General features: G+C 34.8%; 42 protein-coding genes and 1 tRNA gene. 34 read left to right on the top strand and 9 right to left on the bottom strand.

What is annotated here, in order from left to right; all coding sequences use genetic code 11:
• Nucleotides 1-16: 16 nt before the first annotated feature.
• Complete coding sequence (locus RZ74_RS04885) at nt 17-286, bottom strand: hypothetical protein (protein ID WP_053950307.1); 270 nt, start codon at nt 284-286, stop codon at nt 17-19.
• A 139-nt stretch (nt 287-425) separates the two neighbouring features.
• Between RZ74_RS04885 and RZ74_RS04880 the strand changes: the two genes are divergently transcribed.
• From RZ74_RS04880 to RZ74_RS04830, 11 genes are all read left to right on the top strand, one after another.
• Nucleotides 426-1,094: a glycoside hydrolase family 73 protein gene (locus RZ74_RS04880; protein ID WP_053950306.1), complete on the top strand. Its 669-nt coding sequence runs from the start codon at nt 426-428 to the stop codon at nt 1,092-1,094.
• Nucleotides 1,075-1,650 (top strand): xanthine phosphoribosyltransferase, encoded by a 576-nt coding sequence (locus RZ74_RS04875; protein ID WP_053950305.1) that lies wholly within the window; start codon nt 1,075-1,077, stop codon nt 1,648-1,650. The genes RZ74_RS04880 and RZ74_RS04875 overlap by 20 nt, the downstream gene beginning before the upstream one ends.
• Before the next feature lie 104 nt (nt 1,651-1,754).
• Nucleotides 1,755-4,013: a DNA helicase PcrA gene (gene pcrA, locus RZ74_RS04870; protein ID WP_148562078.1), complete on the top strand. Its 2,259-nt coding sequence runs from the start codon at nt 1,755-1,757 to the stop codon at nt 4,011-4,013.
• Between the two features lie 14 nt (nt 4,014-4,027).
• The gene (gene ligA, locus RZ74_RS04865) at nt 4,028-6,046 is read left to right on the top strand and encodes an NAD-dependent DNA ligase LigA (RefSeq protein WP_053950304.1); all 2,019 of its coding nucleotides are present in this window, start codon (nt 4,028-4,030) and stop codon (nt 6,044-6,046) included.
• Nucleotides 6,047-6,064: 18 nt separating this feature from the next.
• Entirely contained in the window at nt 6,065-7,165 is a 1,101-nt protein-coding gene (locus RZ74_RS04860) for a CamS family sex pheromone protein (protein WP_083437177.1), read from the top strand.
• Between the two features lie 63 nt (nt 7,166-7,228).
• Nucleotides 7,229-7,534: an Asp-tRNA(Asn)/Glu-tRNA(Gln) amidotransferase subunit GatC gene (gene gatC, locus RZ74_RS04855; protein ID WP_053950302.1), complete on the top strand. Its 306-nt coding sequence runs from the start codon at nt 7,229-7,231 to the stop codon at nt 7,532-7,534.
• Between the two features lie 5 nt (nt 7,535-7,539).
• Nucleotides 7,540-9,000 carry an Asp-tRNA(Asn)/Glu-tRNA(Gln) amidotransferase subunit GatA gene (gene gatA / locus RZ74_RS04850; RefSeq protein WP_053950301.1) on the top strand — a complete coding sequence of 487 codons (1,461 nt, stop codon included), beginning with the start codon at nt 7,540-7,542 and terminating at the stop codon, nt 8,998-9,000.
• The gene (gatB, locus tag RZ74_RS04845; RefSeq protein WP_053950300.1) at nt 9,000-10,421 is read left to right on the top strand and encodes an Asp-tRNA(Asn)/Glu-tRNA(Gln) amidotransferase subunit GatB; all 1,422 of its coding nucleotides are present in this window, start codon (nt 9,000-9,002) and stop codon (nt 10,419-10,421) included. Before gatA ends, gatB begins: the two co-directional genes overlap by 1 nt.
• A gap of 19 nt (nt 10,422-10,440) precedes the next feature.
• Nucleotides 10,441-11,421, top strand: coding sequence for a diacylglycerol kinase (locus RZ74_RS04840; protein WP_053950299.1), 981 nt, complete (start codon nt 10,441-10,443; stop codon nt 11,419-11,421).
• Between the two features lie 84 nt (nt 11,422-11,505).
• On the top strand, nt 11,506-12,873 hold the full coding sequence (rlmD, locus tag RZ74_RS04835) for a 23S rRNA (uracil(1939)-C(5))-methyltransferase RlmD (RefSeq protein ID WP_053950298.1): 1,368 nt from the start codon (nt 11,506-11,508) through the stop codon (nt 12,871-12,873).
• Between the two features lie 107 nt (nt 12,874-12,980).
• Nucleotides 12,981-13,652: a type 1 glutamine amidotransferase gene (locus RZ74_RS04830; RefSeq protein WP_053950297.1), complete on the top strand. Its 672-nt coding sequence runs from the start codon at nt 12,981-12,983 to the stop codon at nt 13,650-13,652.
• A gap of 107 nt (nt 13,653-13,759) precedes the next feature.
• On the opposite strand, the gene RZ74_RS04825 is transcribed toward RZ74_RS04830, so the two are convergent.
• Both RZ74_RS04825 and gntK read right to left on the bottom strand, forming a co-directional pair.
• Nucleotides 13,760-15,088 carry an APC family permease gene (locus RZ74_RS04825; RefSeq protein ID WP_053950296.1) on the bottom strand — a complete coding sequence of 443 codons (1,329 nt, stop codon included), beginning with the start codon at nt 15,086-15,088 and terminating at the stop codon, nt 13,760-13,762.
• 91 nt (nt 15,089-15,179) lie between these two features.
• A complete protein-coding gene (gene gntK, locus RZ74_RS04820; RefSeq protein ID WP_053950295.1) occupies nt 15,180-16,727 on the bottom strand; it encodes a gluconokinase in 1,548 nt (515 codons plus the stop codon).
• Nucleotides 16,728-16,946: 219 nt separating this feature from the next.
• Here gntK and RZ74_RS04815 point away from each other — a divergent pair, with 219 nt between their 5' ends.
• The 11 genes from RZ74_RS04815 to RZ74_RS04765 all read left to right on the top strand — a co-directional run bounded on the left by RZ74_RS04815 (nt 16,947) and on the right by RZ74_RS04765 (nt 26,052).
• The gene (locus RZ74_RS04815) at nt 16,947-17,690 is read left to right on the top strand and encodes a GH25 family lysozyme (RefSeq protein ID WP_053950294.1); all 744 of its coding nucleotides are present in this window, start codon (nt 16,947-16,949) and stop codon (nt 17,688-17,690) included.
• 66 nt (nt 17,691-17,756) lie between these two features.
• On the top strand, nt 17,757-19,073 hold the full coding sequence (locus RZ74_RS04810) for a DEAD/DEAH box helicase (RefSeq protein WP_053950293.1): 1,317 nt from the start codon (nt 17,757-17,759) through the stop codon (nt 19,071-19,073).
• 52 nt (nt 19,074-19,125) lie between these two features.
• Nucleotides 19,126-19,198: transfer RNA gene (locus tag RZ74_RS04805), tRNA-Arg, on the top strand.
• A 139-nt stretch (nt 19,199-19,337) separates the two neighbouring features.
• Nucleotides 19,338-20,201: a phosphate ABC transporter substrate-binding protein PstS family protein gene (locus RZ74_RS04800; RefSeq protein ID WP_053950664.1), complete on the top strand. Its 864-nt coding sequence runs from the start codon at nt 19,338-19,340 to the stop codon at nt 20,199-20,201.
• A gap of 160 nt (nt 20,202-20,361) precedes the next feature.
• The gene (locus tag RZ74_RS04795; RefSeq protein WP_053950663.1) at nt 20,362-21,219 is read left to right on the top strand and encodes a phosphate ABC transporter substrate-binding protein PstS family protein; all 858 of its coding nucleotides are present in this window, start codon (nt 20,362-20,364) and stop codon (nt 21,217-21,219) included.
• A 10-nt stretch (nt 21,220-21,229) separates the two neighbouring features.
• The gene (pstC, locus tag RZ74_RS04790; protein ID WP_053950292.1) at nt 21,230-22,150 is read left to right on the top strand and encodes a phosphate ABC transporter permease subunit PstC; all 921 of its coding nucleotides are present in this window, start codon (nt 21,230-21,232) and stop codon (nt 22,148-22,150) included.
• Nucleotides 22,150-23,037 (top strand): phosphate ABC transporter permease PstA, encoded by an 888-nt coding sequence (gene pstA, locus RZ74_RS04785; protein ID WP_053950662.1) that lies wholly within the window; start codon nt 22,150-22,152, stop codon nt 23,035-23,037. Before pstC ends, pstA begins: the two co-directional genes overlap by 1 nt.
• A 13-nt stretch (nt 23,038-23,050) precedes the next feature.
• The gene (gene pstB, locus RZ74_RS04780; RefSeq protein WP_053950291.1) at nt 23,051-23,845 is read left to right on the top strand and encodes a phosphate ABC transporter ATP-binding protein PstB; all 795 of its coding nucleotides are present in this window, start codon (nt 23,051-23,053) and stop codon (nt 23,843-23,845) included.
• Between the two features lie 9 nt (nt 23,846-23,854).
• The gene (gene pstB, locus RZ74_RS04775) at nt 23,855-24,610 is read left to right on the top strand and encodes a phosphate ABC transporter ATP-binding protein PstB (RefSeq protein WP_053950290.1); all 756 of its coding nucleotides are present in this window, start codon (nt 23,855-23,857) and stop codon (nt 24,608-24,610) included.
• An 11-nt stretch (nt 24,611-24,621) separates the two neighbouring features.
• On the top strand, nt 24,622-25,329 hold the full coding sequence (gene phoU / locus RZ74_RS04770) for a phosphate signaling complex protein PhoU (protein WP_053950289.1): 708 nt from the start codon (nt 24,622-24,624) through the stop codon (nt 25,327-25,329).
• Between the two features lie 15 nt (nt 25,330-25,344).
• Nucleotides 25,345-26,052 carry a response regulator transcription factor gene (locus RZ74_RS04765; RefSeq protein WP_053950288.1) on the top strand — a complete coding sequence of 236 codons (708 nt, stop codon included), beginning with the start codon at nt 25,345-25,347 and terminating at the stop codon, nt 26,050-26,052.
• Between the two features lie 42 nt (nt 26,053-26,094).
• Here the strand turns inward: RZ74_RS04765 and rbsU are convergent, their stop codons facing one another.
• Complete coding sequence (rbsU, locus tag RZ74_RS04760; RefSeq protein WP_053950287.1) at nt 26,095-26,976, bottom strand: ribose/proton symporter RbsU; 882 nt, start codon at nt 26,974-26,976, stop codon at nt 26,095-26,097.
• 282 nt (nt 26,977-27,258) lie between these two features.
• Here rbsU and RZ74_RS04755 point away from each other — a divergent pair, with 282 nt between their 5' ends.
• Nucleotides 27,259-28,614 (top strand): gluconate:H+ symporter, encoded by a 1,356-nt coding sequence (locus RZ74_RS04755; RefSeq protein WP_083437176.1) that lies wholly within the window; start codon nt 27,259-27,261, stop codon nt 28,612-28,614.
• 46 nt (nt 28,615-28,660) lie between these two features.
• Here RZ74_RS04755 and RZ74_RS04750 read toward each other — a convergent pair whose 3' ends face one another.
• A complete protein-coding gene (locus RZ74_RS04750) occupies nt 28,661-29,077 on the bottom strand; it encodes a GtrA family protein (protein WP_083437175.1) in 417 nt (138 codons plus the stop codon).
• Nucleotides 29,077-30,009: a glycosyltransferase family 2 protein gene (locus tag RZ74_RS04745; protein ID WP_053950284.1), complete on the bottom strand. Its 933-nt coding sequence runs from the start codon at nt 30,007-30,009 to the stop codon at nt 29,077-29,079. The genes RZ74_RS04750 and RZ74_RS04745 overlap by 1 nt, the downstream gene beginning before the upstream one ends.
• Before the next feature lie 188 nt (nt 30,010-30,197).
• Between RZ74_RS04745 and wecB the strand changes: the two genes are divergently transcribed.
• Both wecB and RZ74_RS04735 read left to right on the top strand, forming a co-directional pair.
• Nucleotides 30,198-31,322, top strand: a complete 1,125-nt coding sequence (gene wecB, locus RZ74_RS04740; protein WP_053950661.1) for a non-hydrolyzing UDP-N-acetylglucosamine 2-epimerase — start codon at nt 30,198-30,200, stop codon at nt 31,320-31,322.
• Complete coding sequence (locus RZ74_RS04735) at nt 31,315-32,199, top strand: YihY/virulence factor BrkB family protein (protein WP_053950283.1); 885 nt, start codon at nt 31,315-31,317, stop codon at nt 32,197-32,199. Before wecB ends, RZ74_RS04735 begins: the two co-directional genes overlap by 8 nt.
• 24 nt (nt 32,200-32,223) lie before the next feature.
• Here RZ74_RS04735 and RZ74_RS04730 read toward each other — a convergent pair whose 3' ends face one another.
• A complete protein-coding gene (locus tag RZ74_RS04730) occupies nt 32,224-32,679 on the bottom strand; it encodes a flavodoxin (RefSeq protein ID WP_083437174.1) in 456 nt (151 codons plus the stop codon).
• 77 nt (nt 32,680-32,756) lie between these two features.
• Here RZ74_RS04730 and recX point away from each other — a divergent pair, with 77 nt between their 5' ends.
• The 4 genes from recX (at nt 32,757) to RZ74_RS04710 (ending at nt 36,837) form a co-directional block, all read left to right on the top strand.
• Entirely contained in the window at nt 32,757-33,560 is an 804-nt protein-coding gene (recX, locus tag RZ74_RS04725) for a recombination regulator RecX (RefSeq protein WP_053950281.1), read from the top strand.
• 31 nt (nt 33,561-33,591) lie between these two features.
• The gene (locus RZ74_RS04720) at nt 33,592-34,719 is read left to right on the top strand and encodes an AI-2E family transporter (RefSeq protein WP_053950280.1); all 1,128 of its coding nucleotides are present in this window, start codon (nt 33,592-33,594) and stop codon (nt 34,717-34,719) included.
• A 20-nt stretch (nt 34,720-34,739) separates the two neighbouring features.
• Nucleotides 34,740-35,150, top strand: a complete 411-nt coding sequence (tagD, locus tag RZ74_RS04715; RefSeq protein ID WP_053950279.1) for a glycerol-3-phosphate cytidylyltransferase — start codon at nt 34,740-34,742, stop codon at nt 35,148-35,150.
• Between the two features lie 109 nt (nt 35,151-35,259).
• Nucleotides 35,260-36,837: a peptide chain release factor 3 gene (locus RZ74_RS04710; protein ID WP_053950278.1), complete on the top strand. Its 1,578-nt coding sequence runs from the start codon at nt 35,260-35,262 to the stop codon at nt 36,835-36,837.
• Between the two features lie 35 nt (nt 36,838-36,872).
• Here RZ74_RS04710 and RZ74_RS04705 read toward each other — a convergent pair whose 3' ends face one another.
• Both RZ74_RS04705 and RZ74_RS04700 read right to left on the bottom strand, forming a co-directional pair.
• Entirely contained in the window at nt 36,873-37,883 is a 1,011-nt protein-coding gene (locus tag RZ74_RS04705) for a MucBP domain-containing protein (RefSeq protein ID WP_053950277.1), read from the bottom strand.
• Nucleotides 37,884-37,977: 94 nt separating this feature from the next.
• A complete protein-coding gene (locus tag RZ74_RS04700) occupies nt 37,978-40,137 on the bottom strand; it encodes an ATP-dependent Clp protease ATP-binding subunit (RefSeq protein ID WP_053950276.1) in 2,160 nt (719 codons plus the stop codon).
• Nucleotides 40,138-40,587: 450 nt separating this feature from the next.
• Between RZ74_RS04700 and RZ74_RS04695 the strand changes: the two genes are divergently transcribed.
• From RZ74_RS04695 to RZ74_RS04675, 5 genes are all read left to right on the top strand, one after another.
• Complete coding sequence (locus RZ74_RS04695; RefSeq protein WP_053950275.1) at nt 40,588-40,854, top strand: phosphocarrier protein HPr; 267 nt, start codon at nt 40,588-40,590, stop codon at nt 40,852-40,854.
• Between the two features lie 217 nt (nt 40,855-41,071).
• A complete protein-coding gene (locus RZ74_RS04690; protein ID WP_053950274.1) occupies nt 41,072-42,259 on the top strand; it encodes a glycosyltransferase family 4 protein in 1,188 nt (395 codons plus the stop codon).
• An 8-nt stretch (nt 42,260-42,267) separates the two neighbouring features.
• On the top strand, nt 42,268-43,290 hold the full coding sequence (locus RZ74_RS04685; RefSeq protein WP_053950273.1) for a glycosyltransferase family 4 protein: 1,023 nt from the start codon (nt 42,268-42,270) through the stop codon (nt 43,288-43,290).
• Nucleotides 43,291-43,292: 2 nt separating this feature from the next.
• Entirely contained in the window at nt 43,293-44,306 is a 1,014-nt protein-coding gene (locus RZ74_RS04680; RefSeq protein WP_053950272.1) for a lysylphosphatidylglycerol synthase transmembrane domain-containing protein, read from the top strand.
• 37 nt (nt 44,307-44,343) lie between these two features.
• The gene (locus RZ74_RS04675) at nt 44,344-46,404 is read left to right on the top strand and encodes an LTA synthase family protein (RefSeq protein WP_053950271.1); all 2,061 of its coding nucleotides are present in this window, start codon (nt 44,344-44,346) and stop codon (nt 46,402-46,404) included.
• The last annotated feature ends 255 nt before the right edge of the window (nt 46,405-46,659 follow it).

Below are 46,659 nucleotides of genomic sequence, written 5' to 3'. Positions count from 1 at the left end.
ATTAACGCTTTTTTTATTAGTCTTCAGATTCTTCAGTGTCTTTTTCTTTACCTTTTGAGTTATGAGGACCTTCTTTGACCATGGTAATGTTTTTATTATTAATAACAATCTTACCGTGGTACTTATCCTCTAATGCAGGATCAGTTGTTTGGAAACTAATCATGTATGAGTTATTGTATCCTTTTTCAATAATTCCTTGGAACTTTTTCTTTTCTAGCATAAATGAAACTTGGTCACCAACATCAAAAGGCGATTTGTCATTGCTAGTTAATTTGTCTTTTACCAAAAGCATACATCTCCAATCTTATATCTTAAAATTACAGAAAAATAAGTTATTTGTCAAACAAACATGTTTAATATTAAAATTTAATTTTATTTTTCAGAGTAGATAGTTTAGAATATTACATAATATAAGGAGCGATATTGTGAGTAAAAGAAGATACCGACGTCGTCGAAGAAAAAATAGGTCTAATTTTGGATGCCTAATGTTCATTCTAATAATCGCGGTCTTGCTATTTGCTGGTGGACTAAAGGTATTCAATTATATTTACACTTATGATTCATATTCACAACGGAATGTGGTGAAAAAGCAGCGTGAATTTATCAATGCTTTATTACCCGCAGCTAACGATGTGCAAAGACGATATAATATTTTAGTTAGTATAAGTTTAGCTCAGGCGATCCTTGAATCAAACTGGGGAACTAGTCAACTTTCCAGCCAATATAATAATTTATATGGGGTGAAAGCAACTGGTAACGTGCCATCAGTTAATTTATCTACTCAAGAGTTTGTAAACGGTGAATTTATCACAATTACAGGTCGCTTTCGAGTTTATGATAGTTGGTCAGAATCAGTGGAAAGTCACGCCTTATTATTGGTAAATGGAACCGATTGGAACCATAATCAATATAAGGATGTCTTAGATTCTGATAACTATGTAGCTGCTGCTAAAGGATTACAAGCTGACGGATATGCTACCGACCCAACTTATACAAGCAAAATCATTGAAATTATCAAGAAATATAAATTATATCAATATGACAAGCAAACTAATACAACTGGAGGAAGTTCAAATGAAACTACTGGAAGATAAAATTAGAGAAGTTGGTCGCGTATTACCTGGGGATGTATTAAAAGTTGATACTTTCCTAAATCATCAAGTAGATCCAAAATTAATGGCAGAAATGGGTAAGGAATTTGCAAAACTTTTTGCCGACGATGACATCACTAGAATTGTGACTGTTGAATCTTCTGGAATTGCACCAGCTGTAATGGCAGGTCTATACATGGATGTCCCAGTCGTATTTGCTAGAAAACATAAAAGTCTAACCCTTACTGATGACGTATATACTAGTGAAGTGTTCTCATACACTAAGCAAACTAGTAACCAAATTAGTATCGATAAAAGATTTATTAAAGAAAATGACAAGCTATTAATCATCGACGACTTTTTAGCTAACGGCCAAGCCGTCCAAGGTTTGCTAGATATTGCTAAACAAGCCAATGTAGATGTGAATGGAATTGGAATTGTAATCGAAAAGACTTACCAAAAGGGTCATGATTTAATTGCTGAAACTGGAATTCACTTAGAATCACTAGCAGAAATTAAGTCATTAGAAGACGGTAAAGTTACTTTTGTAAATGATTAATAAAATCGGCAATTATTGCCGATTTTTTTATTTGGACGTAAATGAAAATACGGCCAGCTATGATATAATTAAACTATATATAAATTGAGAGGATTGTGTTTTTTGTGCCAGTAAATGATTTAGTTTCAGGAATGAATGATAAACAAAAAGAAGCAGTATTATGTACCGAAGGTCCTCTATTAATAATGGCCGGTGCTGGTAGTGGGAAAACCAGAGTGTTAACTCACCGCATTGCTTATTTAATCGAAGAAAAACAAGTACTACCATGGAACATTTTAGCGATTACATTTACCAACAAAGCTGCACGTGAAATGAATGAACGTGTCGGTAAGTTACTAGAATTTGGTGGTAATGATGTTTGGATTTCAACATTCCATTCACTATGTGTCAGAATTTTAAGAAGACATATCGACAAGATTGGTTTTAACAAAGCGTTTACCATTGCCGGTAGTAGTGAACAAAGAACTTTAGTAAAAAGAATTTTAAAAGATTTTGATATCGACCCTAAGAAAAATGATCCCAGATCAATTTTATCTGCAATCTCAAATGCGAAAAATGACTTGAAAGACCCTATTTCATACAGTGAATCAATTGATCACAACAGTCCATTTGAAGAAATTGTAGCCAAGGTTTATGCAGAATACCAAGACCGTCTACATGGGAACCAAGCATTAGACTTTGATGATTTGATTATGTTAACAATTCAATTGTTTGAACAATCAAAAGAAACTTTGGAATACTACCAAAACAAATTTAAATATATTCACGTTGATGAATACCAAGATACTAACGAAGCTCAATACAAACTAGTTACCATGTTAGCGGAAAAATACCGTAACATCTGTGTAGTAGGTGATTCTGATCAAAGTATTTACGGTTGGCGTGGTGCCAACATGAATAACATTTTGAACTTCCAAGATGATTATCCAGATTCACACACTACTTTATTGGAACAAAATTACCGTTCTACTAAAAACATTTTAAGTGCTGCCAATGACGTTATTGAAAATAACGTTGCTAGAAAAGCCAAGAAACTTTGGACCGAAAATAAGGAAGGAGACAAAATTTCTTATTACCGTGGTCAAAGTGAAATTGATGAAGCTAGATATGTAGTTGGTCAAATCCAAGACCAAATCAAAGAACATCAATACTCATACGGTGATTTTGCAATTCTATACAGAACTAACGCACAATCTCGTATCATTGAAGAAACGCTTCTAAAATCAAATATTCCATACACAATCGTTGGAGGTCACAAGTTCTACGATCGTAAGGAAATTCAAGATATCTTAGCTTACTTAACATTGGTTGCGAACCCAAGTGATTCATTAAGTTTAGAAAGAATCATCAATGAACCTAAACGTGGAATTGGTGCTTCTAGTGTTGAAAAACTTCGTGAATTCGCTCAAGACAATGGTTGGTCAATGTTAGAAGCATCCCAAAACATCGACATTAACAATACATTATCAAGTCGTGCTAGAAATGCGATTGCTGATTTTGGTCATGTCATGGCTAAGATTCAAAAAGTAGCTGTTGATGGTGAAGTAACTGATATCGCTCAACACGTTTTAGATGATACTGGCTACTTAGCTGAATTAAAGAAGACTGAATCTCTAGAAAACAAAGCTAGAATCGAAAATATTGAAGAATTTATTTCTGTTACTCAACAATTTGATACTAATCGTGCCCAAGAAGATAGTGATGATGACAACGAACCATTAACTGATTTTCTTGCTGACTTAGCATTAGTTTCTGCACAAGATGATGTCGAAGAAAATTCACCACAAGTAACATTGATGACATTACATGCTGCCAAAGGGCTTGAATTCCCAGTAGTCTTCTTAATGGGGATGGAAGAAGGAATTTTCCCATTAGGTCGTGCATCTGATAATGAAAAAGAATTAGAAGAAGAACGTCGTTTAGCATACGTGGGAATTACCCGTGCGCAAGAAAAGTTATTCATCACTAATGCATTTTCAAGAATGCTTTATGGACGTCGTCAAACTAATCCAGAATCTCGTTTTATTGATGAAATTTCCAATGAATTGATCGCACCAGCAAATGACTTCTCTCAAGCTAACGCATTAAAAACACCATTTGATAACAACCGCACACAAAGAAATCGTCAATTTGCCACTCAAAAGGCATACCATCCAACAACTAGTAGTGTTGCTAAGCCTCAAGGAACTGGTGCCGATAAGAAAGAATGGACAATTGGTGATAAGGTTGAACACAAAGCGTGGGGAACTGGAACAGTTGTCAAAGTCAATGGTGCTGGTGAAGATATGGAATTAGATATTGCATTCCCAGACAAAGGATTAAAGAGATTATTAGCTGCATTTGCACCAATCAAAAAAGTTTAATCGAGGTGAGTTAATTGGCTGAACAAAACACAGATATTCAAACTGAATATAATCAGTTAAAAAATCAAATTAAGCAGTGGAGTATCGAATATTATCAAAATGATAAACCAAGCGTTGAAGATAATGTTTATGATCAAAACTACCGCCGATTACAAGAAATTGAGGAAGCTCATCCAGAACTTATAGCAGAAGATTCACCAACCCAAAACGTTGGTGGCCAAATCTTATCTGGTTTCAATAAAGTAAATCATGATATTCCAATGTTGTCGCTAGGGGATGTCTTCTCTGAAGAAGAATTAAGTGATTTTATCAATCGCTTAAATAATAATTATCCGCAAATTAAGCAATACAATTGTGAATTGAAAATTGATGGTTTAGCAATTTCGCTTCGTTATGAAGATGGAATCTTAGTGCAAGGTTCAACCCGTGGAAATGGGACAATCGGTGAAGATATTACCACTAATTTAAAGACGATTGAATCAATTCCACAAAAACTAACTCGTCCGGTCACAATTGAAGTTAGAGGAGAATGCTACATGCCAAAAGCTTCATTTGTAAAACTAAATGATCAACGTGAAAAAAACGGGGAATCAGTTTTTGCTAATCCTAGAAACGCCGCAGCTGGAAGTCTAAGACAATTAGATTCTAAGGTGACAGCCGAAAGAAAACTAAGTACATTTATGTATAACGTTGCGGATTACAATGACTTAGAAACCACCACTCAAGATGGTTTATTGGAAGAATTAAAAGACCTTGGATTTGCAATCAATCCGACTTATCGAGTAATTGAAAACATGGATGACGTTAACGACTACATTCAATATTACACACAACGTCGTGATGAATTGAGTTATGGAATTGATGGAATTGTAATCAAGGAAAATGATTTAGCACTTCAAGAAGAAATCGGAACAACTGTGAAAGTCCCAAAATGGGCAATCGCATATAAATTCCCACCTGAAGAAGTGGAAACTAAGTTAATCGACATTGAATGGACTGTTGGTAGAACCGGGGTGGTAACTCCTACCGCCGTGATGAACGAAGTACAACTAGCCGGGACTAAAGTGTCTAAGGCATCACTTCACAATCCTGACTATTTGAACGAAAAGGGAGTCAGAATTGGTGACACTGTTAAACTTCACAAGGCGGGGGATATCATTCCAGAAATTTCTGAATACATTCCAAGCAAACGTCCAAGTGACAGTGAAGAATATGTAATCCCAACTACCTGTCCATCATGTGGCGATAAGTTAGTTCATTTAGATGAAGAAGTGGCATTAAGATGTATCAATCCTAAATGTCCTGCTCAACTAAGTGAACAAATTAATCACTTTGCATCCAGAAACGCAATGAATATCGATGGACTAGGACCTCGTATTGTTCAACAATTATTCGATAGAGATATGTTAGATGATGCGGCTAGTTTATATAAACTAACGCAAGAGGAACTAGAAACCTTAGATAAGTTCGGCACTAAATCAGCTACCAACTTATTATCTGCAATTGATAACAGTCGTAGTAATTCAGTCGAAAGATTATTGTTTGGTTTAGGAATCAGACATGTTGGTGCTAAAGCAGCCCGTATTATTGCAGAACACTTTGGTGATTTAGATCATCTAATCAGTGCCAGTTCTGAAGACATCGCAGCGATTGATGGGATGGGACAAACAATTGCTGATAGCATTGTGACTTACTTTAACAATCCCGAGGCCAAAGCGTTAATCGAAGAATTTAAAGCGGTTGGCGTTAATATGCAATATCTTGGTGCAAGGTTAGATAACGTTGACTTATCCGACTCACCAGTTAATGATAAGACTGTTGTTTTGACTGGTAAATTATCAGTATGGACTCGTCCAAAAGCAACAGAATGGTTAGAAAATCATGGTGCCAAAGTCACTGGTAGTGTTTCTAAGAAGACAGATATTTTAATTGCTGGAGAAGATGCTGGAAGTAAGCTAGAAAAAGCACAAAATCTAGGAATTGAAATATGGACAGAAGAAGAATTTAGTTCAGTTGTTAATGAAACTGAATAATTTGTGGAGGCAAGCAAATTGAAAAAATTAAGCGTTTTATTTATCGCATTTTTCAGTGCAATTATCTTAGTTGCCTGTGGAAATGATGATAGTAGTAGCAGTTCATCTGGAACTCAAGTTATTTCTCAAACCAGTAATAACTACTACCAAGGGGTTATTAAGAATGGTCATTATTTAACTAGTAAATCTCGTGGGGTTTCAGTTCAACAAAATGATAATCAACTTAACCTTAAAGGTTTTGAAAATGGTTTATTGAGTATCTCAAAGGATCAATTCCCAACTGATACCTACATCCTACAAGAAGGCCAATACATTGACACTAACACTGCTGAAAATTGGTTAGGTCGTAAGAGTAAAAGTCATCCAGATGGTTTAAACCCATCTGGTAAAGATACTGAAGTTCCTTTATATCTACAACAAATGGATGAACAAGACTTTATGGAACAAAGCCATGGAGATTTAAAGATTAAAGGGATGACAATTGGTTTAGGAATTAACTCTGTATACTACTACCGAAAAGAAGCATACGGTGCTGTTTACCAAAAGACTTTGGATGACAAAGAAATTGTTAAACAAGGTAAAGCAATTGCTGATAAGGTATTACAACGTCTAAGAAAAAATAAAGACTTGAAGAATATTCCAATCGTAATCGCCTTATACAAACAAGCTTCAAATGATAGTCTAGTTGGTGGTAATTTCTTTGCTTACTCAGTTAACAAAGATGGTGCCACAAGTGTTGATAATTGGAAGTCATTAGATATTAAAAACTACGTCCTACCAGATGAAACTAGTAGCGAAGTAAACACTAATGATGAAGATGCATTTGAAAACTTTAAAAACCAAGTGCAAAAGTTCTTCCCTAATTTAAGTGGAGTAACTGCGCAAGCTCACTATGTTGATGGAACTCTACGTGGTATGCACATTAATATCACTACTCAATTCTATGGACAAAGTGAAATTATTAGTTTCACTCAATATGTACAAACTACTGCCAAGAAGTATCTACCAAACAGTATTCCAATCGATGTTCAAATTAGTTCATCTGAAGGAATTCAAAGTTTCTTAGCTCGTAAGACTGGTGCGAAGAATTTCTATTCACACGTTTTTACCAGCTATTAATATTATTGTGTTAAAATACTGGTAACAGTAAAGAAAATAAAAATAGAGAAAGAGGGAACAACGATGTCTGAAAAAATTAGTAAAGAAACAGTAAGTCACGTTGCTTCATTAGCCAAGCTAGAATTAACTGATGAACAACTTCCTTACTTTACTGACCAATTAGGTAGTATCATGGGAATTTTTGATTCCTTTAATGATGTTGATACTAGCAATGTCGAACCAACATTTAGTGTTACTGATCAAATTAACGTTATGAGAGAAGATGTTGCTGATAATTGGGGACAAAGAGATGCTTTATTGGATAATGCTCCTGACGTTTCCGACGGTTTAATTAGAACGCCTACAATCATTGATGAAAGCGGGGAATAGTTAAGATGGACTTTTTAGGAAAAGATATTTACAGCATTCATGAAAGTCTAGTTAACGGTGAATTTACCGCTGAAGAACTAACAAGACAAGTGATTGAAAATGCTAAAGCAAATGATAAAGATATCAACGCATTCGTTGTATTTGACGAAGAAAATGCAATCAAACAAGCTCAAGAAATTGATAAAGCTGGTATCGACCCAGATAACGTTTTATCTGGAATTCCAGTAGCAATGAAGGATAACATGTTAACTAAGGGTGTATTAACATCTGCTGGTTCAAAGATGTTATCAAACTTCAAACCAATTATTGACGGGACTGCAGTTGAAAAGATGAAGGCTGCTGGAACTATCAACATTGGTAAAACTAACATGGATGAATTCGCAATGGGTAGTTCTACGGTAACTTCATTCCATGGTAAGACTAAGAACCCTTGGAACTTAGAAAAGGTTCCTGGTGGATCATCTGGTGGAGCTGCCGCTGCAGTTGCTGTCGGTGACGTACTAGTAGCACTAGGTTCAGATACTGGTGGTTCAATTAGACAACCAGCTTCATTTAATGGGGTTGTAGGGATGAAACCTACATATGGTCGTGTATCTAGATGGGGACTAATCGCCTTTGCATCTAGTTTTGACCAAATTGGTCCATTGACTAGAACTGTTAAAGATAACGCGGCTGCATTAAACGCAATCTCTGGAAAAGATGAACATGACTTAACTAGTTCAGACAAAGAAGTTCCTGATTTCACTGCTAACATCGATAAAGGTGTTAAAGGCATGAAGATTGCTTTACCAAAAGAATACTTTGGTGATGGTGTTGACCAAGATGTTAAAGATGCCATTATGAAAGCAGCTGACAAGTACCGTGAAATGGGTGCTACTGTTGAAGAAGTATCTCTTCCAAACAGTAAGTACGGTGTAGCTGCATACTACATCATCGCACCTTCAGAAGCTTCATCTAACCTACAACGTTTTGATGGAATTCGTTACGGATACCGTTCAGAATCAGCTAAGAACTTGGAAGAATTATACGTTAAGAGTCGTTCAGAAGGATTTGGTGACGAAGTAAAACGTCGTATTATGATTGGTACTTACGCACTATCTGCTGGATTCTTTGATGCATACTTCAAGAAAGCAGCTGAAATTCGTACTTTAATTATTAATGACTTTAAGAAGGTCTTTAAGGATTACGATGTAATTCTTACACCAACTGCTCCAACCACTGCGTTCGGATTAGATGATGAAAAAGATCCTGTTACTATGTACATGAATGATGTTTTAACTATTCCAGTTAACATGGCTGGTTTACCAGGAATGTCAGTTCCTGCTGGTTTCTCAAATGGACTTCCTATTGGGATGCAATTAATTGGTAAACCATTTGATGAAGCAACACTTTACCAAGCTGCATACGCATTCGAACAAAACACTGATTTTCATAAAGAAGATCCAAAGATGGGGGGAGCCAAATAATGAACTTTGAAACTACAATCGGACTTGAAGTCCATGTTGAATTAAAGACAAATTCTAAAATTTTCAGTCCATCTCCCGTACAATACGGGGTTGACCCTAACTTAAACACCAATGTTATCGATTGGGGTTATCCTGGGGTTTTACCAACTACCAATAAAGGGGTTGTAAAATCAGGAATTATGGCTGCTTTAGCACTACATGCTGAAGTTGAAAAACACCCTCATTTTGATCGTAAGAACTACTTCTATCCTGATAACCCTAAAGCTTACCAAATCACTCAAAAAGATACTCCAGACGCTCATGACGGTTGGATTGAAATTGAAGTGGATGGTAAGAAGAAGAAAATCGGAATCGAAGAAATGCATATTGAAGAAGATGCCGGTAAGAACTCTCACGGAACTAAATTTTCATACGTGGATTTAAACCGTCAAGGAACTCCACTAATTGAAATTGTTTCTAAGCCAGATATCGCTTCACCTGATGAAGCATACGCATACTTAGAAGCACTTCGTGAACGCATCTTATTCACAGGTATTTCTGATGTGAAGATGGAAGAAGGTTCTATGCGTGTCGACGTTAACGTTTCAATTCGCCCTTATGGTCAAAAAGAATTCGGAACTAAAGTCGAATTAAAGAACTTAAACTCATTTAACTTCGTTCGTAAAGGTTTAGCTTACGAAGAAAAACGTCAACAACGTGTAATTATGTCTGGTGGAGAAATCCAACAAGAAACTAGACGTTACGATGAAACTACTGGTAAGACTGTTCTAATGCGTGTTAAAGAAGGGGCAGATGATTACAGATACTTCCCAGAACCAGATCTTCCATCATTAGAAATCTCAGATGACTGGATTAACGAAATTAACGAATCAATGCCAGAAATGCCAGCTAGCCGTCGTGCTCGTTACGTTAAAGATTTTGGTTTAACTGAATACGATGCAATGGTGCTAACTCAAACTAAGGAAATGGCTGACTTCTTCGATCAAATGAACGAATTAGGCGCAGATCCTAAGATGGCATCAAACTACCTACAAGTTAACGTTAATGCTTATCTAAATGATGAACAAAAAGACTTGTCGGAAACTGAAATTACACCTGAAAACTTAGCCAACATGATTAAGTTAATCGAAGATGGAACTATTTCATCTAAGATGGCTAAGAAAGTCTTCAAGGGAATTACTGAAGGTAAAGAACCTAAGAAATTCGTTGAAGAAAATGGAATGGTGCAATTATCAGACCCTGCTCAATTACAACCAATCATTGATGACATTTTAGCTAACAACCAACAATCAGTAGAAGACTTCCATAACGGTAAGGATCGTGCTGTTGGTTTCTTAGTTGGTCAAATCATGAAAGCAACTCGTGGTAAAGCGAACCCACAAGTTGTTAATAAATTATTGATGGAATCCATTAATAAATAATTGCTAGGAGATTCATGAAATGCAAAAAAGAGCGCGCGTAATATACAATCCAACATCTGGACGCGAAGCATTAAAACAGAAACTGGTTGATATACTCGACGTTTTCGAACAAGCTGGTTATGAAACTAGTGCATATGCAACTACTCCTAAACCTAACTCAGCTAGAGATGAAGCAAGACGCGCTTCTCTAGATGGATTTGATTTAATCGTGGCTGCTGGAGGGGACGGTACCATTAACGAAATTGTTAATGGGATTGCTCCACTAGAAAAACGCCCAAAGTTGGCAATTATTCCTGCAGGGACTACTAATGACTTTGCAAGAGCATTGCATATTCCACGAGAAGACCCAATTGCAGCGGCTAAAGTTGTTTTAAAAGGTCAAACTTTCAAAATGGACATTGGTCAAGCTGACGATAAATACTTCATGAACATCGCAGGTGGTGGTTTACTAACCGAATTAACTTATGATGTTCCATCAGATTTAAAGACCATTTTTGGTTATCTTGCATACTTAGTCCGTGGGGCTGAGTTACTACCAAGAATTAAACCAATCGATATGGATTTGGAATTTGATGACGGAGAATTCAAAGGGAAAGCATCAATGTTCTTGTTAGCAATGACTAATTCAATAGGTGGGTTGGAACAAATCGTTCCAGACGCTAAATTGGATGATGGTAAATTTACCATGATTATTGTTAAAACTAGTAATATTGTCGAAATCGTTCAATTATTAGCGAAGGTCATTAGTGGTGGAAGACACATTAACGATCCAAGAATTATTTATAAAAAGACCAGTAAGTTAGTTGCTAATCCTGTCGGTGACAAGATGCAAATTAACTTAGATGGTGAATATGGTGGCGACGCACCAATGACATTTATTGATTTGAAGCAACATATTGAAATGTTTGCGAATGTTGATGAAATGCCTAAGAAGTCAATTAGTAGGGATGCTGAAAAGGCTGAAAAAGAATTCGTCGATAAAGTTGATAAATTATCATAATAGAATTTAAAACAGAAAAGTTTTGTTGTATGATTATTTTAGAAGATTACAACAAGACTTTTTTGTTTAATAAAAGGGGAAAACATGAAATTTAAAGCACCAGTAAGTAAGAACGAAGAATACGAAGTAGATATTATTGATCTAACTTATCAAGGCCTTGGAGTTGCCAAGATTCAAGATTATCCTTTGTTTATCGAAGATACACTTCCAGGCGAAAAGGCATTAATCAAAGTGATTAAAGTGAACCAAAACTTTGGTTTCGCCAAGTTAGAAAAATTAATCGAAAAATCAGCAGATCGTGTTGAAAATATCGATAAGAACTACACTCGTACTGGGATTGCACCATTACAACATTTAAAATATGATGCTCAACTAGAATTCAAACAACACCAAATCCAAGAATTGTTTGATAAAGCGAAGATGGATGTGGAAGTATTACCTACAATTGGGATGGATAACCCAACTCATTACCGTAATAAAGCCCAAATTCCAGTTCGTTTAATTAACGGTAAACTAGAAACTGGTTTCTACCGCAAACATTCACATGATTTAGTCCCAATCGAAGATTTCTACATTCAAGACCCTGAAATTGATAAGGCAATTGTAGTTGTGAGAGATATTCTTCGTAAGTACCATGTTGAACCTTATGACGAAAGAAATCATAAGGGTGTAATTAGAAACATCATGGTTAGAAGAGGTCACTACACTAACGAAATGATGATTGGTTTAATTACTAGAACTAAGAAGTTACCAATGGTTGAAATGATCGTTAAGGAAATTAAAGAAGCACTTCCTGAAGTTAAGAGCATTATGCAAAACATCAACCTATCAGATGGTAACGGATTATTAGGTAAGAGTACTGTTTGTTTAGATGGTAAGAAATACATTGAAGATAAGTTACTTGGCTTGAAGTTCGCTATTTCATTGAACTCTTTCTACCAAGTTAACCCAGAACAAACTGAAAAATTATACTCACTAGCCATCGATAAAGCTGAACTAGATGGTAGTGAAACTGTAATCGATGCATATTGTGGAATCGGTACAATTTCATTAGCAGTAGCTGAACATGCTAAAAAGGTTTACGGTGTTGAAATCGTCAAAGAAGCGATTGAAGATGCCAAAGTGAATGCCCAAAAGAACCATATCAACAACACTAGATTTGTTACTGGTAGTGCTGAAGAACAAATGGAAAAATGGCAAGCACAAGGCCTCCAACCAGATGTTATTATGGTTGACCCACCACGTAAGGGACTTGCTTCATCATTCATTGATAGTGCAGTTCAAGTGGCACCTAAGAAGATTGTTTACGTTTCATGTAATCCATCAACCTTAGTCCGTGATGCGCGTCGTCTAGCAGAATACGGTTATGAAATTACTCAACCAGTTCAACCGGTTGATCAATTCCCACAAACTGTTCACGTTGAATCAGTGACTGTATTTGAAAAGAAATAGATAATAACTAAAAAGACACCCCGCGAGGTGTCTTTTTTGCATCTAATTCATTTTAGGTATATATTACTTTCTATTATCAAAAATTAAATATAAGAAGGCGAAAAGTTTTGCGTATTAATATTATTCAGCATACTCCGAATGAACGACCAGGATCGATTTTAGATTGGGCACATGATAGAAATCATGATGTTTATATTTATCATCCATATCAATTTGGCTATCTTCCTAAAGTAGACGAAACCGATATGTTAGTGATTATGGGTGGACCCATGAGTGTTAACGATGATGTTTATTGGATCGAATTTGAACGTGATTTAATCAAAGAGTTGGCACAAAGAGATGTCCCAATTTTTGGAGCGTGCTTTGGTGCGCAACAACTTTCTAAAGCATTTGGTGGTAAAATCACCGATTCACCAGTTAAAGAAGTGGGCTGGGCACCAGTTTACTTAAAATCTGACGTCATTGACGGCATTCCAGCAGAATTAACTGCGATGCATTGGCACGGAGAAACATTCGAAATTCCTGACAATGCTGAATTATTATTCTCTAGTGAATTACTAGCTAATCAAGGATTTGTGATTGGTCATCGCATTGTTGGATTACAATTCCATTTTGAATTACAAACTGATAACGTAAGAGAAATTGTTACCAACGATTTTAACTACATTGATGGATCAGTTTTGAAACAAACTAAAGAAGATATTTTAGCTAGAGAAGTACCAAAAGAAAATAAAGATGTCATGTATACCATTTTAGATTTCATTTCTGAAGGGAAATAAACGCCTATTAGCCCGTTTAATAGATAACCTGTATAAATAGACGTTACTAAATTAAAATCGCTAAAACAAACAAAAAAAGCATTCAAAATTAATTGAATGCTTTTTTATTATTTACTGTTTTTTAAATGTCTTTGTTGTAGGTAGTATACCGGGATACCGATTAGTGTTAATAGTAATCCAATTAATGCTAATCCCGTTTGAGTAACTAGGGTTTCAGCAAGAATGAAGATACCACCGACTAACGCGATAATTGGGACGATAGGGTACCATGGAACTTTGTAAGGACGAATCATTTCTGGTTCCTTACGACGTAGTTTGAATACAGCGATAAATAATAGACAGTTAAAGATCCACATAACGAACACTAACATGTCAGTTAATAGGTCGAAACTACCAGCGAAAATCATTAAGATGGCAATTACGAATTGGAAAATTCCTGAAGTATATGGCACCTTAGTTTTCTTTGATAGTTTTGAGAACCAATCACTAAATGGAAGTGACTTAGTTTGACCCATGGCATATGGGATTCTCATACCGGCTAGTGTGTATCCGTTTAATGAACCGTAAACAGATACTAAAATACCGATAGTAACTAACTTACCACCAAATTCACCGAATAGCTTAATGGCAGTTTCTGAAGCAGTGTTTTGGTTACCAGCAATTTGATCAATTGGTAATGTCTTCAAGAAGGCAACGTTTACCAATGTGTAAATTACCATAATCGCACTTAAACCAATAATGATTGCTTTTGGCAAGTTCTTCTTAGGGTTCTTAATTTCACCGGCAACGTCACAAACCCCAATCCAACCATCATAAGCAAACATAGTTGCTAGAAGACCTGAACCAAAGGCAGTCCAAACATTTGCATGGTCACTTGGACTAATTGGTAGGAATGAAACGTGAACTGCACCTGGAATAAATAGACCAAAAATAGCAATTAAGAAAATTGGAATTAATTTAAAAATTAAAGTAGCAGTTTGCACGTTTCCACTGAACTTAGAACCTAAGAAGTTAATGAATAACACACTTAGTGCTACTAAAATCGCAACTGGATTTAATAGCTTAGGATCCAAATGGAATAGGTTAATTAATTGAGTAGTAAAAATAATTGCTTCTGCGGCAATGTTAGCAGGGTAGTAAACCAAAATTTGGGCCCAACCCATTGAAAAACCAGTTAGTGGACCATAAGTATAATCAAGATACTTAATTGCACCACCGGTCTTTGGAATCGCAGCTGCCAATTCTGAAACAGTTAAACCAGCACAGATTGTTAATAATCCCCCAACAATCCAAGCTAGCACAGTTAAAGTAAATGAGTGTGTACTGTTAACAACACTAGCGGTTTTAAAGAACACACCAGCACCAATAACAGTTCCCATAACTGTTGATAGGGCAGCCATCATGCCGATTCCACGTTTTAACTCTTCGTTTTGCATGACGAAATCCTCCTAGTAAATATATAACATAAAAAAAGGAGGGGTCTCAAAATTAAGACGCCCATCCTTTTGTTAAATAACGTTAATTAAATTAATCGTTGTTTTCAACATCATGTTTACGTTGGAATTCAGCAATGTTCTTGTATTCAGTTTGAAGTTGACGACTCAAACGAATGTAGATAGGAGCTAATTCACGGTAAACTTTGTAGTTGTCAGGGTTTGGCTTGTGAGCGTTTGTTACACCAACGAAGTCTTTAACCTTTTCTAGGTTATCAATGATACCTAGTGAGTACATACCTAAAGTAGCAGCACCTAAAGCAGTACCTTCAAAGCTTTCTGGAATAGTAACATCTTGTTCAAAGATATCAGCTAACATTTGACGCCATAGTTCTGAACGAGCGAAACCACCAGTAGCTTGAATGCTTGTTGGCTTACCAATTACTTCTTCTAGTGCAAGACTAACAGTGTATAAGTTAAATACGATTCCTTCTAGAGCTGATCTAATCATGTGTGCACGAGTGTGGATACGAGTTAAACCAAAGAATGAACCACGAGCGTTAGCGTCCCAGATAGGAGCACGTTCACCACCTAAGAATGGGTGGAATAGTAATCCATCTGAACCTGCAGGAATTTGTGAAGCAATTTCTGTTAATAGGTCGTATGAATCCATGTGCATTTGTTCAGCAGTAACCTTTTCAGGGGCACATAGTTGATCTCTTACCCAACGGAAGACGATACCACCGTTGTTAACAGGTCCACCAACAACCCATTTGTCTTTTGATAGGTAGTAACAGAAGACACGACCCTTAGGATCAATAACAGGTTTGTCAGTAACGACACGAACGGCACCAGAAGTACCGATAGTAACAGCTAGCACACCAGGTTTAATAGCATTAACCCCTAGGTTAGCTAATGGACCATCAGATGAACCGATAACGAATGGAGTATCTTCATCGATACCAATAACGTTAGCGTAAGCTTTGTTTAGTCCTTTGAATTGGTAAGTAGTGTCAACTAGTTCAGGAAGTTGGTCACGTGATACACCAGTTAATTCTAGTGCTTCATCGTCCCAATCCATCTTGAAGATGTTGAACATACCAGTTGCGTTGGCAATTGAGTAATCTTCTTTCAATTCACCAAATAGCTTGTATAGGATGTATTCTTTGATACCTACAAAGTAAGCAGCCTTGTCGTATACATCTTTTCTTTCGTTCTTTAGCCACATTAATTTAGTAAGTGGAGTCATAGGATGAACTGGGGTACCAGTCTTTTCGTATAATTCCTTTGCCTTACCGCTTTCCTTTAATTGGTCAGCGTAGTTAACGGCACGGTTATCAGCCCAAGTGATAGCACGAGTCAATGGCTTGTGGTTTTCATCTAATAAAATCAAACTGTGCATAGCACATGAGAATGAAATACCCTTTAATGTACCATGTTGTAGGTCAGCCTTACGTAAAACTTCGGTTAAACCTGCAAGCATGGCAGAGAAGATTTCTTCTGGATCTTCTTCGGCCATATCTGGAGTATCTTGGTATAAAGGATAACCATCGTTTGAGTATCCCTTAACTTCTCCATCGGTATCGTACAAAACAGTTTTTACACTGGTTGTTCCAATATCAACACCAATGATGTAGTTCATAACATAACTTCCTTTCAATCTAAAAAGAGAGACTTAATTTATTTTTAATAATGTTAACTATTATAATAAAATCCGCATAAAAAGTCATCACTAAATTTATTTAGTTACCGCTTACATTATATGGAAAACCTGTAGTTCTTTCAAGTCTTTTAACATGTTTTATAGTAATTTGATGTGATTATGCTTATAATAAAGATAACTGTATAAAGGGGTGATCGAATGGATTCCCGAATGAGTTTATATCATCAAAAAAAGAATAATAACTGGCAAAAAATTGTCAAAAAATACAAATGGCTTATCGCAATTATCGCGGTATTATTTGTTAGTGTTTTAGGATATGTTCAATATGAAAACTATCAAAACTACTTAATTGATAAGTACGAAGTCAAAGGAATCATGATTAGTCAATCGAATGCCTATATTGATTTCGTTAGCCTAGCACAAAGTGGGCAAAATTTTGTCTACATTCGTGCCAGCCAAGGGGCTACTTATACTGATGATGATTTTAGTGACAACTTTCAAAGAAGCCAAGGATCCGGGCTACAAGTCGGGTCTTATCACGTCTTTAGTACGCAAAGTAATATCAAAGATCAGTTAAAGAACTTCACCAAAGAGGTTGGAACCGATTATGGAACCTTACCACCAATGGTAGATGTTCAAGGTGATTTATCAACATCACAAATCAAACAACTATCTAATTTTATTTTCTTGTTGCATCGTTATTATGATACTAATGTGGTTGTCCGTAGTAGCTATCATATTTTTACCCATTTAGATGAAAAGGTATCTCATGATGTGCAATATTTCAGTCAAAATATTAACAATAAACGAGCTAACTTTATTGAAGTTAAAAATAACCGAAAAATTAACATTGATGGTTCCAACGTTTTAGTGAATCAAGTCGCCTTTAATGGTACGACCGCCGGATGGCGTCATTACCTAGTCAAAAATCAAGACCGATAATCGTAATTAAGATATAACTTTGGTAAAATATAATATTATAGAAGAAACGAAAAATAGGGGAAAAGCATGCTAGAACAATTTCAAAAATATTTCGATAAATTAGGATACGACAAACAAACGTTGATTCAAGAACGCGTATATCCAATTATTAAGAACCACGATAGCGTCTTAGGACTATCACCAACTGGATCTGGAAAGACAGTTGCCTTTTTAATTCCTAGTATCGAAATTCTAGAACCAGAAGGTGGTTCTCAATTACTTATCATTGAACCATCACAAGAATTAGCGATTCAAACTGCCAAAGTGGCTCGTAATTGGGCTAACTTACGTGGTATGAAGGTCCTAGCTCTAACTGGTGGTGCCAATATCAAACGTCAAATGGAACGTTTGAAAAAGCATCCAGAAGTAATTGTAGGAACTGCTGGTCGAATTAAAAATTTAATTGATGACAAAAAACTAAAAACACATCTTTTCTCAACCGTGATTATTGATGAAGCTGATGATTTACTACAAGGTGAAACCTTAACCGTAGTTAGAGAAATCGTGGGTTCATTAATGTCAGATGTCCAACTAGAGTTTTTTTCAGCCACAGCCACACCAATTCTAGATGAATTAGGAAGTTGGTTTAACCAACCTAACATTCAAAAAATCGATGTGCGTGATGAAGATAAAACCCAAGGGCATGTTGAACATGGGTTGATGAATGTGTTACGAAAGAACCGTAATAAGATGTTGGCACGTTTACAACACGTTGCAGGTTTTAAAGCGTTGGTCTTTTTCAATCAAACGGTTGATTTAAATAAAACTTACAGTTTCTTTGTTCACAACCATTATCAAGGTGTTGCCAAATTAACTTCTGATCAAAACCAGACGAAACGTCAAAAGGCGATGGATGATTTCCGTTTAGGTCGCATCAAGCTATTGCTTACCACTGACGTGGCAGCACGTGGTTTGGATATTGCCAAATTACCTGCTGTTGTTAACTACGATTTACCAGATGAATCCATTGATTACGTTCATCGAGTTGGTCGAACTGGTCGAATGGGTGAAGATGGAATGGTAATCAACTTTGGTGATGACCATGATTTAAGAGATTTACGTAACTTGTTATCTGATTATGATTTTGATTTCCAAACAGTTCATTTCTATAAGAATAAGATTGTCCATGAAGTGCCGAAAGAAGCTACCATTAATAATGTAGAAAAAACGGTTACTAAAGAAAGTAAATCTAATTCAGACACACAAAAAAAACAAACAAATGTTAAGAAGGCTAAGAAAGTCGTTTCTAATCCAGCACCAAAAAAACGTGTAAAGAAGAATAAGCATACTAAAAATAAAGGGATGCGTAATAAGTGGCGTAAGAATAACGCTGAAAAATCATAATTTCTTTACATTAAAATATTAAAATGCGACAATATTATTTGTTGCTTTTAATGGCTCCATAGCACAACTGGATAGGGCGACCGCCTCCTAAGCGGCTGATCTCGGTTCGATTCCGAGTGGAGTCATAAAAAAGATACTAACATTGGTTAGTATCTTTTTTTATATTTACATAACTTTTACTTTAAAATAACTTTAAATTTACAAAGTACTCCTACACTAAGCTTGTAACATAAATTTTGGATAGGAGATATTGATATGATTAAAATGAATAAGATAGTATCAATTGCTTCAGTTATTTTAGTTTCAGGTGGTTTATTAGCAGCATGTGGAAGTTCACAAAGTTCTTCAGAAAGTACTCAAGATGTTTCAGTTGTTGGATCAACTGCGCTTCAACCATTAGTTGAACAAGCTGCGAAAAATTACCAAGATGAAAATTCAAAGGTAAACATTTCAGTACAAGGTGGCGGTTCTGGAACTGGTTTAAGCCAAGTTCAATCAAAGAACGTTTCCATCGGTGATTCAGATATCTTTGCTGAAAATCAAAATGGTGTCGACGCTAAACAACTAACTGACAACAAAGTTGCCGTAGTTGGAATGGCACCAGTAGTTAACAAAGGAGTAGGTGTTACTAACATCAGTTTAGACAACCTACGTAAAATCTTTACAGGTAAGATTACTAACTGGAAAGAAGTCGGCGGAAAAGATCTAAAAATTGATGTTATCAATCGTGTCAAAGGTAGTGGAACTAGAGCGACATTTGAATCAAATGTCTTAAAGGGTGAAACTGCTATTCAAACCCAAGAACAAGATTCAAATGGAGCAGTTAAAAATATTGTTTCAAGCACTCCAGGTGCAATTAGTTACCTAGCATTCTCATTTATCGATAAGAGTTTACAAGCTCTATCGATCGATAAGGTTGCACCAACTGACAAGAATGTTGAAACTAATGCATGGAAGATCTGGTCATATGAACACATGTACACACCAAAAGATTCAAGTAAAGCAGCAGATGCTTTCATTAAGTACATGCAATCAGACAAAGTCCAAAATGGTTTAGTGCAAAAACTAGGCTACATTAGTATCAAAGACATGAAGGTTACTAAGGATAGTGCCAACAACGTAAAATAAATTCATCATTAAAATCATCCAAAAAGCCTAATGTTAAATTTAGGCTTTTTTTATTAAATCTTAAATTTACATAAAATTTACAAAAAAACCCAAATAGCTTTACAAACGGTTGTTATACTTTATATGTAAATTAAAAAAGGATGATTTTAATATGATGAAAATTAAGAAATGGTCGTTAATGACAGCCGTTGTATTAATGGCGGGATCAGTGTTAACTGCTTGTGGAGTTAACTCCGCATCAAATAATAAAATTACAGTTGTTGGTTCAACTGCCTTACAACCATTGGTTGAAGAAGCAGCCAATGCATATCAAGCTAAAAATAAAGGACTTTCCATAACCGTTCAAGGTGGGGGTTCTGGAACTGGATTAAGTCAACTTCAAGCTGGCGCCGTAACCATCGGTAACTCAGATGTTTTTGCTGAAAATCAAAAGGGGATTAAAGCTGAAAATATCGTCGATCACCGAGTGGCAGTAGTTGGAATTACACCAGTTGTTAATAAAGAAACTGGTGTTAAAAACATTAGTTTAGAAAACCTTCGTAAAATCTTTACAGGAAAGATTACTAACTGGAAACAATTAGGTGGTAAGAATACACCAATCGAAGTAATTAACCGTGTAAAGGGTAGCGGAACTAGAAATACATTTGAAAGTAATGTGTTAAATGGTGAAACTGCTGTGAAGGCACAAGAACAAGATTCAAACGGAACTGTTCGCCGCATTGTCGCAACTACACCTGGTGCAATTAGTTATCTTTCATTCTCATTTGTTGATAAGACACTTCAACCATTATCAATTGATAATGTAAAACCAACAGATAAAAACGTTGAAACAAACGCTTGGAAGATTTGGTCATATGAACATATGTACACTAGCAAAAAGATTAGCGAAAATACCAAGAAATTCTTAGAATACATTGACTCAAAAGAAGTTCAAGACGGACTTGTTAAAAAACTGGGTTATATCAGCATTCACAATATGAAAGTTAAGCGTGATGCTAAAAATCAAATAGTCCACTAAATGGGGGAAGATCATGGAAATTAATAAGAAAATATTAATGCCATCAAAGGAAACACGCCAAGAAAAATTTGGTCGTACTTTAAGTTTTATTAGTATTTCAGCAATTGTTGTTTTAGTTGCGTTAATTCTATACTTTATCATTTCAAAGGGTGTTTCAACATTTACTCAAAATCACGTTAACTTATGGGATTTCATCAGTAAACAAGATTGGTCACCTTCAACCATCGGTAAAGATGGTAAACCAGAGGTTGGAGCATTACCAATGATTGTGACATCATTTAGTGTTACTTTCTTATCCGCATTAATTGCAACTCCATTCGCGATTGCGGTTGGGATTTACATGACCATCATTGGCCCTAAGAAGAGCCGCGGTTTCTTACAAACAGTTGTGGAACTACTAGTTGGGATTCCATCAGTAGTTTACGGATTCATTGGTTTAACAATTATCGTTCCAATCGTAAGAACATTATTCGGTGGGACAGGTTTTGGGATTTTATCAGCAACCATGGTGTTATTCGTAATGGTGCTACCAACAATTACATCACTTACTGTCGATAGTTTAAATGCTGTGCCAAAACATCTATCAGAAGCTTCATTAGCACTAGGGGCAACTCGTTGGCAAACTATTTACAAAGTAGTTTTAAGATCAGCTACTCCTGGAATTTTAACAGCGGTTATCTTTGGGATGGCCAGAGCATTCGGTGAAGCACTAGCGGTTCAAATGGTAATTGGTAACGCCATCTTAATGCCTAAGAACCTAATTACTCCAGCTTCAACATTAACTAGTCAACTTACTACTGGAATTGGAAACACAGTTATGGGAACTTTAGGAAATAATGCTCTATGGTCATTAGCCCTAGTTCTACTATTAATGTCTCTATTCTTTAACATCTTAGTTAAGTTGATTGGAAAGAAGGGTAAGTTGAAATGATTAATCCAAAATTAGCCAATAAAATTGCTACCGGAGTTATCTACGGATTAGTTCTTGTGGTAATTGCGATTTTAGCAGCCTTGATTGGATACATCTTAGTAACTGGTGTTCCACATATCTCATGGCATTTTCTAACAACACAATCTCAATCATTCTTAGCAGGCGGTGGGATTCGTGATCAACTATTTAATTCTATTTACTTATTAGTACTAACATTGATTATTTCATTCCCGATTGCATTAGGAGCAGGGATTTACCTAGCTGAATATGCACCTAAAAATTGGATTACTGAAATTATCAAAACTACAATCGAAGTTTTAAGTTCACTTCCTTCAGTGGTAGTTGGACTATTCTGTTACCTAGTATTCGTTGTTCAAATGAAAATTGGTTTCTCAATCCTATCAGGAGCAATTGCATTAACATTCTTCAACTTGCCATTGCTAACTAGAAACATCGAAACATCAGTTGAATCGATCTCTGATTTACAAAGAGAAGCTGGTTTATCATTAGGATTATCACAATGGAAAACCATTACTGGTATTATCCTACCAGCATCCGTTCCTGGAATTATCACTGGGATTATCTTAAGTGCTGGACGTGTCTTCGGTGAAGCTGCCGCATTAATTTACACTGCCGGACAAAGCGCGCCATTCGTTGATTACAGTAACTGGAACATCTTCTCAGACACCAGTTTCTTAAATCCATTAAGACCTGCTGAAACACTAGCGGTACACATTTGGAAAGTTAACTCAGAAGGAATTACACCAGATGCTAACGCAATTTCAAGTGGTTCATCAGCCGTGTTAATCATTGTAATCTTACTATTCAACGTATTAGCACATTGGATTGGAAATCGTTTATACAAGAAAATGACTTCTAGCAAGTAGGAAGGGATCAATTATGAAAAAATATAATTTAGATCAACAATATGTTCGTGATTTTGCGGTTGAAAACGCGATTGAAGCAAAACACGTTAACGTTTCATACGGCCAACATCAATCAATCTTTGATGTATCAATGTCATTTCCTAGATTTAAGGTAACTGCGATGATTGGTGCTTCTGGTTCAGGAAAATCAACATTCTTACGTTCAATTAACCGTATGAATGATAATATTGCGACTGTGGACGGTAAAATCATGTACCGTGACGTTAACATTAACGATGACAACATCAATGTATACGAATTAAGAAAACACATTGGAATGGTATTCCAACGTCCAAACCCATTTGCTAAATCAATCCGTGATAACATCACATTCGCTTTGAAAAAACATGGAATCAAGGACAAAAAAGAACTAGATGAACGTGTTGAAACTAGTTTAAGAGAAGCTGCATTATGGGATGAAGTTAAAGACAAACTAGACGAAAGCGCACTTTCTCTATCAGGTGGACAAGCACAACGTCTATGTATCGCTAGAGCGATTGCGATGAAACCAGATGTATTGCTATTGGATGAACCAGCCAGTGCGTTGGATCCAATCTCAACATCTAAGATTGAAGACACATTAAATCGTTTGAAGGAAAAATACACTATCATCATTGTTACGCACAACATGCAACAAGCATCTCGTATGAGTGATTACACTGCATTCTTCCACCAAGGACATTTAATCGAATTCAATAAGACTTCACACATTTTTACAAGACCAAAAATGCAAGCAACAGAAGACTATATTTCAGGAAACTTCGGGTAGGTGAATTAGATGACTTCCATTTTAAAAACAGAAAATGTTCATTTGTACTATGGTGATAAAGAAGCATTACATGGGTTCGATATGGAATTTGAAGAAAATCAAATCACTGCATTAATCGGACCATCTGGATGTGGAAAATCAACATACTTAAGATGTTTAAACCGCATGAATGACCTAAGAAACAATACAACAGTGACTGGTAGCTTTAAATTGGGTGACCAAGACATTTACGCACCAACTACTGACATGACTGAATTAAGAAAAGAAATCGGAATGGTGTTCCAACAACCTAATCCATTCCCATTCTCAGTTTATGATAATGTTGCTTACGGATTAAGAATCGCCGGTGTGAAAGATAAGAAAGTTTTAGACGAAATCGTGGAAACTAGTTTAAAACAAGCTGCCATTTGGGATGAAGTAAAAGATGACTTGAACAAGAATGCATTATCATTCTCTGGTGGTCAACAACAAAGAATTTGTATTGCTCGTGTGTTAGCTGTAAAACCTAAAATCATTTTAATGGATGAACCAACTTCAGCCCTAGATCCAATTTCTAGTGCTAAAATTGAAGATACTTTGTTAGAATTAAAGAAAGATTTTACAATCATTATTGTTACTCACAACATGCAACAAGCATCTAGAATTGCTGATAAAACAGCCTTTATGCTTAACGGAGATTTAATTGAATACGATAAGACTTCTAAGATGTTCTTAAATCCTGATAAGCAAGAAACTAGTGATTACTTGAATGGACAATTCGGATAGGAGACCTGATTATGAGCCAAACATTCAATGACAAACTTAAAGTGTTACAAAAGACCTACATGAAGATGGGAATCAATGTTTCTGATCAAATCTATCAATCAATTAAAGCTTTTACTGAAAATGATCAAAAGCTTGCTAATGAAGTAGTTAAAAGTGATAGTAAGGTTAACGATGAAGAAGTTGACCTAGAAAAAGAAGCATTGAACTTAATTGCTTTGCGTCAACCAGTGGCATCTAACTTCCGTTCAATCATTACTTTGCTAAAAGCTAGTTCTGATTTGGAAAGAATTGGTGACCATGCTTCATCAATTGCACGCGAAACACTACGTATCAACACCGATAACCGTATTCCAGAAGTTAATGACGCCATTAACCAAATGGGATTAAAGATTAGAGGAATGCTAGAATCATCACTAGACGCATACGTTCACAACGATCAAGAAGCTGCTAAGCTAGTAGCTCAAGAAGATATCTTAATTGATAAGAAGTTCGTTTTAGCTAAAAATCTAATCGTTGCTGAAATGGAAAAGAATAGTGATAAAATTGAGTTAGCAACTATTTATCTAATGGTTGTTCGTTACCTAGAAAGAATTGGGGATCATATTGTTAACTTATCAGAATGGATTGTATATAATTCAACTGGTAAGATTGTCGAATTAAACCCTGGTAAAATTGAACCAGAATTAATCGCCAAAGAACTAAAGAACAATCCAAAATAGGGAGGAACTCGGGGAATGCAAAGTCTTTTGCTAGTAACTAAACAATTAAAATTAGCTGCACAAGTGAGCCAATTAGCTTTGCAACATGAATACTTCGTCAACAGTATTAGTGATGATGAAGATATTGATGTGATTGTCAAAAAAGACAACGTTTTTGCGGTCATTATTGACTTGTCTGTTTTTGATGATTTTAATCGGGTTAAAAATTTAATTGCCCAAGTTACTAAATCCTTTGTAGGACCTGTGATAACCTTTGATCAAGAATATGATGCCGATGATGAAGAGGATTGTTTTAAATTAGGGGTTACGGATTACTTTAGTAACAATATTGATGCTAATCGGATTATTTTAAGAACAATGCATAAGATTAGCGCTTTCGATGCATTGGCCGAAGAAACTGGTAATAATAAACGTAAAGAACATTTTAAAGATTTTGTAATTAGTTTGAAGCATTTCCAAGTTAAATATAAAGGAGAAGTGCTAAATTTCACGCCTAAGGAGTTTAATATCTTTTATTACATGGTAAGACACCATGATCAAGTTCTAAGCAGAGAACAGATATTTAACGGTGTCTGGCGTGAAGATAGAGACGATGGGGATGCATTTATATCATCTCGAATCGTTGATATGCACGTTAGTCATGTTCGTGATAAGTTAAAAGAACTACCTGACAATGACGTTGAAATTAAAACCGTTCGTGGTTTTGGATATGTATTAAAATAAAAAAATACCGTTAAAGAATTAATTCTTTAACGGTATTTTTTACTAGTTAAGGAATGCTGTAACAGCAGCGGCAGCCATGATTAAGATTAATCCGAAGATAGTAATAACCATTTCCTTTTTAGTTTTGTTTTGGTGTAGGAAGTAGATACTAGTTAATGTTGCTAATACAACTGATGTTTGTGATAGAACGAAACCAGTAGCTAAACCATTCATATCAGGTTGTGCTGAAATTAAGTAAGTTAATGCAGCAAATGCGAAGAAGAAACCTGAGATGATTTGTAGGTATGATGATTTAGTTGAGAATACGTTATTCTTCTTAACGTTAATTAAGCAGTAAATAACGGCAACTAAGAACATTCCTAAAGCTTGTGGGAAGAATGCGTGCATACCATCTAAGTGAGCTGCTTGAGGAGCAGCTGAGTATGCCCAGTAACCAATTACACCGATAACTAGAAGTACAATAGCTTTCTTCAAGTTGCTTGAACCTTGTGTATCTTTGTGTTCTTGCCAAGCAGTCATAGTAGCACCAATGATGATAACAATAAGTGCAATAAATCCAATGGTACGATGACCTTCAGTGTGCCAGTTTCCTAATGCAAACACACCCCAAAGGGCAGTTACGATTAATTGTAAGGCAGTTGTAATTGGCATTACTCGAGATGATCCGATTAATTCGAATGATTTAAATGACATGATTTGGCCAAAAGCCCAACCAGCACCTGAAAGTAATGCTAATACAAATTCCATTCCAGTCGGAATTGAATAACCTGTAATTAATACAAAAATACCAGCGAAAATAAGTGTTCCTAAAGTGGAACCATAAATTTGGTTAGTTGGCTTTCCTCCAAATAATGAAGCAATTGTAGGATATAGACCCCAACCAAGTAGTGGACCTAGTCCAACTAGTAAAGCAACAGCGTTCAAAGCGTGTCCTCCTTTTCTAATTACTATATATTTAATTATCAATTTACCACATGTTTTTAAAATGTAGTAGAAAATAATACGTTTTCATACAAACTTAACAAAAAATTAAGGTTTAAAACTCCCAAAGTAATATAACATATTTAGTAGGGACTTTGTTTTAAAAAATGTAATGAAATCGTTTTCATTTTCTATAAAGTATGTTATATTAAATTCATAGAAAAGTAAAGCGCTTACATTTATATAAAACATAAAATTTTTATAATAGAAAAAGGGGAATAAATAATGCCATTTGTTGTATTAGTATTAGGAATTTTATTACTATTATTCTTAATTATTAAATGTAAATTAAATACATTTATCTCATTAATTGTTACATCTGTTGTTGTTGCTTTAGGTTTAGGAATGAACCCAGCACATATCGCCATTTCGATTAAAAACGGAATTGGTAGTTCACTAGGTGAATTAGTAATTGTCTTCGGTTTCGGAGCCATGATTGGCCGTTTAGTTGCTGATGCTGGTGGTTCATACCGAATCGCAAGAACTTTAATTAACCTATTCGGTAAGAGAAAGTTACAATTTGCTATTGTAGTTGCTTCATTTATTATTGGAATGTCACTATTCTTTGAAGTAGGACTTGTTCTATTAACACCAATCGTATTTGCCGTTGCTCTAGAAGCTGACGTACCTTTTGTTTACCTAGGAATTCCAATGGCTGCTGCTTTATCAGCAACTCAAGGATTCTTACCTCCACAACCAGCGCCAACTGCTGTTGCTACTGCACTTGGTGCTAACATTGGACAAACTCTTCTATTAGGAATTATCGTTGCGATCCCTTGTGTGATTGTAGCGGGTCCCGTTTACACAAAGATTGCTAGAAAAATTGCTCCAGAAACATTTGTTGTTAAGAAGTCACTTCCTGCTTTCGGTGAAATGAAGAAGTATGATTTAAAAGATACTCCAAGCTTTGGAATTGCAGCACTTACTTCATTACTACCAGTTATCTTAATGGCTATCGCTACTGTATATGACATGGTCTTTAACGGTGGTAAAGCTGTTGAAAATCCACATGGTATCGGTGCTGTTGTTGCTATGTTAGGTAACCCAGTTATCGCCATGATTGTTACTTTACTATTTGCTATCTGGTCAATGGGATTCAACCGTGGTAAGAAGATGGAAGACATTACTAACACTGTTACTGAAGCTATTAAGTCAATTGCAATGCTACTAATGGTTATCGGTGGTGGATCAGCATTCAAGCAAGTATTAATTGATGGTGGTGTTGGTAAAGCCGTTCAAGATGTTATGGTTCACGCTAACTTATCACCAATCATCTTAGCTTGGTTAATCGCAGTTATCCTACGTGTTTCACTAGGTTCAGCAACTGTTGCTGGTATGACTGCTGCCGGTCTAGTAACTCCTTTAATGCATTCACTAAGTGTTAGCCCAGTGCTAATGGCACTAGCTATTGGTGCCGGATCACTTGCCGCATCACACGTGAACGATGCTGGTTTCTGGATGTTTAAGGAATACTTTGACCTAAACGTAAAACAAACATTGAAGATTTGGACAGTCTTAGAAACAGTTATCTCTGTAGTTGGACTACTAATGGTATTACTTCTAAGCCTATTCATTCACTAATAATTGATAAATAAAAAAGCATTGAGATAAAAATCTCAATGCTTTTTTATTTATTTCTATTTCTGAATACAATAAATTTAGACCAGAAAAAATTAAAGATTATTACAACAGCTTGACTAAAAATTTTTAGCAAGTCAAAATCATTTACGTTAATAATTGAAACACCAATTATTAAAATGATTTCTTCTAAAACTAATGATGATAATCTTCCTAAGAAGAAAGAAATTATTTCTGAAATATGGTCTTTAACGGTTGTTGCTGTAGATTTAAAAACCCATTTTCTGTTTGTTATATATGCGAATAAAACACTGGCAATCCAAGCAATGATGGTGTTCCAAATGATATCAACGTTGGGAAATAAATTATGAAATAAAAGGGCGACGATGATATCAATAATTGTGGTTAATATTCCCCAAAATAAGTATGCAATTACTTGTTTATATTTTTCAAAAAGATTTTTCATTATTCCTTCTCTTTCACAATGTATTTTGGACGATGCTTAGTTTCCAAGTAAATCTTACCAATGTAGTTACCAACGATTCCTAAACAGAATAATTGAATACCATTAATTAATAAGATGATAGAAACTAATGAAGGCCATCCAGAAACAGAATCACCGAAGAAAATAGCTCTTAATATTACAAAAACCATGCCTATAATTGAGAAGAAGAATGAAATTCCACCAACCCAAGTAGCAACTTTTAATGGAACATCAGAGAAATCAACGATTCCTTCTAATGAGTATTCTAGAAGTTGGTAAAGTGACCAATGTGATTCACCAGCGGCTCTTTGAACGCCATCGTATTCAATATACTTAGTTTTAAAACCAACCCAACTAAAGATTCCTTTAGTGAAACGATTGTATTCAGTTAGTTCCAAAACGTTATCAACGTATTGACGAGTCATTAGACGATAGTCACGCACATTTTGTTTGATCTCTACGTCAGACATTTTATTAATCACCTTGTAGAAACTAGATGATAAAAATGCACGGACGAAGTTTTGTTTTCTTGATTTTTGTACACAACCAACGACATCGTAATCTTCTTTTATGTACTTAATCATTTGTGGTAATAACGAAGGTGGATCTTGTAAGTCGACATCCATGACAGCAACATAGTCACCACCAACGTTGTTTAAACCAGCTGACATAGCTGATTCTTTACCGAAGTTTCTTGAGAAAGAAACGAAGTGAACGTTTTTATCATTTTCTCTTAATTTTTTAATTTCATTTAATGTATTATCAGATGATCCATCATTAATAAACCAATATTCTGGATTATAATCCATATTATTTGAACGCATTTCGCTAAATACATGTTCAACTTCATCATAGAATATCTTAATAGATGGTTCTTCATTATAACAGGGCACAATTAAACCAATGGTTTGCATAATTGCAACCTCCTTTTTTATCCGTAATTATTTTTATTTTATCATAATACTACATAAAAAAATGAATAGATATAGTTTAAATTTCAATTAAGTTAGCTATTTACATCGGAAAAGATATATTATTTTGTTATAATTAAGGAAATAAACTTTTAAGTGGGGGCGTAATCTTGAACAAAAGAATAAAAGTGATGACCATCTTTGGAACTCGTCCTGAAGCAATTAAGATGGCGCCTATCATATTAGAGATGAAAAAACGTTCAGATAAATTTGAACCAATTACAGTCCTAACAGGTCAACATAAAGAAATGTTGGATCAAGTAATGGACATCTTTAATATTCAAGAAGATTATAATTTACACGTAATGAAAGCCCAACAAACATTGAGCTCAATTACTACAACCGTAATTAATAAATTAGATAGTATTATTGAAGGAGCAAAACCAGACATTATTTTAGTTCATGGTGATACCACCACTACTTTTGCAGCTGCAATTAGTGCGTTTTACCACCAAGTGCCACTAGGACACGTCGAAGCGGGACTTAGAACTTGGAATAAGTATTCTCCATATCCTGAAGAAATGAACCGCCAAATGACTGATATTTTGTCAGATGTATACTTTGCACCAACTGAATTAAGTAAAGAAAACCTATTAAAACAAAATCTTAACCAAGACAGAATCTATATTACAGGTAATACCGCGATTGATGCCTTAAAACAAACTGTGGATAAGGATTATCACCATGATGTTTTAGATGATATTTCAGATCAACACAAAATTATTTTATTAACAATGCATCGTCGTGAAAACCAAGGTGAACCAATGCGTCGTACCTTCGAAGTTATCAAAGATGAAGTTTTAAAACGTGATGATATCGAAGTGGTTTATCCCGTTCATTTGAGTCCAGCGGTGCAAAATGTAGCACATGATGTTTTCGATGGGATTGACCGTGTTCATTTGATTGAACCACTAGACGTTGTTGATTTTCATAATATGGCAGCGCGTAGCTACTTTATTATGACTGATTCTGGTGGTGTCCAAGAAGAAGCACCTTCACTTGGCAAACCAGTTCTAGTATTGAGAGATACTACAGAACGACCAGAAGGAGTCGATGCGGGAACATTAAAATTAGTTGGTACCAATCAAGATACTGTTCGTAAAGCATTTGATGAATTAATTGATGATGACCAACTATACAAAAACATGGCAACTGCCCAAAATCCTTATGGTGATGGAAAAGCATCCATTCAAATTTTAGATGCCATTAAAGATATCTTCGACAACAACAAGTTAAGTGGTGATAATAATGAATAGGGAACGAATTCAACGACTAAAACGTTTTTTCTTGATTGTAAAAAGACACTATAAGGAATCAAATGTATCTGATTCAGCAGTAGTAATTGCTTTTTATTCATTGTTGTCATTATTTCCAGCAGCGATTATCGTTGGGAATTTATTAAAGCTATTGCAAGTCAATCAATATGAAATCTTAGATTACTTACAACCATTATTACCACCAACAGTTTTTAAAACGGTTAGTCCGATTATTGTATCGGCACTTGATGGGGGTAATACCGGTAAGCTATCGATTGGATTAATTTTAGCTATTTGGTCAGCCAGTCGAGCATTAGCTGCCTTTCAACGTTCAGTTAATTCATCGTATGGTATTCAAAATCCAAGTAACTTAATGAATAGAATTGTTTCATTTGTTTGGATGTTACTATTAGTAATTTCGTTGGCAATCTTTTTACTATTCTTTGGCTTTGGTAAAGTGATTATCAGCTATTCTGCATACTTAATGGGGCTATCGAAGGTAAACGTTAGCATCTTTATTCTCCTAAGATATCCATTAACAATCTTAGGGGTATTTGGCTTATTGCTATTGATGTATTACTTTGTTCCAACAGTAACTACTAAATGGCGTTATGTATGGATGGGATCACTAATCGTAACAATCGGAATGATTATCCTATCCAAAGGATTCTCAATTTATTTACACTACTTTTCTCGTAGTGTGGATGCATATAAGACTTTAGGGACCTTTGTTATTTTAATGTTATGGCTATATATATTTGGGATGATGTTATTAATTGGGGCAGTCATCAATGCCTCGGTTCAAGATATGTCAAAATCCGAAATTAAGGATAGAAAGCCAACATTCAAATCGTTTATGCCTAAAAAAGACAAATAAAAAAATCGTTGATATCATCAACGATTATTTTTTTAAGTCTTGATATGTTTTAACTAAACCAGCAGCGAATTCGTCTAGTTTGGCTATGTCATCTTCATCAGGTTCTAGGTTAATCTTAACTCCTTCAAAACCTTGAGTGGCATTTGTTTTCTTGAATTGATTGATGAAATCATCAACGGCGGTATTAAAGAATTCTTCATAGAATATATCACCTGAACCAGCAACCCCGAAAACTTTACCTGATAAATCAAGATCAGCTAGGTCTTCAAAGAAGTCTAATCCTTCTTCAGGAAGATGACCTTCATTATAGGTATAAGCGCAAACAACACAAATATCAGCATCGGTTAAATCTTGTGGATCGGTTTGAGAGATTTCAGTTTGAGTAACATCTAAACCTAAATCTTCAAGGCCTTCAGTAACGATATCGGCAACGTCTTCGTTGTTACCGGTAATAGTTGCAAAAACTACATGTGCTTTCAAATTATTTCGTCCTTTCACGATTTAATAACTAATTATAACAAATTGAAAAAAAGATGTTAACTAAAGGAGTGAATACAATGGAATCTAAAATTACAATGATTGAAGCGCAAAAGAGAAAAGGGCGCTTTAATGTATATATAGATGGTCAGTATGCTTTTCCAATTAGTGAAAACGTCATGATAAAGTATCGTATTTTTAAAGGGATGGCAGTCGATGATGAGCTTAGAAATGAACTAATTAATGCTGACTCGATTTCTAAACTTTATACTAAAGCAATTAACTTTTTATCCCATCAGTTGAGAACTGAAAATGAAGTGGTAGCGAAGTTACGAGACTTCAGTGAAGATGAAGAACATATTGCTGCGGTTATGGCTAAATTAGTCGAACTAAACTTGGTCAATGATCAATCATACGCGGATAGTTATGTGCGAACGGAAGTTAAGAAGCAATATAAGGGCCCTAAAAATGTGTTCTTTAAACTCAAAGAAAAGAAAATTGATGAAAATATTATCAATAACTCTTTGAGCAATTTTTATTCATATGATGAAATGATTGAAAACTGTCGCGTCCAAGCAACCAAAATTTTCAATAAGCATAAACGTGACGCGTTCAAAAATCGTTTAGATAAAACTAAGATTTCATTGATGCAAAAAGGTTACTCCATGGACGCAATTTTAGAAGTGATGGAAGAGTTAGACTTTCAACCAGATGAAGATGATCAATTGGCATTATTAAGACAACAAGGTGATAAAATCTGGCAACGAAACCGCAAGTATAGTGGTTTGGAAAGAGTGACGAAAACCAAACAAGCACTGTATCGCAAAGGTTTTGATATGGATGATATTAGTAGCTTTATTGATCAAAAAAACTTAGAGGAATAAATGGTATAATAGTCATTGGAGGTTACATATTATGTTTAATAAAATTAAAAATTCCTCATTAATCTTATGGACTATCGAAGTATTACTAGTTGTAAGTATTATATGGGTATGTACTAAATTAGAATTTATCTTTACCCCAATTGGGATGTTCATATCGGCAGTGTTTATGCCAATTTTAATTGCTGGAGTTTTATTTTACATGTTAAACCCAGTTGTGAACCTACTTATGAAAGTAAAAATTACTAAAACTAAAAACATTTCTAGAAACTTTGCAATCACGATTGTTTACCTATTGTTATTAGGAATCATCGTCTACATCGTTTCATCATTTTTACCACGTTTGTTTAATCAGGTAACTAATTTAATTAGTAACTTACCAGATATTGCAAAAGATATTACCAAATATGCGCAAGCGCATTCGCAAAAAGGTATCTTTAAGACATTATATTCATCTGGTATTATGGAAAAAATCCAAAGCTATGTTTATAACTATGTCCAAAATAGTTTGGGTGGTATCACACAAAGTGTTGGTGCCATTATTTCTACTGCAACATCTGCTGTTGTAATTATTGTGACAGTTCCAGTGGTCTTGTTTTACATGCTAAAAGACGGGCACAAGATGATTCCAAATATCGCTAAAGTTCTACCACGTCGTAGCCGTCGTAGAACCATCAAGCTATTAGAAAAGATGAGCGATACGATTTCTCATTATATTGGTGGCCAAATGATTGAATGTTTATTCGTTGGAGTATTTACTTCAATTGGATACGTTGTCATTGGTCAAAATTATGCTCTATTATTAGGGGTATTTGCCGGGGTATGTAATATCATTCCTTATGTTGGACCATATATCGGAATTATGCCATCTGTCTTTGTGGCACTATCTGATAGTGTTAGCAAACTAATTGCGGTGGTAATTGTAGTTATCATTGTGCAACAATTAGATGGAAATCTAGTTTATCCAAATGTAATCGGAAAGTCTTTGAATATTCATCCGCTAACGATTATAATTATTTTATTAGCTGCAGGAAATATCGCTGGTTTAATGGGAATGATTTTAGCAATTCCGTTATATGCGGTAATTAAAGTGATAGTCCAATATGTATACAGTATTTGGATGATTGAGCAGTCACAAAAAAACATACAAAATAAACAGTAATAAAACACAGGAGATTTTTTATGACTAAAGTAATAACATACGGAACTTTTGATCTTTTACACAAAGGTCATGTTAGACTTTTAAAAAGAGCACGTGAATTAGGTGATAGCCTAACAGTATGTGTTTCAACAGATGAATTTAATGCTGAAAAAGGAAAAAAAGCTTATACTTCATACGAAGATAGAAAGTTTGTTTTAGAAGCAATTAGATACGTTGATGAAGTAATACCAGAAAACAATTGGGACCAAAAGATTAAAGATGTCGTTGATAACAACATCGATATCTTTGTGATGGGTGACGATTGGGAAGGTAAGTTTGACTTCTTAAAGGATTACTGTAAAGTAGTTTACCTACCAAGAACTGAAGGTATCTCAACTTCTAAGATTAAAAAAGACCTTGGTCTAACTGATGAAGACGACTGGAAAAAATAGTTATTAAAACATCCTCTTTTGTTAGGGGATGTTTTTTAATTATCGTATTTAAGCAAAAAAGAATATGTTACAATAAAACAATAGATTATATTACGGAAGGATTCGAAAAATGGTTAATAAACAAATTAGTGAAGGTGTCGAAAAAAGACGTACCTTCGCCATCATTTCTCACCCGGATGCTGGTAAAACTACTATTACAGAACAATTGCTATTGTTCGGGGGGATTGTTAGAGAAGCCGGTACTGTTAAAGCCAAGAAGTCAGGTAACTTCGCTAAGTCTGACTGGATGGAAATTGAAAAGAAACGTGGAATTTCTGTTACTAGTTCAGTGATGCAATTTGACTATGCAGGCAAAAGAATTAACATCTTGGATACCCCAGGACATCAAGATTTCTCTGAAGATACTTATAGAACACTAATGGCAGTGGATTCAGCTGTCATGGTTATTGATGCGGCCAAAGGGATTGAACCACAAACTAAGAAATTATTCCAAATTTGTAAAATGCGTGGAATTCCTATTTTCACATTTATGAACAAGTTGGATCGTGATAGTAGAGATCCAATGGAACTAATTAGTCAATTGGAAGAAGTTCTAGGAATCGAAGGTTACCCAATGAACTGGCCAATTGGTTCAGGTAAAATCTTACGAGGACTATACGATCGTTACAACAAACGTGTTGAATTATACCGTCCAGAAGATGAAAATAATCCATACTTACCACTTGATGAAGATGGCAATCTATTAGATGATGCTGGTTTGGCAAGTGACAGTGTCTACCAAGATGCAAAGGAAAGTATGGACTTAATTACCGAAGCTGGTAATCCATTTGACGAAGAAAAAATCCGAAATGGTGAACAAACACCTGTCTTTTTCGGTTCTGCCTTAGTTAACTTTGGGGTTAAGACTTTCTTAGATGCATACTTAAACTTTGCACCTAAGCCAGGTGAACACGAAACTGAAAATGACGTTGAAGTTGCACCAGAAGACGACCAATTTACTGGTTTCATTTTCAAAATTCAAGCTAATATGAACCCTAAGCATCGTGATCGAATTGCGTTTGTAAGAGTTTGTTCAGGGATGTTTGAAAGAGGGATGGACGTTACCCTTGAAAGAAATCAAAAGAAACTACGTTTATCTAACGTGACTGAATTTATGGCTAATACCCGTGAAAACGTGCAAAACGCCGTTGCCGGAGATATTATTGGTCTATACGATACAGGTAACTTCCAAATTGGTGATACTATCTACTCAGATAAACGAGATGTTAAGTTCACTAAGTTACCACAATTTACACCAGAACTATTTATGAAGGTTTCTGCTAAAAACGTGATGAAACAAAAATCATTCCACAAGGGAATCCAACAATTAGTTCAAGAAGGTGCCGTTCAACTATATACATCTTATGCAACAGGTGATTATATATTGGGTGCCGTTGGTCAACTTCAATTTGAAGTTTTCCAATTCAGAATGCAAAATGAATATAACTCTGAAGTTGTTATGGAACCAATGGGTAGCAAGACTGCACGTTGGATTGACCCAGAACAATTAGATGAAAAGATGTCTTCATCAAGAAATATTTTGGTAAAAGATGGTCATGGAGATCCATTGTTCTTATTCGAAAATTCATTCGCTGAACGTTGGTTCGAAGATAAGTATCCAGATGTTAAATTAACTTCTAAACTATAAAATAAAAAGGACTAGATATGATTATCTAATCCTTTTTATTTTATATATTTTTCTTCAATGTAATGTAAGTTATTGATTTCGAACCAATGTTTATTTGGTGCGACTTGAATTGATTGAGTTAGGTGAACGGTATCACCTTTGTGACGGAAGTAGAGACAATTACCACCAGGATAATTGTATACCGGAACACTTACGTTAGATTCGAAGGTTGCGCTTTGATTTAATTTATTAATCACCCAAGAATCAGTGTTGGTTAGTTTTTTCGCAAATGGATATTTCATTTGGTTAAAGTTGCGATCGACAATCCATTGATTTGGACCGATGTTTAGCCAAACTCCTTTATCGGTAGCCACTTGATAGAATACCTTCCAAATACTTCCCTTAGGAATAATTACCGGTAATTGATTACCGGTAGTATCAGTATATGCGGGGGTGTACTCACGCAGTTTAACGTAGAAGTTACTTCTGATAACGTTCTTCCAGTCACTACGACGATAGTATAAAACTAGATGTTGGATGCTATCAGTAAAATGACCAGTTTGATTACCAGAATAGGTGACTAGGTTAAATCCGTCTAGTTTTGGAAAATTAATGTTAAAAGCTTCATCATAACTACCAACTGCGATTTGTGGTAAACGAATCATGGCATATGTATCATAGTTAATAAAGAAAATATTTAGTGGTTTTCCATTTAGTTTATGATAGTGGATAACAACATGATTATCAGTAGTTTGCATAAACGTTGATATTCCATCAATTTTGAATAACACGTAGTTTTTAAAGTCCGGAATGATTAAATTAACATCATCACCGACATGACCGTGTAAAACACTAAAGTCTGCTAATGGGTGTCCATTCACATCAACATAGTAAACAGTCATCTTAGCTTCAGGAGAATCAGCATGGATTTCATTATCAATAGTAGGGTTGTCTTCATAAAACAAATCTTCAGATTGGAAATTATCAACATCAAATTGATCAATATCTTTTTCTTTTTGATTTGGTTTATTGAACAGTTTAAACATGTCTTTAATAAAATTGAACATACTGATTCCTCCTTTCATATAAACTATATTAACATAATTCGAATTTAAAATATAAAAAAACCGCTAAGAATAGAAGAATCTTAGCGGTTTTTGATTATGATTGAGCATTAACGTAAATGTTTTTATCTTCATTAACATCAATCAATAGTTGTCGGTTGGTTGGATTACTTAGGTAATAATCCGCAACTTTATCTTCAATTTGTTCTTGGATTACACGACGAAGAGGACGGGCTCCCATAGCAGGGTTATATCCTAATTCAACTAACTCATCTTTAGCAGCAGCTGAAACGTCAATCTTGAATCCTTGAGAAGCCAACATATTGTTAACGTTGCTAATCATTAGATCTAGAATTTGTTTTAAATTAGCCTTAGATAGTTGGTTAAATTCGATAATATCGTCAAAACGATTCAAGAATTCTGGTTTGAAGTAATTACCTAATTTATCAATGACGGAATGGGTTTTGCTGTTTGATTCTGCACCAAATCCAACACTTGCTGTGGAATCACCAGTTCCAGCATTACTTGTCATAATAATCACAGTATCTTTAAATGAAACGGTGCGACCTTTAGAATCAGTCAATCTACCATCATCTAAGATTTGTAAAAAGGCGTGAAGTACGTCTGGATGGGCTTTTTCAACTTCATCAAATAAAAGTAAACTGTATGGATTACGACGAACTTGTTCAGTTAGTTGACCTGCTTCATCGTATCCAACATATCCAGGAGGTGAACCGATTAGTTTTGAAATTGAATGAGGTTCACGATATTCAGACATATCAAATCTAATCATTGCATCCTTAGAACCAAATAATTGTTGAGCTAATTGTTTGGCTAATTCAGTCTTACCAATTCCGGTAGTCCCTACAAATAAGAATGAGCCAATTGGACGACCAGTTCCATTAAAACCAATACGGTTTCTCTTGATAGCTTTGGCAACTTTTTCAATTGCTTCATTTTGACCAATGACACTACCTGCTAGGGTACGATCTAGGTCCTTTAAGTTATCTTGTTCTTGTTGCTCTAGTTGACCAACTGGAATGTTGGTAATTGATTCAATAATTTGTTGAATGTTTTTAGTGGTGATTGTTGGGACATCAACAGTTTCGATGTTAGCCAATTTATGGTTAAGTCTTTCAATCTTGTCACGATAGAAAGCGGCTTTTTCATAATCTTCCTTGGATAATGCATCTTGCTTTTCTTTTTCGCAAGCATTAATTGTGTTTTTGATTTCTTCTGGTGAAGTCACATCTGATTTGATGTTTAGTTTAGAGCCAGCTTCGTCAATTAAATCAATGGCTTTGTCCGGTAGGAAACGATCTTGAATGTATCGATTTGACAAAGTAACGGCTGATTTAATTGCGTCATCGCTGTACTTTACACGATGATACTTTTCATAGCGTTCCTTAATTCCATTTAAGATATCGATGGCAGCTTCAACGCTTGGTTCCTTGACTGAAACAGTTTGGAAACGACGTGCTAAAGCAGAATCTTTTTCAATATTTCTATACTCGTTTAAGGTAGTAGCACCCACTAATTGGAAACTACCTCTTGCTAGAGCAGGCTTTAAAACATTACCGGCATCCATACCACCATCAGCGTTACCAGCACCCATAATTTCATGAATTTCATCAATGAATAAAATGATGTTTTGGTCTGCTTGAACTTCATCGATTAGTTCTTGCATGCGTTGTTCGAATTGACCACGCATTGATGTACCTTGCACAATTGAAACAACGTCTAATCGAATCACACGCTTGTTTTTTAACTTATCTGGGACATCACCGTTGGCGATTTTAAGGGCTAAACCTTCAACAACAGCAGTCTTACCCACACCAGCTTCCCCAATTAAAACGGGGTTGTTCTTGGTACGACGGTTTAGAATTTCGATTACTCGATCAATTTCTTTATCACGACCAATCACAGGATCGATTTTATTTTGACGAGCTAAGTCTGTTAAATCATATCCATATTTTGCTAACACAGAGTTTTGATTTTGATTATTTTGCTTATTGGTAGCACGATTGCGAAGGTTATTTTGGTTACTTTGATTCATTGCGTTAAATAAATCATCTAAATTTCCAAATCCAAATGGATCTTGCATCATATCAACACCTCCATTATTACGATATTGATCGGATTGTTTGCTTAATTGACGGTAACAGTCCTGACAAATATCGATATGTCTTTTCTCATTATTAATATTAACGAGTAAATGAATGGTTGCCTCATTTTGATGGCAGTTTTCACACTTCATATGACTGCTCCTTTCTGAAAACAACTAAATGGTTTTGACCTTTATTGACCATTTGTAGAAAATATTATAACGCATAAAAATGTTTCTGCAAGAGATTTGCTTTTTTATAATAAAATGTTCATTTTATATGTTTAAATTAGTCCTAATCGTTTATAATATATATTGAAAGAGGGAATATTATTATCGCAGATAAGAACTATACTGAGTTATTAAATGACCTAAAAGATAACAAAATAGAAGAATTAGTAATTACACCAGAGGAGTTTGCTGAATTTCAAGTTGCATACATGAATTTTGAAACCAGAAAACGAATCACCGGTAGGGCAGAACAAAATGGTAAAGTCATCTATACCTACCTCTCTGATGAAAAGACTAATAGTTAAAAATGTTGTATTTTATCATATTAATTGATATTCTAAAATTAGTATAAGAAAAAAGGAGATCTTCGAAATGGAAAAACGTCAATTTAAAGTTATTTCTGAAACAGGAATTCATGCACGTCCAGCTACACTACTAGTACAAACTGCTACTAAGTTCAAATCAGAATTGAAATTAGAATACTTAGGCAACACTGTTGATTTAAAATCAATCATGGGTGTAATGTCACTAGGTGTTGGTCAAAATGCTGAAGTAACTGTAATTGCTGAAGGCCCAGACGAAAAAGAAGCAATCGAAGCTGTTGCAAAATCATTTAACGATGAAGGATTAACTGAATAATCATCAACAAGTTAATTTTGTTAAATAATGAGTCAGAATTATTTTATGTTTAGTTGTCATAATGGTTCATTTTTCACTATTGATCCCATATGAATACAACTAGAACGTAATTAGATTCTGGCTTTTTTTATTATCATAATCCTTGGCAAAATTTGCAAAGGCGGCGACAAACAAATATAATTACAAATAACTATGAAGAAAATTAGGAGGTGTAAATTTGAATATTGGAATCTTTACGGATACTTACTTTCCACAGGTTAGTGGAGTCGCAACTTCAATTAAGACATTAAAAGACCAATTAGAAAAAGATGGACATCAAGTGTACATCTTTACCACAACTGATCCGCATGTTGATAAATCAGCGTGTGAAAAGAATATTTTTAGATTTTCCAGCATTCCATTCATCTCTTTTACAGATCGTAGAATCGCAGTTAGAGGTATGATTCAAGCGTACCAAATTGCTAAAAAATTAAACTTAGATATTATTCATACTCAAACAGAATTTTCAATGGGGATTATTGGTAAGGTGGTTGCCAAATTTTTAAGAATCCCATGTGTTCATACATACCACACAATGTATGAGGATTATTTACATTATGTTGCTAAAGGAAAAATTTTGAGACCGATTCACGTTAAGGACGCAACCTTGGCCTTTTGCCATAACATGTCTGGAGTGGTCGCACCAAGTACTAAGGTTTTAGATACATTAGTTAGATATGGTGTAAAGAGTCCAATTAGAATTATTCCGACTGGAATTAACATTGGTAAATTTAATACCGACAGTGATTTTGATTTAAGAACTGACTTAGGTGTTAGTTCAGATGCTAAAATTTTGCTGTCAGTTAGTCGATTAGCTTATGAAAAGAATATCAAGGAATTGATTAATTCAATGCCGGACATCCTGAAAGATCAACCTAACACTCATTTAGTGATTGTCGGTGACGGACCAGCTAAGGATGACTTAAAGCAACAAACTAATGATATGAATTTAAATGACAACGTGCATTTCGTTGGAGAAATTAATAATGATGAAGTTTATAAATACTATCACTCAGCTGATATATTTGTATCAACATCTAATTCGGAATCACAAGGTCTAACATATATTGAGGCAATGGCTGCTGGAGTGAAAGTAGTAGTATCATCCAGTCCATATACTGAAGAATTATTAGATAATAAATCATTAGGGATGACGTTTAGTACTCCAGAGGGATATATTGAAAAAGTTTTAGAGTATTTAAATGCAACTCAACAAAATGATACTCAAGAAGATATGGAATTAAGATCAAACAAGTTACACGAAATTTCATCAGAGAATTTTGCTAATAGAATTGTGGATTTTTATAGATGTGCCCAACTAGATTACAACAAAGAAATCAGAGATGATGACGAAGTAAGTGAGTAGGAGGATTTATGATAAAAATAGATATGTTTTCAACCGCGGATAAGGTGAAAGGACAAGGAGTAGGGAGTGCTTATTTAGAACTAGTTAAGATGCTAAAGAAACATTTCCCTGATGACTTTGATATTGTCATAAATGACCCTAAGTCTGCCGAAATCACTCATTATCACACCATTAACTTGAGATATTATTTCTCAACTTTCTTAAAGAAACGTGGAAGAAGAATTGGATATGTACATTTCTTGCCTGAAACACTAGAAGGTAGTTTAGATTTACCAAAACCAATTAAATGGATTTTTTACAAATATGTGATTGCTTTTTATAAGCGAATGGAGCATATTGTAGTGGTAAACCCGACCTTCATTCCAAAGTTAGAAGCTTATGGAATTAAAAAGGAAAAAATCACATATATTCCAAACTTCGTTAGTAAAAAAGAATTTTATCCTTTAACGGATGAAGAAAAAGTTCAAGCCAGAAATGAATTAGGAATCAATCAAGACAAATTTGTCGTTGTTGGGACTGGTCAAGTCCAAACCAGAAAAGGAATCTTAGATTTTGCTAAGTTAGCTGAAGATAATCCTAACGTTGAATTCATTTGGGCAGGAGGATTTTCTTTCGGTAAAATTACTGATGGATACAAAAATTTGAAGTTATTAGTGGACAATCCGCCTAAGAATCTTCAATTTCCTGGAATCGTAGATCGAGATAAATTAGTTAAGTACTACAACGTAGCTGATTTATTCTTGCTACCATCCTTCAACGAACTATTTCCAATGTCTGTCCTAGAGTCATTTTCTTGTGGGACACCCGTAATGTTAAGAAGCTTGGATCTATATAAAGAAATTATCAGTGGATATTATGAACCGTTCAGTACTTATGATGAAATGAATGCTAGTTTACATCGATTGATTGATAATCCAGCAGAATTAGCTGAACTATCAAAGAAATCATTGGCGGCTTCTGATTATTACTCAGAAGAACATCTCGCTTCAATTTGGTATGAGTTTTATCAAAAACAAGCAAAAGAGGGTTAGTAATGTCAAAAAGAAATATAATTACATTTATTACGATGTTTTTAGTGGGCATTTTGATTTTTTGGTACTTTATAAGAGATATCAACATTAATGTTTTAGTGTCCGATTTCTTTACCATTAACTGGTGGTGGATTGTTGTAGCCCTTGGTTGCATGTTCCTCTATTTAGGGTTAGAAGCGGTGGTGACTAAGACAATCGTTGATACGCAGGTAGATAATTTTACCTTTCGAGATGCGATTAGAGTTCCACTGGTAGAACAACTTTTTAACGGGATAACACCGTTCTCATCAGGAGGTCAACCAGGCCAACTATATGTAATGGTTCAAACCGGTGTGGATGCAGGAAAAGCGAGCTCAACGTTACTAATGAAGTTCGTTGTTTTTCAAACAATGATCGTAATTAATTTTATTTTGAGTTTAATTGTCGGCTTCCAATATGTGGAAGAGAAGCTCCATTACTTAGCTTGGCTAGTGTTGTTTGGATTTTTTATCCATCTATTCGTAATAATTGCCTTGTTATTAGTGATGTATTGGTATACATTTACTAAGAGTTTAGTAAATAATATTATTAAGCCAGTTAGATGGTTTATAAAAGATGACAAGTTCAATTCGTTTAAAGCAATGCTTGATAACAAAATTGACACTTTTTATATGGAAAGTATTCGAATTGCTAAACAATGGAAGTTAATGTTAAAAATCATCATCATTACATTTTTCCAATTAGCGTTTTACTACTTAATTCCATACTTTATTATATTGGCACTTGGATTTGATCAAGTTAATATCATTATGATTGTAAGTTTACATGTATTGATATTTATGATTATTTCATTATTCCCCATTCCAGGTGGGACAGGTGGAGCTGAATACAGTTTCGAAGCGTTATTCAAAAGCTTCATCACTAACAATACGAAGTTAATTCTAGCGTTAATTATTTGGCGTTTGATAACTTATTACTTAGGGATGATTTTGGGTGTAATTGCTTTTTGCATTCGACCTAAGAAAATTGAAAAGTAAAATAAAAACATTTATTCATATTTTGGAGGCATAGATAATGTCTAGTCATATTAAAAATACTAGAAAGTTTTTTAATACAAAGTTTGGTTTCTTTGTATTAATTGTTGCTTTATTCTGGTTGAAAACATATATTTCATACCGTATTGATTTTACATTGGGAGCAAAGGGTGGATTACAACAATTCTTATTAGTAGTTAATCCAATTCCGGCTGCACTATTAATTTTTGGGATTGCTTTATACTTTAGAGGAAAGATTGCATACTGGTTAATGTTAATCATTGACCTAATTGAATCTATTTGGATTTTTGCAAACGTTCTATACTACAGAGAATTTTCTGACTTCCTATCATTTGGAATCATTAAAGGATCAGGAACAGTTCAAAATAACCTGGGTAAGAGTTTAGCTGAAATTCTACATCCACTAGATTTCTTTGTGTTTGCTGATATCATCATTTTGATTTTATTATTACTATTCAAAGTGATTAAGGTTGATTACACACCTTTTAAAAAGAAGAATGCTTTGGCAATAACTGTATTGTCATTTGTATTGATGTTCGCTGAATTTGGTATTTCCAATGCAGATAGATCTGGTTTATTAACTAGAACTTTTGATAACAACTATATTGTTAAGTATTTGGGATTAAACGAATACGCTGCATTTAATGCATATCAAACCCACAAAGAAAGTCAAACTAGAGCAAAGGCAAAAGCCTCTGATTTAGATGATGTTTTCTCATTCTTGAAGAAGAATCGTAGTAAAGCAAACATTGAATACTATGGAAAAGCCAAAGGAAAGAATGTTTTCATTATCCATTTGGAAAGTTTCCAACAATTTTTAATTGATTATAAGGTCGATGGTAAGGAAGTTACTCCAAACTTGAATAAGTTCTACCATAACCAAAACACTATCTCATTTGATAATTTCTATCACCAAGTAGCACAAGGTAAGACATCTGATGCCGAAATGATGTTAGAAAACTCATTATTCGGTTTACCAGAAGGATCAGCAATGGTTACTTATGGTACTCAAAACACTTATCAAGCAGCTCCTGCTATTTTAGCTCAAAGAGGATATAGTACAGCTGCATTCCATGGGGATGTTCCAAGTTTCTGGAATAGAGATAATGCATACAAGTCATGGGGATACCAATACTTCTTTGATTCAAACTACTACACTGAAAAACCATCATACAGTGTTGGTTATGGTTTGAAGGATAAGATTTTCTTTAAGGATGCTGCTAAGTACATCCAACAATTACCACAACCATTCTATGCAAAACTAATTACTTTAACTAACCATTACCCATACGAATTGGATAAACAAAATGTTTCATTCCCAGCAACTAAGACTGGAGATAACACAGTTGATCCATACGTACAAACAGCTCATTACTTAGACCAAGCCTTTGGTGAATTCTTAAATTACCTAACTAAGACTGGTCTAATTAAGAATAGTATGATTGTGCTTTATGGTGATCACTATGGTATTTCAAACAACCACCGTCCAGCAATTGCGCAATTACTACACAAACAAACCATTACTAGTTATGATTTAGCACAATTCCAAAAGGTTCCGTTCATGATCCATATGCAAGGACTAAAGGGTGGAATTAATCATACTTATGGTGGAGAAATTGACGTATTACCAACTCTTCTACACTTATTAGGTGTGAAAGATGATAATACTGTTCAATTTGGTAACGACTTGTTATCTAAGAAACGTAATCAAATAGTTGCATTTAGAAATGGGGACTTTGTATCTCCAAAATACACTGTTGTTAGTGGAACTGTATACAATACCAAGACAGGTGCTGTAATTACACCAAACGCAAAACAACAAGCACAAATTAAGAAGATGCAAAACCACGTTACTACAGAATTATCATTATCTGACAAAGTAGTACTTGGTGATCTATTAAGATTCTACACACCAAAAGGATTTACAAAAGTTAATAAGAAGGAATACAGTTACAAATATGCAGACGGTATGAAACTTCTAAAAGAAATGGACAAGAAGAAAAAGACCGACTTATTAAACAAATTGCATAAGAAAGATACTTTAAATCTTTATAAAACTGATGCTCCTGAACTAAAATAAAAAAAAGGATGACGAAAGTCATCCTTTTTATTTTGCATTGACGAGGATAATTAATTTTGATAAGATATATATTGCTGTTTAAGAGAAAAGATTTTTTCTGAAAACAAATAAAAAAACATGTTGACTTTGAGTCGTGAAGATGGCATAATATTTATTGTTGTTAATCAGCTGCAACCGTTGTTGTTGCAAAGGTTATGACAAAAAATAATTTAAAAAGTTATTGACAGTGTGTTGATAATTTGATATTATTAAAAA

This window comes from Apilactobacillus apinorum (assembly GCF_001281175.1).
GTDB lineage: Bacteria > Bacillota > Bacilli > Lactobacillales > Lactobacillaceae > Apilactobacillus > Apilactobacillus apinorum.
The sequence above is the reverse complement of the archived record's forward strand: the minus strand, read 5'-3'. Positions and strand labels throughout refer to the sequence as shown.

Bases quoted from the DNA above. Each gene is read 5' to 3' on its own strand.
- RZ74_RS04875 (WP_053950305.1), top strand. From the start codon at position 1,075: ATGAAACTACTGGAAGATAAAATTAGAGAAGTTGGTCGCGTATTACCT.
- gatC (WP_053950302.1), top strand. From the start codon at position 7,229: ATGTCTGAAAAAATTAGTAAAGAAACAGTAAGTCACGTTGCTTCATTA.
- gatA (WP_053950301.1), top strand. From the start codon at position 7,540: ATGGACTTTTTAGGAAAAGATATTTACAGCATTCATGAAAGTCTAGTT.
- gatB (WP_053950300.1), top strand. From the start codon at position 9,000: ATGAACTTTGAAACTACAATCGGACTTGAAGTCCATGTTGAATTAAAG.
- RZ74_RS04840 (WP_053950299.1), top strand. From the start codon at position 10,441: ATGCAAAAAAGAGCGCGCGTAATATACAATCCAACATCTGGACGCGAA.
- rlmD (WP_053950298.1), top strand. From the start codon at position 11,506: ATGAAATTTAAAGCACCAGTAAGTAAGAACGAAGAATACGAAGTAGAT.
- RZ74_RS04825 (WP_053950296.1), bottom strand. From the start codon at position 15,088: ATGCAAAACGAAGAGTTAAAACGTGGAATCGGCATGATGGCTGCCCTA.
- gntK (WP_053950295.1), bottom strand. From the start codon at position 16,727: ATGAACTACATCATTGGTGTTGATATTGGAACAACCAGTGTAAAAACT.
- RZ74_RS04815 (WP_053950294.1), top strand. From the start codon at position 16,947: ATGGATTCCCGAATGAGTTTATATCATCAAAAAAAGAATAATAACTGG.
- RZ74_RS04810 (WP_053950293.1), top strand. From the start codon at position 17,757: ATGCTAGAACAATTTCAAAAATATTTCGATAAATTAGGATACGACAAA.
- RZ74_RS04800 (WP_053950664.1), top strand. From the start codon at position 19,338: ATGAATAAGATAGTATCAATTGCTTCAGTTATTTTAGTTTCAGGTGGT.
- pstB (WP_053950291.1), top strand. From the start codon at position 23,051: ATGAAAAAATATAATTTAGATCAACAATATGTTCGTGATTTTGCGGTT.
- pstB (WP_053950290.1), top strand. From the start codon at position 23,855: ATGACTTCCATTTTAAAAACAGAAAATGTTCATTTGTACTATGGTGAT.
- phoU (WP_053950289.1), top strand. From the start codon at position 24,622: ATGAGCCAAACATTCAATGACAAACTTAAAGTGTTACAAAAGACCTAC.
- RZ74_RS04765 (WP_053950288.1), top strand. From the start codon at position 25,345: ATGCAAAGTCTTTTGCTAGTAACTAAACAATTAAAATTAGCTGCACAA.
- RZ74_RS04755 (WP_083437176.1), top strand. From the start codon at position 27,259: ATGCCATTTGTTGTATTAGTATTAGGAATTTTATTACTATTATTCTTA.
- RZ74_RS04750 (WP_083437175.1), bottom strand. From the start codon at position 29,077: ATGAAAAATCTTTTTGAAAAATATAAACAAGTAATTGCATACTTATTT.
- RZ74_RS04745 (WP_053950284.1), bottom strand. From the start codon at position 30,009: ATGCAAACCATTGGTTTAATTGTGCCCTGTTATAATGAAGAACCATCT.
- wecB (WP_053950661.1), top strand. From the start codon at position 30,198: ATGACCATCTTTGGAACTCGTCCTGAAGCAATTAAGATGGCGCCTATC.
- RZ74_RS04735 (WP_053950283.1), top strand. From the start codon at position 31,315: ATGAATAGGGAACGAATTCAACGACTAAAACGTTTTTTCTTGATTGTA.
- recX (WP_053950281.1), top strand. From the start codon at position 32,757: ATGGAATCTAAAATTACAATGATTGAAGCGCAAAAGAGAAAAGGGCGC.
- RZ74_RS04720 (WP_053950280.1), top strand. From the start codon at position 33,592: ATGTTTAATAAAATTAAAAATTCCTCATTAATCTTATGGACTATCGAA.
- tagD (WP_053950279.1), top strand. From the start codon at position 34,740: ATGACTAAAGTAATAACATACGGAACTTTTGATCTTTTACACAAAGGT.
- RZ74_RS04710 (WP_053950278.1), top strand. From the start codon at position 35,260: ATGGTTAATAAACAAATTAGTGAAGGTGTCGAAAAAAGACGTACCTTC.
- RZ74_RS04705 (WP_053950277.1), bottom strand. From the start codon at position 37,883: ATGTTCAATTTTATTAAAGACATGTTTAAACTGTTCAATAAACCAAAT.
- RZ74_RS04700 (WP_053950276.1), bottom strand. From the start codon at position 40,137: ATGAAGTGTGAAAACTGCCATCAAAATGAGGCAACCATTCATTTACTC.
- RZ74_RS04695 (WP_053950275.1), top strand. From the start codon at position 40,588: ATGGAAAAACGTCAATTTAAAGTTATTTCTGAAACAGGAATTCATGCA.
- RZ74_RS04685 (WP_053950273.1), top strand. From the start codon at position 42,268: ATGATAAAAATAGATATGTTTTCAACCGCGGATAAGGTGAAAGGACAA.
- RZ74_RS04680 (WP_053950272.1), top strand. From the start codon at position 43,293: ATGTCAAAAAGAAATATAATTACATTTATTACGATGTTTTTAGTGGGC.
- RZ74_RS04675 (WP_053950271.1), top strand. From the start codon at position 44,344: ATGTCTAGTCATATTAAAAATACTAGAAAGTTTTTTAATACAAAGTTT.